The 57,671-nt window shown below is 32.9% G+C and carries 33 protein-coding genes; 26 read left to right on the top strand and 7 right to left on the bottom strand.

What is annotated here, in order from left to right; genetic code table 11:
• Positions 1 to 229: 229 nt before the first annotated feature.
• The 8 genes from dnaE to CRO04_RS21730 all read left to right on the top strand — a co-directional run bounded on the left by dnaE (position 230) and on the right by CRO04_RS21730 (position 8,160).
• The gene (gene dnaE / locus CRO04_RS21765) at positions 230 to 2,590 is read left to right on the top strand and encodes a DNA polymerase III subunit alpha (RefSeq protein ID WP_097006353.1); all 2,361 of its coding nucleotides are present in this window, start codon (positions 230 to 232) and stop codon (positions 2,588 to 2,590) included.
• A gap of 146 nt (positions 2,591 to 2,736) precedes the next feature.
• A complete protein-coding gene (locus CRO04_RS21760) occupies positions 2,737 to 3,582 on the top strand; it encodes a single-stranded DNA-binding protein (RefSeq protein WP_166432640.1) in 846 nt (281 codons plus the stop codon).
• Positions 3,583 to 3,706: 124 nt separating this feature from the next.
• Complete coding sequence (locus CRO04_RS21755; protein ID WP_097006351.1) at positions 3,707 to 3,934, top strand: hypothetical protein; 228 nt, start codon at positions 3,707 to 3,709, stop codon at positions 3,932 to 3,934.
• 3 nt (positions 3,935 to 3,937) lie between these two features.
• Positions 3,938 to 5,209, top strand: a complete 1,272-nt coding sequence (locus CRO04_RS21750; RefSeq protein WP_097006350.1) for a hypothetical protein — start codon at positions 3,938 to 3,940, stop codon at positions 5,207 to 5,209.
• 58 nt (positions 5,210 to 5,267) lie between these two features.
• Positions 5,268 to 5,882 (top strand): hypothetical protein, encoded by a 615-nt coding sequence (locus CRO04_RS21745; protein WP_097006349.1) that lies wholly within the window; start codon positions 5,268 to 5,270, stop codon positions 5,880 to 5,882.
• 91 nt (positions 5,883 to 5,973) lie between these two features.
• Entirely contained in the window at positions 5,974 to 6,723 is a 750-nt protein-coding gene (locus CRO04_RS21740; protein ID WP_097006348.1) for a hypothetical protein, read from the top strand.
• Positions 6,724 to 6,785: 62 nt separating this feature from the next.
• Positions 6,786 to 7,712, top strand: a complete 927-nt coding sequence (locus CRO04_RS21735) for a PolC-type DNA polymerase III (protein WP_097006347.1) — start codon at positions 6,786 to 6,788, stop codon at positions 7,710 to 7,712.
• Between the two features lie 94 nt (positions 7,713 to 7,806).
• Complete coding sequence (locus CRO04_RS21730) at positions 7,807 to 8,160, top strand: hypothetical protein (RefSeq protein ID WP_097006346.1); 354 nt, start codon at positions 7,807 to 7,809, stop codon at positions 8,158 to 8,160.
• A 33-nt stretch (positions 8,161 to 8,193) separates the two neighbouring features.
• Here CRO04_RS21730 and CRO04_RS21725 read toward each other — a convergent pair whose 3' ends face one another.
• Together CRO04_RS21725 and CRO04_RS21720 are read right to left on the bottom strand one after the other, a co-directional pair.
• Positions 8,194 to 8,556 (bottom strand): hypothetical protein, encoded by a 363-nt coding sequence (locus tag CRO04_RS21725; protein WP_097006345.1) that lies wholly within the window; start codon positions 8,554 to 8,556, stop codon positions 8,194 to 8,196.
• Positions 8,557 to 8,589: 33 nt separating this feature from the next.
• Complete coding sequence (locus CRO04_RS21720; RefSeq protein WP_097006344.1) at positions 8,590 to 9,387, bottom strand: class B sortase; 798 nt, start codon at positions 9,385 to 9,387, stop codon at positions 8,590 to 8,592.
• 120 nt (positions 9,388 to 9,507) lie between these two features.
• Here CRO04_RS21720 and CRO04_RS21715 point away from each other — a divergent pair, with 120 nt between their 5' ends.
• From CRO04_RS21715 to CRO04_RS21670, 10 genes are all read left to right on the top strand, one after another.
• On the top strand, positions 9,508 to 11,247 hold the full coding sequence (locus CRO04_RS21715) for a single-stranded-DNA-specific exonuclease RecJ (protein ID WP_097006343.1): 1,740 nt from the start codon (positions 9,508 to 9,510) through the stop codon (positions 11,245 to 11,247).
• 18 nt (positions 11,248 to 11,265) lie between these two features.
• Positions 11,266 to 12,201: a hypothetical protein gene (locus CRO04_RS21710; protein ID WP_097006342.1), complete on the top strand. Its 936-nt coding sequence runs from the start codon at positions 11,266 to 11,268 to the stop codon at positions 12,199 to 12,201.
• Positions 12,202 to 12,283: 82 nt separating this feature from the next.
• Positions 12,284 to 14,140, top strand: a complete 1,857-nt coding sequence (locus CRO04_RS21705) for an AAA family ATPase (protein ID WP_097006341.1) — start codon at positions 12,284 to 12,286, stop codon at positions 14,138 to 14,140.
• 251 nt (positions 14,141 to 14,391) lie between these two features.
• On the top strand, positions 14,392 to 19,020 hold the full coding sequence (locus CRO04_RS21700) for a DUF6273 domain-containing protein (RefSeq protein WP_097006340.1): 4,629 nt from the start codon (positions 14,392 to 14,394) through the stop codon (positions 19,018 to 19,020).
• Between the two features lie 238 nt (positions 19,021 to 19,258).
• Complete coding sequence (locus CRO04_RS21695) at positions 19,259 to 25,693, top strand: hypothetical protein (RefSeq protein ID WP_097006339.1); 6,435 nt, start codon at positions 19,259 to 19,261, stop codon at positions 25,691 to 25,693.
• 122 nt (positions 25,694 to 25,815) lie between these two features.
• Positions 25,816 to 34,065, top strand: coding sequence for an InlB B-repeat-containing protein (locus CRO04_RS21690; protein WP_097006338.1), 8,250 nt, complete (start codon positions 25,816 to 25,818; stop codon positions 34,063 to 34,065).
• A 181-nt stretch (positions 34,066 to 34,246) separates the two neighbouring features.
• The gene (locus CRO04_RS21685) at positions 34,247 to 34,891 is read left to right on the top strand and encodes a hypothetical protein (RefSeq protein ID WP_097006337.1); all 645 of its coding nucleotides are present in this window, start codon (positions 34,247 to 34,249) and stop codon (positions 34,889 to 34,891) included.
• A gap of 130 nt (positions 34,892 to 35,021) precedes the next feature.
• Positions 35,022 to 35,582, top strand: a complete 561-nt coding sequence (locus CRO04_RS21680; RefSeq protein WP_097006336.1) for an HD domain-containing protein — start codon at positions 35,022 to 35,024, stop codon at positions 35,580 to 35,582.
• 12 nt (positions 35,583 to 35,594) lie between these two features.
• On the top strand, positions 35,595 to 36,128 hold the full coding sequence (locus tag CRO04_RS21675) for an ASCH domain-containing protein (protein WP_097006335.1): 534 nt from the start codon (positions 35,595 to 35,597) through the stop codon (positions 36,126 to 36,128).
• A 302-nt stretch (positions 36,129 to 36,430) separates the two neighbouring features.
• Positions 36,431 to 38,443, top strand: a complete 2,013-nt coding sequence (locus CRO04_RS21670) for a hypothetical protein (protein ID WP_097006334.1) — start codon at positions 36,431 to 36,433, stop codon at positions 38,441 to 38,443.
• 46 nt (positions 38,444 to 38,489) lie between these two features.
• Here the strand turns inward: CRO04_RS21670 and CRO04_RS21665 are convergent, their stop codons facing one another.
• Entirely contained in the window at positions 38,490 to 38,912 is a 423-nt protein-coding gene (locus tag CRO04_RS21665) for a hypothetical protein (protein ID WP_097006333.1), read from the bottom strand.
• 199 nt (positions 38,913 to 39,111) lie between these two features.
• Here CRO04_RS21665 and CRO04_RS21660 point away from each other — a divergent pair, with 199 nt between their 5' ends.
• Together CRO04_RS21660 and CRO04_RS21655 are read left to right on the top strand one after the other, a co-directional pair.
• Positions 39,112 to 39,738, top strand: coding sequence for a YkgJ family cysteine cluster protein (locus tag CRO04_RS21660; protein WP_097006332.1), 627 nt, complete (start codon positions 39,112 to 39,114; stop codon positions 39,736 to 39,738).
• A gap of 155 nt (positions 39,739 to 39,893) precedes the next feature.
• Positions 39,894 to 40,412, top strand: coding sequence for a crossover junction endodeoxyribonuclease RuvC (locus CRO04_RS21655; protein WP_097006331.1), 519 nt, complete (start codon positions 39,894 to 39,896; stop codon positions 40,410 to 40,412).
• A gap of 30 nt (positions 40,413 to 40,442) precedes the next feature.
• Here CRO04_RS21655 and CRO04_RS21650 read toward each other — a convergent pair whose 3' ends face one another.
• Complete coding sequence (locus CRO04_RS21650; RefSeq protein ID WP_097006330.1) at positions 40,443 to 40,751, bottom strand: hypothetical protein; 309 nt, start codon at positions 40,749 to 40,751, stop codon at positions 40,443 to 40,445.
• Positions 40,752 to 40,980: 229 nt separating this feature from the next.
• On the opposite strand from CRO04_RS21650, the gene CRO04_RS21645 reads away from it, so the two are divergent.
• The 4 genes from CRO04_RS21645 (at position 40,981) to CRO04_RS21635 (ending at position 43,058) form a co-directional block, all read left to right on the top strand.
• Positions 40,981 to 41,532, top strand: a complete 552-nt coding sequence (locus CRO04_RS21645; RefSeq protein ID WP_097006329.1) for a hypothetical protein — start codon at positions 40,981 to 40,983, stop codon at positions 41,530 to 41,532.
• A gap of 307 nt (positions 41,533 to 41,839) precedes the next feature.
• Positions 41,840 to 42,055, top strand: coding sequence for a hypothetical protein (locus CRO04_RS21640; RefSeq protein ID WP_097006328.1), 216 nt, complete (start codon positions 41,840 to 41,842; stop codon positions 42,053 to 42,055).
• 341 nt (positions 42,056 to 42,396) lie between these two features.
• Positions 42,397 to 42,561, top strand: coding sequence for a hypothetical protein (locus tag CRO04_RS26400; RefSeq protein ID WP_166432639.1), 165 nt, complete (start codon positions 42,397 to 42,399; stop codon positions 42,559 to 42,561).
• 131 nt (positions 42,562 to 42,692) lie between these two features.
• Positions 42,693 to 43,058 (top strand): hypothetical protein, encoded by a 366-nt coding sequence (locus tag CRO04_RS21635; protein WP_097006327.1) that lies wholly within the window; start codon positions 42,693 to 42,695, stop codon positions 43,056 to 43,058.
• A gap of 56 nt (positions 43,059 to 43,114) precedes the next feature.
• Here the strand turns inward: CRO04_RS21635 and CRO04_RS21630 are convergent, their stop codons facing one another.
• The 3 genes from CRO04_RS21630 to CRO04_RS21620 form a co-directional block, all read right to left on the bottom strand.
• A complete protein-coding gene (locus tag CRO04_RS21630) occupies positions 43,115 to 44,386 on the bottom strand; it encodes an ADP-ribosylglycohydrolase family protein (protein WP_097006326.1) in 1,272 nt (423 codons plus the stop codon).
• 108 nt (positions 44,387 to 44,494) lie between these two features.
• Entirely contained in the window at positions 44,495 to 45,709 is a 1,215-nt protein-coding gene (locus CRO04_RS21625; RefSeq protein ID WP_141401014.1) for an ADP-ribose polymerase, read from the bottom strand.
• 14 nt (positions 45,710 to 45,723) lie between these two features.
• Positions 45,724 to 46,149: a macro domain-containing protein gene (locus CRO04_RS21620; RefSeq protein WP_097006324.1), complete on the bottom strand. Its 426-nt coding sequence runs from the start codon at positions 46,147 to 46,149 to the stop codon at positions 45,724 to 45,726.
• 178 nt (positions 46,150 to 46,327) lie between these two features.
• On the opposite strand from CRO04_RS21620, the gene CRO04_RS21615 reads away from it, so the two are divergent.
• A complete protein-coding gene (locus CRO04_RS21615; RefSeq protein WP_097006323.1) occupies positions 46,328 to 55,879 on the top strand; it encodes a SpaA isopeptide-forming pilin-related protein in 9,552 nt (3,183 codons plus the stop codon).
• Positions 55,869 to 56,972, top strand: coding sequence for a hypothetical protein (locus tag CRO04_RS21610; RefSeq protein ID WP_097006322.1), 1,104 nt, complete (start codon positions 55,869 to 55,871; stop codon positions 56,970 to 56,972). Before CRO04_RS21615 ends, CRO04_RS21610 begins: the two co-directional genes overlap by 11 nt.
• The last annotated feature ends 699 nt before the right edge of the window (positions 56,973 to 57,671 follow it).

The raw sequence follows: 57,671 nt of genomic DNA, 5'->3' as shown, positions 1-57,671 counted from the left end.
CAAAGACGAAGTAGCTGACTAAGAAAGCCTACGGTCCAGATATGGATAGCAGGTAATACCGTGTTAAGGATTTGTTGTTTATGATTACTCATAATATGACAAATCAAAATGTAACGACTATCCTCTTTGAGGAGTACGCCGGAAGATGAGTTACCGGTGGAAGTGCATCAACTTTTAACAGTAGTTAAAAGAAGATATAGTCTGCATATTATTGAAAAATAATATTTAATTGGACGTTGACTCTGACTTTAGTCCAGACATTCGTGATCTGGTAGTTGAGTATTGTAAAAAATTATATGGCGTTGAGACAGTAGCCAATATTGTAACAAAAGGATTTATGGCTCCAAGAAGTGCCGTGAGAAATGTTTCAAGAGTTCTTGGGATTGAAAGAGACAAATCAGATTATTACCTTTCGTTAGCTGACAAAATCGCAAAAATGATTCCTAATAAACCTAATATGAGTTTTGCAATTTGTGAAGATGAACTAAGGGAAGCTTTTAAAGAAAAAGACGGTGATAGTCCTGAAACAAAAGCCATGAAAAAAGATGCCAATGAAATTATTGACCAGGCAAAGATGGTTGAGGGCGTGTTCTTAAACTACGGAATGCATGCAGCCGGTGTTATCATTGCTGATGGAAATCCTATTAATGATTATATCCCATTAATGCGAGATGAAAAATCAGGAGATATGAAAGTTCAGTGTAATATGACGCAGGCGGAAGATATTCATGGAGTATTGAAATTTGACTTCTTAGGGTTACGAAATTTAAAAATTGTAACAATGGCAATACGAAGTATAAAACAGCGAACAGGAGTAGATATATATGTAGAGCATCTGCCGTTTGATCCAAAAGTTTTCAAATACATATTTGCTTCGGGAAAAACTGGTTCTGTATTCCAGTTCGAATCAGGTGGCATGAAAAGTATGCTTAAGGAAGCAAAACCGGACTGCTTTGAAGACTTGGTTGCTTTAGTATCATTATACCGCCCAGGTCCTATGGATTTTATTCCGAAGTATATCGAACAAAAAGCGCACCCGGAACGCATCAAATACTTATGTCCAGAGTTAGAACCTATTTTAAATAAGACATATGGTGTCATAATATACCAGGAACAGGTAATGGAAATTGTGCAAAAGCTTGCTGGTTATAGCCTGTCACAGGCAGATAATGTAAGAAGATATATGTCTAAAAAGAAAACGGAAAAACTGGAGCATGAAAGAAAAGATTTTATTTACGGGAATCCAGAAAGGCAGATAGAAGGATGTTTGGCCCGTGGTATTGGTGAAACAGTTGCAAATGAACTATTTGATCAGATGATCGATTTTGCAAAATATGCATTTAACAAGTCTCATGCAGCGGCGTATGCAGTACTTTCCTATATTACAGCTTATTTAAAGTATTATTATCCTGCTGACTATATGTGTGCAGTGTTAAACTGTTCACCTATTAAGAAAATTCCATCGGTCTTAAATGACTGCCGGGAAATTGACATAGAGGTTATGCCGCCAGAAATTAATCTTTCAGGAATTGGTTTTACTATTTATAAGGAAAAGATTTTATTTGGTCTTGACTCAATCAAAGGAACAAAAATTGCTTCTGTAATGAAGATCATGAATGATCAAAATGAAAATGGTGAGTATTCCTCATTTAAAGAATTCTTGCGTAGAAATGTTGCGGATAAATCAACGGCGGAGAACTTAATCAAGGCAGGAGCTATGGACGAATTTAATCCAAACCGTCATGCATTGATGAATAATTATAATGCCTCTGCAACGATTGTTTCTAAAATAACAGATAAGGAAGCCGAAGTAAAGAAATTGCGTGAAGTCTTAGCTGAAACGCCAGAAGATAAAAAATCTGAAAAAAAACTAATTAATGCTGAAGAGGCTCTTATTCTTTTAAATAAGCAATTTGAAGTTATTCGAATTGTCGATACGCCTGAAAATATGAAAACAAAATTAAAGGCAGAAAAAGAGGTGTTAGGATTTTTTGTATCAGCACATCCCATGGATGAGTACAGAACCGCAGAAGAGCTTGGGTGTGTTTCTATTTCTGAGTTGTCTGAAACCGGAGAAAAGATCAACATTATCGGTTTAATAGCAAATTTAAAGATAACAGCAAGAAAAATTGATAATAAACCAATGGCAATATTTACCCTGGAAGATAAAACGGGTACCATTGAAGTATGTTGCTTCACAAAAGCTTATGCAAAATTTGGAGAACTTTTAGAGGAAGATGCGATTGTAAGGCTGACTGGTTATGTAAATGAAAAAGAGATTGAATCGGCGGAAAATGATTCTGAGAACGATGAAGAAGAAAGCCCTGAAAAAGGAGATGTTTATTTAAACTTCTTTGCTGATAGTGTAAAGATTATTCAGCCAGATTTAAATGATATACGAATTACAATTAACAGCATGATGGAATGGAATAAAATATTGAATGAGCTGCGGCTGGAGGGATATCTGTGTGATTCTGGCCATCCATTAACGGTTTATGATAAACTGAATGGAGAGTTTAGAAAGACTTACTTTTATGTTAAGGAAGATATTTTAACGAATAAGTCGTATGACGCTCAAAAAAGTGCATAAAAAGAGGGTTCTTCCCTCTTTTTTTAGTATGAAAATAAATCATTATTAAAAAATCTTACATTATATTATAGATATTTTGACAGAGCCAGAAAAATAAGTAAAAAGCTAATACGCAAATGACATATTTTCAGAAGGAGGGTAAAATTATGGCGAGACACAATTTTGTATTTTTATATGGCAAAGTAACAAAAAATCCAAAGATTATTACAGATGGTGATGGAAATTTTTTAAGAGGTCAGTGCATGTTGACAACAATACGTGGTGAAAGAAGTATTGATGATGACACATTAAGTAACTTCAAATATGATTGTCCAATTATTCTCACAAAGAATCAAGATATGATATATGAAATGTCAACTTGGCATGAGAATGATATGGTTGAAGTGAAAGGGACGATTAGTACAAAGGATATAAAACGGACAACTAGTTGTAAACATTGTGGGCATCAAAATTCTAAGTTAGGTGTTTTATTATATATTACACCAATTCACATCTGTGCAATAGAGAAAGACTTAACTAAAGATCAGTGCTTTGAACTTTTGAAGAAAAAGTGTGAGATATCAAATCAATGTATTGTTGCTGGAAATATATGCAACGAACCACAGTTTTACAGACACCCAAATGGGTTATGTCAAACGCAATATCAGATTGCTTTAAATAGAAAATTCCGAGTAAAAGAAGATCCACCAGAAATTAAGACAGATTTCCCATGGATAAAGTCGCAGGGAGAAAGTGCGGAGAGTGATGCCAAATTCTTAATGAAAGGTTCTTCTGTTTTAATAGACGGGATGATCCAAACCAGAGAATTTACGCAAAAAACAGTATGTGAAGAATGTGGTCAAGAATATGAATGGCCAGATCAGGCAATGGAGATTGTCCCATACTGCACTGAATATCTATTAAACTGTAGAACCATAGAAGAAATTGAAGCAATAGAAAATTCAGCAAGTGAAGATACTTTTAAACGTATTTTCGGCAGCCCAAGTGAATGATTACAAAGAGAAAAGGGAGAGATCCCTTTTTTTATTTATAAATCAAAACATAAAAGCTTCATTTACAGGGTTTTAAATTATTACATTATATAAAAGAACAATATTTTGATAAAAGGAGTTTGATATGTATTCAGTAGTAAAGAGTAAGAAATTATTAGAATTACTGCAGGAATTATATCAACAGAATATAATTTCGAAAGAAGATAAAAATAAATTAGCTGAGAGCATTCAAAGATCTTTTACTACAAAGTCATATTTAGAAGTAAAACTTCTTTGGAAGACCATGAATTGTCTTAAAGAAGACAAAGCTTATTTGTTAGATGACATTTATATTATTTTAGGAGGAAATTAATTAATGAATTTTTTGAATGATAATTGGAATAAATCAGGAACCTTGTTTGAGGATTTTATAGAACAGATTAAAAAGCTATCTTCTCAAACAGAGATTGTAGAAACAAATATGGATGATTTTAATTTTTTAAATATTACGGATACAGGAGCAGAGCTTATTGCCTTTCCATTGAATACCAGAAATTTATGGAGGAAAACCAAAACTGCTTTTTCTTTAAAAAACTACACAATCAATAAAGGTGCAATTAGCGCTGTTTATGATGAGACGACAACGGATGAGACCTTAAAAAATGGGCTTATGGTGTTTTTTTCAAATAAGAAAATCAGTCCGGCAAAGTCTTCGGATCTATTTTCAAAAGGAAATTACATGCCTATCTCTGAAAAGGCGATTGGTACAATTGCTAGCCGTATTAAATATAGCGGTTACAGTTTCTTGGAACCAGGTTTAATTAGGGACTTAGCAATTGCAAATAAATTTTCAAAACCTGTATCAGTATATACAATTTTAAGAACTGACCCTGAAACAAAGGCTTCTAAAGTTTTTGCTGTTATGAGTGATAAATATATGGTCATTCCTCAAAGCGTCATCTTGGACATAGTAAATAAGGTATCAGATGAGGCTAAAAAAGATTTAGGAATGACGGAATGCAATAATTGGGTTATAGATCATTCGGTTACAAGAATTTATCTTGATTTTCCAGAGTGTGGAAATGACTTTTCAGAAGAGTATTCTCTACCAGATGAAATAATCCCGGGTGTTATGATTGAGACTTCTGATATTGGAGAATCGGCTTTGCGAATAAAAGGTTATTTTCGACTTGGAGGGAATCTTACTTATATGGAAAATGAATTTACCCAGATACATGCCGGAGAATTAAAAATGGAAGAAATTATGGAAGTTTTGGCAAACCGTATTTTCCCTGAATATCGTATTTATCCAGAAAAATTGGCTAAATTAATGACAATTGATATTACAGATTCAACTATGACGAAAGTTGTGCGGGTTAAGAAGATGACCTCTTTATATCGTGATGTATCAAAGAAAATCGGACTGGTTAGAGCAATAGGCAAAAAGCGTGAAAAGGCGTTGATTGATCAGCTGATTGTAGGTATTAATCCTGAAATTAATTATACTGCCTATGATATCGCGCAGACCTTTTTGACATTATCAAGTACTATTGAAGTTGAAAATAAATTGGTTGTTGAACAAATTTCAAATACGGCGAGAAATGTTTTGGATTATGATTTCTCAGATGGAGATATATTAGTTATTTAAGATAAAAAAAACACATGTTATATATGATACATAAATAAAGAAAGTAGAGGAGTACATTATGAGTTTAAAATTAAATATTGCAAAAATCAATGAAAAAAGAAGAATTGTTCTTGGTGAGGTTATTTCTGTAAAGCCGGCAACTGGCGGAAACGTAGTTAATATTGAGCTGAAAGGTGTTGTATGGAATCCAGGTGAGAAGAAGGAAGAAGAAGAGGTTTTATCTATTGCTTTCTGGAATAATGAGACAGTGAAGATGGCGGATCGCATTGTTGCAGCCAAAGTGAAGGAAGGATCTATCATAACAGTTGATGTATACGATAATGAAGGAAAGCTGATTGGTAATAACTTTAAATACCAGGGACACTGGATTATTCCGGCAACAGATGAAACAAAAGAAAGAAACATCTTTATGGGTGTTGTTCGACTGACTGAAGATCCTGATGGTAGATTTGTGAGAGCTTCTATGCCAATAAAGACAAAAAATGATGAAGAGCCCACTTGGGTATCAATCACCTTTTGGAATAACGAGGGAACCAATGTAGCAGACAGAGCTAAGAAAGTATTAGGTGAAAGGGATGGAAAGAAAGCAAAAGCCGTGATTATCTGCGGTGAGAATAAGCCTTATAATGGAAACCCAAGTTATAACGGTTATGATTTTGTTTTGCTTCCATAAGACAAAAACCACTTTATGTGGTTTTTTTATTTATATTTGTAAGGATAATTACATCATATAAGTGACAGAAAATTAAGAAAAGGAGAATAATATGAAAATTAGAAGTGAAATTACTGATGCCGTCGAAGATATTGAATTTGATGTAAATCTATATGATGCAGGAAACGGGAAAAAAGGAATTAAGCATGAGAGTCTTGAAGACATTCTATATAACCGTATGCCAAAAGAATTGGATGTAAATCATGATATCCAGATTATTACAGCCTCTGCAAGCTACTGTGCAGTAAAATGTACAATCACTGATATTAAAGGAAGAAAAGTATATGGTTGCAATGATGTAAGCCTGGAACATCTAGAAAAAGAGGATGCTTTTGTGAAACAACACCCACTTACTCAGGCAATCCAGTCCGCTATGGATTCAGCAGTAAAATCATATTTAAAATGGCCACGTCTACTGCCAGGAGAAGACAAAACTTCAGCTGCTACTTCGGTTATTGATGACTCGGGTATTGTGCTTCCTCCTAACGAAGAGGTAGCAGCGGTGGAAGAATCGATTACAGAAGCAGATGAAAACTTTGAAATGAATTCACCGGAATACTCAGATGAATCTGATTTAGGGCCAGATGAAACTAATGAAAAATCGGAAGGTGAAGAAGACTTTAGTAACTATTCAATTGAAGAACTTGGAAAATTGCTAATTCCTATAGGAACATACAAAGACAAGGCAATAGAGGAGGTATGGGAGTCAAATCCAACTTGGTTTACTTTTGTGTTAAAGCAAAGTCGTTCTCCCAAATATGATTTTGCCAGAGAGTATGCCCGCAGAAAAGGGATCCAATAAAAAAGAAAAGAGAGGAGATTGAGCTGTTCACGAAAGAATTCGTGTACAGTGCTGTTTAAAAAATGATAGATAAAAAGTGGAAGGATACCTCAAGAACAAAAGAGTTATTATCCTTAATTGAAAACTCAGATTCCTTTGTTTTTTATGATCTTGAAACAACTGGTAGAAGTCATAAGAATGATAGAATTATACAGTTTGCAGCTATGCGGTATGATCTAAAAAATAATCGGGAACTTGACAGAATTAATTTATTTATTAAATGCCCATTTAGCATTCCGGAAAAGATTACAAAGATAAATCATATTACAGATGAACTATTGGCGCAAAAAGGTATTGATGAAGAAATCGCTATTGAAAAAATGCGAAACTTTATAAAAGAGAGCGATATCATTGCTGGGTATAACAATAACACATTCGATAATAATTTTATGAAAACATTGTATTCCGAATATGGCTACGCATTTCAGGTTCGAGAAAGCATTGACGTATATAAATACGCAAAGACGATTGTTCCGCCAGAAGAAGTAATGGTAAAAGATGAAAAAACAGGTAAAATGAAATCTTCCTATAAATTAGGTATCATTACAAAATATTATGAGAAAGACGATGGTATAGATTTTCATAATGCGCTAGGCGATGTAACAGCTACAATCTCTATCTTTGAAAGTTTACTAAAAGATGGAAAGAACTACATAGATGAGGAAAATAAAAAAGAAGAATTAAGAAAGGAAATTCCAAGGCAAGATGCGAATTTGTTATCAGTTAGTTATTTTTCTCCTTCTCAAAATTTAAAGCGAGTCTATATCAATACAGATCAGGGCACTTTTTTCTACGATGAACTCAAACACGAATGGAGAGCGAAGAATGGAAATGTCGATTCTATTGATATGGAATCATTAAAGAAGAAAATATTTGATATAGTTGGTGTAATGACAGAAGATGACTTATTTAAAGAAATGAGAAAAAAAGTTAAAATAATAGTAGGATAAATCACTACAGATAAGAAAAAGAGCCGCCGGCTCTTTTTTTGATGTTGGAAAATAATATACATAATAAAGTAATAATGCTAATAGGAGGAAAGTTATGGGAACGGAATTAAAAATAATTATGACAGTCATGAGAGCCAGCAAGGTGATTACGCCTTATTTAAGGAAAGTAATTAAATGGCTTAAAAGGGTTAAGAGAAAAATCAGAGGAGGATACAGAGGATCTACAATTAAAATTATTTTATTTATAGTGATTGCTTTATATTTATTTCTCCCTGGGTTTAATTTCTCTCTGCTTTTGGATACTTGGAATCAACCAGCCGGGTTCATGCAGAGAATAATTAACATGTGTGTTAATTTATCGAAACAGATCATTGGGATTTTTCTGGGATTCAATTTAAAACAATATTTATTGTTGTTCTCGTGGTTTATTATAAGAAAAATAATATGAAAAAAGAAAGAGGCCGTAAGCCTCTTTTTTAAATTATTTGTTTATAGCACGTTTATTAAGGATTGCTACTTTGATTTTTTTTTCAGTATGCTGCATGATCCGATATTGAACCATACCAACTTTAAACGTAAAATTTGTTAAATTAATCTTCTCATCATTTAATTCTGCTGCTGTAATCTTCTTATCTATGAAATCTACCATTTTAATGTAATCAGTAATTGTAAGATTGTTGTTACATGCCCGTTCGTTATCATTTCGGTTCTCTGGATAATATTTAGGGCATGCATAAAAAGAATCTTTATTCATATCAGATCCATCTTTCATGTACATAAAAATTGGTTCTTCATGCCCATTATCACAATAGACTTCAATCAAATCACATAAATTTTTTATCATTATAATCCACCTTTATTATTTAATTTAATAGTATTATGTGATTTCATTTATTCTTTTGGCAATAATTAGAATTCTTCCATTTTTGTAGCTATATTCACAAGTAATTAAAGTCAATAATTTATCTCCAAAATAAACTTTTTGCCCTGTGTCATATATTTTGTTTTTATTAATAAATTCAGTAAGTTGATTAAACTTGTCCTTTGTTTCTGCTAACAAAAAAGAAGATGAATGATTCAAATCACTTTCTGACATTTTTAGTACTGAAATTACCTGATAGTCTCCGATATCATATAAGGTATCAAATTGCATTTTATCATGATCTAAGTAGTACTCTTTCGATTGATATTTATTCAGACTTGCAAACATAGTTCCATCTTTCATATGATGTCCGTAAATAATATAATTATTTGAATATCCGACAATGCAAGCATTATCAAGATAGATAGATCCTGACGAATTTTTATCTTGATAGAAATCATGATCTAAATAAAAATCTTGTATGCTTTGACTCTGCAAAACGGGATAATCGATTTTTGTATCTGGAATATGTAACCAACCACAATAATCAGCATTAATATTTTTAAAATTTTTATAGGATAAAAATGTTTTTATTCTATCTTTTTGTGAAGCCGAAATTTGTTTGTTGAGATTAGTTTCATAAAAATCTTCAATTTCTCTTTCCGATATTTTTTCTGTTATATTCTTTACTTTTTTTATTTTCAATGTATTTTTATATCCTGTACTATAATAATTAATAAGTAATGTTGAACAAATAATAAAGAAAGCAAATAATAAAAGAAAAACAATGTGATAGATAACCTTTTTTTTCATATAAACTCCTTAATATTTATAGTCAACGTTATTATGAATGTTTTTCTGCCATTATATATTTACAAATTAAAGATAGTATGGAGATAATTCTTCAATCTATCTATATGAAAGGAGAGGCTAATGAAATGGAGAAAGAGAAATCCAGAATTTAATACGATTAAGGAAATCGTTTTGGCAAATAATCCAGGAATATCGGAAGAAGAGCTTCTGGATGATAAAACGGTCTATAAAATAAAAGATATTGATAAGGTCATCAATGTGTTAAGAGATGCCAAATTAAAAGACATTTTTATCACTGTGGTTGGAGACTATGATGCAGATGGTGTAACTAGCTCATCCGAATGGGAGTACATTTTAAAGAGCCTTGGTATCAGACACAGAATTCGATTACCAAAAAGACATTCTGAGGGTTATGGTTTAAATCTAAATATCATTGATGAGATTGATGAGGGCATTTTAATTACAGTAGATAATGGAATAGCGGCTATAGAAGCAATTAAAAAGGCCAAAGAAAAAGGCATATATGTTATTATTGTCGATCACCATATGCCTGTGCTTGATGAAGATAAAAATAAAATACTTCCAGAGGCAGACATTATTATTGACCCTCATGCAATTGAAGATCAGGCTGATTTCGTTAATTATTGCGGTGCTGGACTTACCTATAAAATTGCAGAAGAGTTGTTTATGGATGATGAAGCCATTTTAAATCGTTTATCATGTTTTGCTGCTATTGGGACGGTCGCTGACGTTGTGGAATTAAGAAAAGATAACCGAAAGATTGTAAAAAAAGGCCTAGAGAATTTATTGGTATATAAAAGCAGGACAACCGGCCTCGGAAAATTGCTTGAACAATGTTATATCTCAAAAAGAATTACTGCCGATGATATTGGATATTCCATTGGCCCGGCCATCAATGCCTGCGGACGTCTTGGTGCACCAGTTGCGCCAAAGGAAGCTGATCAGGCTATGGAGATGATATGCTTTAATGGTAGCCTTACAACCGCAGAAGATATGGCAAAAGATATGATTCTAGTAAATAGGGAGAGGCAGTTACAGGTTCGTGCGGCAGACAAAAAGTCAGAACAGATTATTGAATACAATGCTATGTATGGAGATGCGCCTCTTGTCATATATATTCCAGACATTAATGAGGGATTAATTGGAATTATTGCTGGACATTTAACGGAAAAATACAACGTACCAAGTATTGTTTTTACTGATTCTCACAAAGATATTACCGTATTAAAAGCCAGTGGACGAAGCGTGAAAGATGTACACTTAAAGCAATTACTGGATTCATGCAGTAATGATTTATTAGGATACGGAGGACATCCTGGTGCGGCTGGACTCAGTATAAAAAAAGAAAAGCTTGATGAGTTCAGAGAACATATTCAAGAAAATATCGGAGAATTTAGCTTTGAACCTGAAGAATTGATGTATGATTTAGAAATTCAGGAAAGCGAAGTGGAATCAATGATAGAAGAGCTTGACAAATATGGACCGTATGGAGAAGGAAATCCAGAACCGATATTTTTGATTCGCGATTATCACTTATTCCCGAAAGACAATTCGATGTTTAAAGTATCTGGTTCTGAAAATGAACATGTGAGATTTTTCGGATTATCAACTTATGCGAATGCATTTTTTCAGAATCAAAAGTACATCGAACTTGGACAGCCAAAGAATTTAAATATTATAGGAACTTTAGATGTTTCTTATTTTAATGGAAATACATCATTTGGATTAAAAGTTTTAGATATGGAAGCCATACCAGAACCAATAAAAGAACGGACTAGTTTGGCAGAAATGGTAAGAAAAAAAACAATTCAGATTAACAAAGAAAAAGGAATAAATTAAATATATAGGAGATATAACATGAAAACAAAATACCCATTTCAGATTGATAGCATCGTACATAAAAGCAAAACCATTATTAGAACATTCGGAATGGAGGCAAGATTATTTTCTCCACAGGAAGAAAATGAAGAGAGAGAGCCTGCTGCACCATTAGAAATGCATGAAGGATATTCTGTATTTAAAGGAACACTTATTACAAAAGAAGGAACCGATAGAAAATTTGTAACATTCAATATTCCTGCGAAAGATGTTTCATATATCTATAAAAAAACAAGTATGGTAATGGCTGAGGCTCTCAAAAATAAACTAAAATCAGTAAATAAAGTAACTAAGTCTGAAGATATTCCCAGCAGTGCTGCATATACAGTGAAAATGACAAGTGGAACATTAAAAGGAAAAACGCCAGCTGAAATTTTATCAGAGTCAGAGTCAAATAAAGAAAAGTTGGAAAATCAAAAAAAATGGTTGATTGATAATGTCGAGAAATATCCGAAAAATCAGATCCAGATAGATGCAATTGATGAGGCATTAAAACTTAGTGCAGAAGGAAAACTAATTGTTTCCTCTAGTTCTTCAGTTACAAATGAAGGAGAGTTACCAATTATTGAAATCTACTCATGTCCACCAAAGAATGTAAAACCATTGGATGGCGATGGTCGATATACAATTTATGATATTTTGGTAACTTATGATGGAAGCAAAGGTATGCCTTTTACAGTGTCTATTAATAACTGTTTTGCTCCTGTAGATAGAAGTAAGGGTACAAATGAAATTGTAATGAGCAAAGCAGTCAGTAAAAAGAAAATTTCGATGGCGCTTTCCGAAGAAGAATGGTTTACTATGGTTGATACAATGCTGTCTCATAAAAAAATGTTTGAGAATTTGACATATCCAGAGCAGCTAAAATTAGCCAAGAAAATTAATGATGAAAATAGAATTGGAGCAACAACTTGAAAAGCCGATTAGCGGCTTTTTTTATTTTTATAAAATAAATCACATTATATCGAAGAATAAATGATATAAAGGAGAATAAAAAATGAAAATTGAAGGTATTAATATTAAAGGTTTTAAAGGAATCGAAGATTTTAATCATAGGTTTAACAATACGGTAACTGTTATTGATGGCCTTGTTGGTACAGGAAAAACTTCCTTAATTCAAGCTCTGCGTTTTGGGCTAACGGGAGAACTACCCACAAGTCCAATTCGAAATGGCTTTGCGACGGCCTCCGTAATGCTGGATTGTGGTGAAGAATTATGTATTGAACGTGAAATTTCAAGACCTAGTAAGAAATCTGTTAAAATTGTTGGAAGAAAAGTAGGTGTAGGAGCTTCAGAGGAGTATATTTCAGAAATCTCCAGTGTTGGAAATGAGATTATGAAAATTGCAACATCTTCAGAGGTTCTAACCAAATTAAAACCTTCCGAGTTTGGAAATATCTTTTTAAATGAATCAGAAGAGAAAAAAAGTTTTACTGAATTAATCAATATATTTAAAAATATAGATTCTAAAGAAAAGAAAGCAGTTATGGCAGAGGAAGAAAAAGAGGAGAAAGATCTTCCCGCGGATGTTATTACTGAGATCAGACATTTATTTAGTGGAAAGATCATTACACTTGAAGACATCAATAAGGCTTATGAAGAAGCCCGTGCTACAAAAAGAGAATATACAGCTTTACATAAAGCAGCGGTTTCAAGATCAAAAGATTTCCTTGAAATTACTAAACCAGAATACTCAGAAAGTGCATTAAGAAAAAAGCTGGAAGAAATAATCGGTGTGGAGAAAAACATTAAGGCATATGAAGATTCGGTTAGGGATTATAACAAGGCAATGGAAAATAAAAAGGAACAGGAAAAAAGAATAGCAAGAATTGAACTGGAAATTGATTTGAATAAAGCGACTTTACCAAATACAGAGAAATACAAGAAAAACCAGAATGATATTGAAATTTTAAATAAAAAAATTATTGAACAGGAGAAAATACTACAAACTTTAAATGATAACATTAAACGTTTACAGCAAACAATTCTGCAGTTAGATAAACCGGTATGTCCTATAAGTAAAAAGTTGATTTGTAAAACTGATAAAACGGACTTTAGGGATGAACTGGAAGAAGCTATATTTGAAAATCAGGAATCGGTTAACACAATCAAGCAGACGATCACTGAATTTAATGAACTACGTGAGGCGTTGATAAACGATGTAGATGTTTATTTAAAAAATAAGGAAAAATATAACAAAAAAATCATTTTAAAGAAAGAATTAGATGAAATCAAAGCTCACCCTATTGTTCTTCCAATTAAACCTGAAAAATTCGAAATTAAGAAAGACTACTCCGAAGAAAAAACTGCTCTTCAGGAAAAGTTGGATTTGCTAAGACGGTACTATGATTGTGAAGCTGAATACAAGGAATCTAAGCGTTTAAAACGATTCTGTACAATTTATGATTTCTTAGTAAAAGCACTGGAACCAAAAGGGCCTGTTATTAAAGAGTTTTTAGAATCATTTGCTGAATTTCTCGAAATATCCTGTAATGAGAGAGCAAACTTGTTAAAAACTGGATTTGAGACAAAGTTTATTCCGGAAGATGGTTTAAAAGTTCTGTTTAAGCCAAAAACAGGGACTGAATTTTTACCTTTTAGTAATCTATCAAATGGCGAACGAATATTTGCGGAGCTCGTACTGACTGATTTAATTAACAGCTTTTGTAATTCCAGAATACTAATTTTAGATGATACGGACCATCTTGATAAGAAATCATTTAGAATGTTATTAGATTTTGTAACAAGAGACGAAATCAAGGTACTATATGATATGATTATTATCAGTTGTGTAAGCCATGATGATATGAAGGAGGTAATTAAGGAATACGCAGTTGATCGTATTGAGATGTAAAAGGGCAATAGCCCTTTTTTTATACATATATTTTTAAAAATGATGGCATGTTAAATGTGGCGATTTTAGAGGAATTTAGTTTACTAGTGAAAGTGATGACGAAATGTTGTGTTTTAAATAATCATGCAGACTAGTAAAAAGATTTATCATTCATCCTTTTTTCAAAGCAAATAAGGCATAATAATAAAGAACTGATATGGTATATCTTTAACGAAAGGATATGTGTTTTCAATTAAGTAAGGAGGTTTTTTGTGAAAAAAATAAGAAGAATATCAACATTATGTATTTCAGCAGCCTTGATTTCTTCATTAACATTTCAATCTTTTGCAGCAGGTTGGCAGCAGACGCCGGATAATAATTGGCAATGGATCTATGATGATGGATCGAAAGCAGCTAAAGAATGGCTGCAGGACACTGATGGAAATTGGTACTATCTTGATGAGAATTCAAACATGAAAACAGGGTGGTTTCAGGGTGCTGATGGTAAAAGCTATTATCTAAATCCGAATACGGGAGATCCCATCGGCTCATTGGCTATCGGCTGGAAGCTGGTTAATAACACCTGGTATTTTTTTAATACACTTCATGATGGTACATATGGTAACGTACTTACCGGCTGGCAATGGATTAATGGATATTGTTATTACCTTGATTCTGATGGTAGATTATTATTAAATACAACTACACCAGATGGCTTTACGGTAAACGAAAATGGTGAATGGGTAAAAGACGGAAGTGCTGTTTATATTCAAGGAAAAGGTTATAATACACGAATTGGACCGGGAGTGGGATCAACTACAGTAAGTTCTATAAAATCCGGTATGTCCGGTGGAAGTGGTGGCGGAGGTGGAGGGCGTAGCTCTGGATCTGGTTCAAAATCAAATTCGGGATCTGGATCAACGGATAAAAATAATAATGAAAATATAACTGAAAAATATTCCTATACAATAAATTGTATTGATAATGAAACACTAGAAATTATAGATACTTTTGCTTTAACTGCTTCAAAAGATGAGATTGTAAATTTCAATTATAATTTAGACCAATATGAAATGATTCCAGGACAAAATTTGTCAGCAATGGTGTCTAAAGATAAAATGGTTTTTAATCTATATTATGGAAAAAACATAGAGATTCCAGAAGAGACTTATTATTCATATACGATAAATTATCGAGATTCCGAAACAAATGAGATAATAAGAGCAGAAACATATAAAGGAAATAAGGGAGAAACCATTAGTATTAATTATTTTGAAATCGATGGATATAAGCAAATGGAAGATCAGTTAAAAACCTTTGATCTTGATAGAAATGATAAGATTATAAATGTTTATTATGAGAGAGAGGTTGAAGAAGTAGCTGAATATTCATTTACTATTCAATATATTGATAAGAATACGGATAAAATGATTGGAGAAAAAGATGGAGTTGTAAAGGCTGATTCTGAAATTACAGTTGATTTTCCCAAATTTAATAATTATCAGATCTGCTCTGATCAGAAAACTAATTATCAGATTACAGAGGACAATATGATAATTATGATCTACTATAATAACAAAGAGGAGACAGAAGCAGAAACACCATCAGAGGCAGAAAAAGAGATCTATACATATACGGTAAATTGTTATAACCATGAAAATGGAGATAATATTGGAACATATACAGACAGTATTGAAGCAGGAAAAACAGTCAAAATTGATTATCAGATTATGGGATATACAATATTAAAAGATTATTCTTTTCCAGTAGTTGAAGAAGGCATGACGTTTGATATATATTTTACAAAGAATAAATTGGGAGAGGAATATTCATTTACCGTATATCAAGTTGATATTACAACAAAAGAAAGAATAGGGACTTTGACTTATTTTGGAAAGTTAAATGAAGAAATTAGTCTTACCGGAATTGAATTAAATGAATATGTACTATTGGGAAATATACCAGATACTGTAAAGATTAGTTCTGTTAAATCTAATAATGAATTATCTTTGTACTATAAAAAAGAATCTGATTATAATCCTGATAAAAAAGAGGTTCCGTTCACGATTGAATATGTTGAGGCTTATAACCATACCAATCATATTTTAAATAACGTGACAGGAACTGCAGCAATTGGAGATACAATCCCTATTTATTTTTATGAAACAATAAGAACTGCGGATGGTTCATTATGGAAATCCGTAGGAACTAGTCCTAGAATGTTTGAAGTTATAGGAACAGACTACAATTCTTTTACGATTGAATATGTAAATAAAGAGGAACCTATACCTGAGGAAAAAGGAATTTATTCATACACGATTAAATATATCGCTGAAGATACTGGTGCTGTTTTGGGAATCACGACAGGATATGGTAAGGCCGGAGAAAAGGTTGCTTTTAGAAATAACTTTTCAACAATAGAATATGGAATAAAAGACCCATCAGTTACAAAACTCACTATTTCTGAAAATGAAGAGAAAAATGATATTGAGGTAGTATATAAAAGAACGGCCTTCCCTGGCCCGGAAAAAAACGCTGTAACTGGAAAATATGATGGTAATGAATGGCTTGTTGTTTTCAATGATGAGAATGGAAGACAGTTATTACCTGCAGTTAGTGGATTCTCATTAAAAAATATGAGTTTAGTTATCGATTATCCAAAGATAATAGAATTAAATGGAGAAGTTTATAGAGCAAAGAAAGAATCTCCATATAAAGAGATCCAACCAGGAACCGTGTATCATCAAATAGTAATCGAATATCAAAAGGGCAATACTTCTCAGGTCAAACTAGAAGAATGGAAAAACAAGTCACAAATTGCCAGAAATGAATTTTTAAATATGACTCCTTTATCATATTCAATTATCTATAAAGAAAAGAATTCGTGGAATGATATTGGATTTAGAGTTGGTATTGGAGCCGTTAATTCGTATGTTAATATACCAATCCCTGAACTGCCAAATTATATTGTCCCTACACAAGCAATTGAGGGATTTAATTTATCACAGAATGGGATTCAAAAAACGGTTAACTATACAAGGTTTAAATCAGGTAGTTCTCAAGGTTATAAAAAAACAGCTTATAGTTTATATTTTCAAGATGAGGAAGGCAAGGATTTATTTAATCCTTATTCAGGCTTTGCAGCATCAGAGTCTAATGAGACACAAACTGAATTTTCCGCGTTTTATCCTAATAATTTCACAGATGCAGAGGGAAATAAATGGGAGGCTGATGAAACATCTCCAAAGACTATAAAAATTAATGCTTTGTCATTAAATGATAATAAAAATATTATTACTTATCATAAAACATTTGAAAATCCGAAAGAGGATATGGTAGTTAGAGATGGAAGTGAAGCTTTAAAGCTTTTTGAAAATCTAACATCTAAAATATCGGACACCAAAGAAAAAAAGTTTTATATAATTGGGAAAAATTATAATATTCATAACTTAAATCCCGGAACAATGATGGCAAAGTATAATTTGACGAATTATAGCAATGAACTTGTTGATACTTTTGAACTTGAAGGAATTGTATATTATATATCAGAAATACATATATCAAGAAGATGGGAAGAAACTAACTGTGAACATGATTGGGAAGTAATAAAAGAAGTGCCGAGCAAATGTTTGATTAATGGAAGCAGAACTTTGAGATGCCGTAAATGCGGGAAGGAAATAACAACCATTATTCCGGCAAAAGGCCATATTGATTTAAATCATGATTCCATTTGTGATATATGTGGTACAAGGTCATTTGATCAAATACTTGGAGACGAGATACAGGTTGAATTTAATTCCGGTTCCCTGGATTCTGGAACCAGGTCATATAAATTTGTATGTATTGATGATAATTATCAAGGTACGGGAAAAATGTTGTATATGAGTGAAGAAGATATTGATTCTTCCATTTATGGACAATATTCTTACAACAATCAAGTTGAATTTGAAAATTCAGCACTCCGCAATTTTTTAAATGATGTCTTTGCGGACGGACTAACTGGGATAAAAGCTTCACTTCAAACAATGAATAGTGATAGAATTTCTATTTTAACAAAAAATGAAATTGAAACCTACAAGAAGAATGCAGAAAATAAATATTTGTTCCCAAGTGGAGCATATCTAACGAAAACAGTGAGCGGAAGCAATATTATATTATCAGACGGAACAGAGATTAAAGCAAACGAAGCTTCGAATTATGCGGCGAGACCTATTATACTCTTAAATAAACCTGAAGATACTGAAAAACCGTCTTATTCATGGAAAGTTGGTGATATTCAATCCCGCGAGATCAATGGAAAAATATATTTATTCCGATGCGTGAATGAAGCATATAAGGATAAAACGAAAAAGATGGCTTTGTTTTTAAGTGAAAGTGTGATTCCAGCAGATATTATTAATGATGATTCTACCGAGCAAATGGAAACATTATTTTTTGGAAGTAACAATAATTATAAATATTCAAATATTAAAACATGGTTGGAAGCTAATACATCTGATTTAAATACAGAAACTGTAAATATTGGTGTTGATGAATCCTATAGTGGCCGGACACAGACAAATGGTTTTTCAAATTTTAACGAAGGTTTATTAAAGAAACACAGTATGGCAACGCAGTATATGGAATCAAAGTTATTTATACCTTCTGTTTATGAGGCGATATTATTAAAAGATTACTTATGGAAATTTGATGGAAGTAATATCGAGAATCCTGAAACTCAAATAGGCGCATTTTGTTCTTCGTATTGGCTTAGGACTCCTGAATATGATACCGATGATAAAATCTATGTTGTTGATTTAAAGGATGGGACAATTACACCTAAAGTTGTTTCAAGTACAGAAGAAAATTCTTATAGTGATACTGGTATTCGACCAATGTTTTCAATGATGCAATATGAATGATTTTATGGAAATCCTTTGATTAGGATTTCTTTTTTTGTTTTTTAAAATAAGCATTAATTTTTCTTTTATCCATCATAATATTTTAGACAACAAATAGTAAATTCTCATTATATTAAATTTTAGAGAAAGAATAGAAATAAAAAATATTAAAAATAAGAATTACTACATACTAAATATGACTAATCGTATGAATTACAGTAACTATGTAACTATTATTAAAATTTTCAGGAGGTTAAAAGTGAAAAAGAAAAAGAAGAAGAGAATTAATGGCTGTTTAGTCGTAGCTCTTAGTTCTAGTATGGTATTCACTTCGGTTGCTTCACCGTTACAAGCTGGAAATATTTCTGCAATAACGGCTGATGAACCAGTAGGACTAGAAAATGAAGAAGAAAACGACAATAAACCAGCAGAATTAAATAAAGAATTGGCAACGTCAGAAGAAGTTGTAAAGGATGAAGATGTCTTTTCTTTTGTTGATGAAAAAAACACTGAAGAAGAAAAAGACACAGAAGATGAGGTGCTGGAAAATGAAAAAACGGATTCAAGCGAGACATATCCAGAGTATGCATCGGACGAATTTTGGTCATGGATATTAAAAGCAACGGATGATGAACTTAATTCCTGGTATGATAAGATAACTAAGAATACTGCAACTTCATCAGAGGCAAAAAAAGATTATCCGGAATTTGATTTAGAATCAGATGAGTTTAACGAATGGTTTAAGCGTTATATAGAGAATGACGAAGATGAAATAAAGAAAAAGTTTAATTATAATTATGTTCTTGAATATGTGAAAAATGCTGATTATGACTCAGCTATGTCCTTGCTTAATTATATAGGAACAAGCCTAAAAAACTCTGAACTTCCATTAACAAATTTAAAAGTTTCTTTATTGAGTGCTATTGGCAATATGTGGCCAGAAGGGTATGGAGATAAAGCAGATTTTCTTAGTGATGGTGCAGGAACAGAAGAAGAACCTTATATTATTAATAGTGTTGATGATCTAAGAGGCTTTGCATCTTATGTGGCACAAGGTCAAGATGGCTCTGATAAATATTACAAAATTGAATCTGGTACATATGATTTAAATGGTGCATGGATACCCGTCGGATTTCCTTTAAATGCCGGTGGAAGCTATACAGCGTTCAAAGGACACTTAACTGCGGAAGATGGTACGGAAATAATAAATTTTGGAGTTGGAACCAATGATACAGTTGGTATAACTGGAACAATTTCAAGCCAGATCAAATCGCAGGAGAATGTCGGATTTTTTGGTTATTTAGGAGCCGGATCAACAGTAACAAATTTACTTATAGAAACAGATGGAAATACAATCGAAGGAACAACAAACACCGGTATCTTAGCTGGAAAAGCAACGGATGCGAGTATAAAAAACTGTACTGTTAGAGGTCATGTTAAAGGTAATAGAAACGTTGGTGGAATTGTAGGTTATATTGAGTCATCATCAACATCTGCTAGTGTGAGAAACTCGGTAATTGAAGATTGTAATGCAGAAGATATAGGCGTTTACAGTATCACAAATGATGGCAATTATGGTGCCGTTGGCGGAATTGCAGGGTATGCAAAAAACACATCCATTGTTGATGTTTTTGTAAGCACAAATACGGGTTCCGGCAATCATATATATGGAAATAGCAAGACCTATTCTGGTGGCATTGTCGGTATCCAAAAAAATTCCGATATTTATAATTCAGAAATGGAAAAGGGTGAAATAGGTGATACGGCAGCCTATGCGAATGGAGGTATTGTTGGTGGTTATGATGGCGGACAGATTAAAGTAGCTAGATTTTCAGGAAGCGTTAATCGACCATCATCAACAAATTCTTATTCAGCTTGTTTCATAGGAACGAGAGTAAATGGAGCAGGGTTCACCTATGGTGAAAATGGAAATATTGCATATTTGTTCACGGATAGTGCATCAAAAGCAAATACAGGAATTTGTGGATCTAAGCTGCAGGATGATTCAAACTATGGTTTGGATGCTCATATTGGCTATTGGCATAAGGATGATAATAAGTACACTCTGATTACTGGATCTAATACAAATCCGTCAGATGATTATTTCTATGAAGTCCTTGAAGACGGGATTTTAAATATCATGAAAACCGGAATAAATAAAAATAATTTTGTTATCAATCATTATACTGCTGATGATCAAGGAAATCCTGAGAGAGGATACTTGTTAACGATAAACGAGCCACGGGTTTCTGGAGTCATTGCAGCCAAAATTACAGCTCAGATTCAAGGAAGCTACAAACCAGTTGTAACAGCAGATAATTTGGGTGCGTATAAAGCAGGAGATAGAGTTTATGTTTCTTTTAAAAACCAATCAAATGGAAATGTTCAATTTCGATTAGATCCAGATAAGTCACCAAATCCATATTATAAGTACAATGAATATGAACCTTTTGGAGAAGTATATGAGGAAACAGAAGGTCTTTATAACGATGGTGGCTATTGGCTTACCATGCCTGAGTCTGATGTTGTAATTGGAGCTGATTATAAAGCAGCTGCAAAAGCAGTTACACTAAATCCGTCAAAAATTAAATTTGATATTACACAGGAAAGAAGCGGAGATAGAGACAATCCCACAATCAAATGGTTTGTAACAGCTAAAGATGAAAACGGTAGTGTCATCACTGATGCAAATGGAAACAAGTGGGAGAAGGTGGATTTAAAGACAGATTCAAACAATCAGTATTTCTATGTAGATTCCCTAATTAATGGTAAGTCGAATGACTCCTTTAATCTTATTTGGTCAACGAATAATACAGCAAATACAAGAATTATTAATAATGCAGTAGGCGCAAATGGATTGACATCTGATAAAAAAGCGAAATTTACAATAAATGTAGCTGATTCTGAGTTAAGTAATCAGGTTGAAAAATTAAGACAAATACAAAAAGCAGAGGGTAATAAAGATTCTATTACAACTAATAGTCCATATAATTACCACGCTTTAATTACTGGTCTTGCACAATCTGGTGATGGAATTGATCCATCTGATCCGCCTAAGGGTTATCTTGAAATAGATGTAAGTCTTAATATAATAGATAACACGAATGTATCTGTTAATAATGTTGCTATGAATAAAAATTCAATAACTTACAACGTAGTAAGAACAATATCAGGAGACCGGGCAAATCCAACCACAGTATATTCCATTAATGGAGAAACTGTTGATGCAAAGAGCAATACAGTATCCGCTTTAACCGCAACTTTTGATCCAGATTATTTTAATAATAATAAAGTAAAATGGTATTTATCAACACCAAAAGCTGGAGAATCTTTTGAAGACATTAAGAATAAATCAGTAGAAAATGATGAGAATACCTCAGATGACGGTACGATTAATGTCTCTGTCGCTGGTACTGGAGAAAAGGCTTATTACAATGCCTCTGTAACATTAAAGGGAATAACATCTAGCAGCTGTGATAATGCAGCAATTGCTCCAATTATTACAGATCAGGACACCAATTATACGAAGGAACTTAAGAAAGTTCCAGGTGATGTTACTACATACGAGAAATACGTAAAAGTATCAGCCCATGATGATAATACAAATTCTGTTACGGATACATGCAAAGTAATTGTAAACTTTAAAACAGTAGATAATACTGAAATCATGCCTACAAATGTGAAGATTAATAATGCTAATAATATAGGCGGCTATAAAATTAATTATACTTTTGAAGGAGATAAAAATTCAGAAGTAACAAGCCGTGTTATTACTAGAACAAACGATGTGAATTTAACGCCTTTAGCAAATGGAATTGGGCAAATCATGACAGCAACGGTTACACCGGGAAAAGATAATAAAGATCCACTATACCAGCCATATGATGATTCTGTAACATGGTCATTGGCAAATCCAAAAGCAGGCGAAGGTTCCAAACTAAATGTATCTGATGTTTTATATATAGATCCTCATACTGGGCAGATTATAGTTAGAGGTTTTAGCGAAACAACAGGGTTAAATGATTTGGGTTATTCTCCTTGGATTCAGAGCATGATATCCAGTGGAAAGTTAGACGGAACTACGGTCCCGGTAAGAATTATTGCAACATCTAATCGAAATGGAAGCCTAGTTGATTACAAAGATATTAATATTACATTTGTCGCACAGACAATGGATTCAGAAATAAAAGATGGAATTAAGTTTGAAACTGTGCTGACAAAAGACACTGCTATAAGTTTGGCTGATACTGATATAACTGAAAAGCAGTCTTGGACTGGTATTGATGGTAAAGAAATTGATGCAACGGCGACAGGTACTGAAGAAACACCACAATTTACAATATATGATGAAACAGGAGAAATCATAAGTAATGGAATTATTTCAATTAGTGATTCTTCAACGGGCGAAAAATATGTGAATGTTAATAAAGGTGCAAATTGGATTAATGCTATTATTGAAAACAGGGCAGAAGGAAATAAAGGAATTAAAAAGCTTATTATAAAAGCAAAAACACCAAATGGGACCTCAGTAAAGGAAATTCCGGTAACAGTCAATTTCCGATATGATGGCACGGATCTGAAAGCGGAAACTGTGACGGAACTGCCTAATGGATATACTGCATCTCCGGAAGTTATTACATCTAATACGGCAAATGAAACTTACGATATCAGGAAAGCGTCTGTTAAAGATAGAAATATTACACTGGGCGTAGTTGCAACACAGGGAAATTATTCCGTGAATAATCCTGAAACCAGAAAGTGGTCATATGGAATTGTGAAATTAAAAGATACCACCTACACATCCGACGGTGTAAAGGAAAATGATGCTACTTATCAATTGTCCGGAGATATTAAAAATTATGCAAAAATTGATAGCAATGGATATTTGGTTCCCATCAAAGGAAATTGGGAAGATGTTATAGGTTCAAACGAAACAAAAGGTAGTGTAAGTGGAATTGTTACAGCCAAGAAGGAAATCAATGGGAAAATAACTACAGACAGTTATAAAGTAACAATAAATTTCCGCTATGATAAAGCTGTCTTAGAGTCTCACGAGGAAACATTTAATATTGCATATATACAGGATAGTCAAACGAATTCTGCAAAATCACATTGGGCGGGAAGCAATGTCGTTAAGTTAAAAGCTCATATTTATGACGAAAATGGAAAAGACATCACTCCAAAATGGCATTCATCCGATGAGAGTATTGCTACTGTTGATGCTGACGGGAATGTAACTGTCAATAAAGACACTTGGATTAAGAATATAATAGACGAGGCACAGACATATGGAGAAGCTTCTCATAGTGGAACCAAAACTGTTACAATTACAGCAGCCCATCCAACAACAGGTGCAACGGCGGATACCTGTCTAATTACAGTAAACTTCCGTTATGATCAAGCAATCGTGGACAATCATGATCAAGTATATGATATTGTATTAACACAGAAATCAAGATCTGTTAATTCGGAGGTTGTATGGAGTGGTAACAATGTTCGCAAACTAAGGTCAAAAATATATGTTGAACCAGGGCAGGACAATAATTCATATTGGTCAAGTGAAAAGCCCTCTATTGTAAAAGTAGATGATAACGGAAATATTGAACCTGTCATAAACGCTGACTGGATGAAACAGATTGTAGCGGAAGGTAAATATTACGGTCAAAAGAAAGTTACAGTAAATGTAACAAATAAGGATTCCAGTTTGAAGGATAGTTGTAATGTAATAGTCAATTTTAGATATGAAGATGTTAAATTGTCTCAGAATGAAAAAACAATAGATGTTACACTAACGGCATCTGGAAGTCGTTCTAATCCAACATATATATTTAGCGGTGACTTAGACACATCAATATCAGCTATTATCAATTCTGTTGATGCAAATGAAAAATATATTGTATTCACTACGTCAGATGGTACTTTATTAACGGTTGACCAGAGTGGTAATATTAAATTTATAACTCCATCAAGGACTGACGCGACAACATTCAGTAATGAAGCCTCTTCGTTTATTAAAGAAGCTTTAAAAAATCCATATTATGAAACGGGATCAAAGTATGTTTCAAGTACAAATGCCGTAATTACAGCATCTTCGAAAGATGGAAGGATGGCAGATCAGAGTAATATAAAGATTAATCTGAAATACATAAATAATACCTATACGCCATCTGGTGGAGGTGGAAGTAGTTCTGGCGGAGGCGGCAGAGGCGGATCCACAGGAGTTACACCATCTGGAACAAAAACGCAAAAAGCTACTCTCCCAGACTATGTAGTTTCAGGACAATGGACACAATCCGTGAATGGTAAATGGTTATTTACTGCTGGAAGAACCTACGCAAATGAATGGGCAGCTATTTCAAATCCATATGCTGACACATCAAAAGGACAAAGTCCATTTGATTGGTTCCGATTTGACAAGGATGGATTTATGCTGACTAGCTGGTTTATTGATCCAATAGACGGAAACACATATTATTTAAATTCTGTATCTGATAATACGCTGGGCCGAATGCTTATTGGCTGGAACTGGATTAAAGGAGATGACGGAATAGAAAGAAGCTATTATTTCAATCAAAACTCCGATGGTGCAAGAGGAAGGCTTTTAAGAAACTGCCAGACACCAGATGGATACACCGTTAATGAAAAAGGCGAATGGGTAGTAAATGGAGTTGTTATAACCAGAACCGCAAAATAAAAACCTGATCCCAAAATATACTGCTGATTACTTACCAAGGTAATCGGCAGTATGTGTTTTAGCCCAAATGTGTAAGGAAAAATCACATAATAAAAATGAAATAAAAAAATAGGAGGAAAGACATGGGAAAAAGAACTAAGAGAGCTTTAAGTTTATTCCTTGTATTAGTTATTATTGTTACTTCTGTTGGCTACACACCACCAATAAACTCATTAGCTTCAAGTGGAGATAATCAGTCAATAGAAGATATTCTGTGGGACGAAAAGGCAACTCCCTCAGAAGCTGATTATTCATATAAAGCAACTCCGTCAGAAGCCGATTCGTTAACGAATGCAACAAAATCTGAAGCCGAGAAGAATTTTGTGAAAGTCGAACCAAAAGATGAGGAAATACCGAAATTTTATTCAAGAGCAACAGACTTAAAAAATCAGTTTTGGCAGTTTGAGGATCGGTACGGAGTAGTACAATATAGGGATTATGGTTATTTTAATGGCGAGACAGAATCACCGCATTGGTATTGTTTAACATCAGATGGTAATCTGGATATTGATGATAACAGCCAATATTCAGATAATGTTGATTTAGAAGACGAATATATTACGCTGGCTCCCTATCTTTATAAAAGTGTACAGCCTGATCAGAAGGCATGGACGAATCTGTCATGGAAACTTTTAAACGATTCAGAGAGTATTTTTCTTTTTGATCGGGAGGAAAGTGAATCATTTGAAAACTGGGACCACAGCACCTATGCTATCTGGTCCGTAAATGGATTAGTGGAATCAGATGAAAAGACGGATGATGAGATCCAAAATACCGATTTGGGCTACTTTTTCTACGGTCAAATTTTAAATGAGCGTGATTCGGTAGAACAATGGTATTATGCTGATATTAATGGAAGCGTTTGGCCTATGAGGCAATTTAAAACAATGATGCTAATGGCAGAAGCTCCAACAACATGTAAATTAACATTTGATGCAAATGGCGGAACAATTTATAACAGTAGCACATACGAAAAAGATTTAACTATAAATACAGCCATGACTTATTCTGACATGAATGCAATAAAATCAAATGTTAATAGAGCAGGTTATACATTTGATGGGTGGAATTATCAACCAGATGGAAGCGGTTCAAATTTTTATGATTCTACAAAAGTTACATCTGATACCACAATTTACGCAAAGTGGAGAAAAAATCAATATACTGTAATGTTTTATAGAAATTATCCTATAGGAGATACCACAACGTATAAATATAAAAGTGTATATTTTGGTGATCCAATAGGTACATTTATGGATGCATTCCCAGTTGGTAAAGGTATGGAGTTTAAAGGGTGGTATTTGAACCAATATTGTTCAGGCGATCCAGTTACACCAGAAATGTTAATGGGTAATTCAACTTTAAATCTTTATGGAAAATGGGAAAATTTCGATGTTACATATAAAATGCATTATGGTTATGGTATAGACGAAACTACACTCCCTGCAGAAATAAAAGCTAAATCAACAGTTGTAGGACAAGATTTAGCAAAATATTATTTTCCGGATTTAATAAATTCAAGTAAATTATATGCTCCTGGATATGTGGATGGGTATTGGACAGACACATCTGATATGAATTCATCTGGTTCTGTTATCTCAGCAGAAACATCTTCAAGTTGGTATCCAAAAGATCATGTTACTAACATTTATCTTAAAAAAGCAGTAAAAAGGGTTATTTTTGATCTTTATTATCCACCTTCGGATTACCCTAAAAATAAATATTCTTCTTCATCTTGGCCTATAGGATCAGGTGGTACAAAGTATGGTGATATAATTTGGCCTAAAGATTTAAGTGACATTATGGCATATGTTAGATCTGACAAAAAATTTGTAGGTTTGTTTACTGATCCAGAACAAAATAATGAAATAGATTTATCAAAACCTATTTGCCCTTCTGACAAGCAGGATAAAAAGGATTTAGTAAGATACACTGTTTACTTGGGAGTTGCTAACCAATCGAGTAAGATAACATTTAAAGATTGGGATGGGTCAATAATTAGTGAAAAAACTGTAAATTATGGTGATCCAATAGAAATACCACCGAATCCATCAAGATCTGGTTATAGATTTTTAGGTTGGGATAAAGACTTAAACGAAAATACAAAAATTGGAATAGATACAGTTATAACAGCACAGTATGTAGAAAATGGGTTCAGGATAAATTTATACGCCAATGGTGGTAAATTTGAGGATATTGATCCTGAAACTGGAACAACAATTCAGTTGGATACAAAAACAATAAAATTTGAAGATGTATCAGATATAAATGATGTAATAAAAAAATCAAATGAGTTTTTAAATAATCAATTTAAAAATTTAAAAAGATCTGGATATGAACCTGATTGGTACGATAGTGCATCATTAGGGAACCCAATTAGTTCAATAACGGAATCAGATATTTTAAGCGGTAAAAAAGATATATATGCTCAGTGGAAAAGTGTATATTTGGTCAAGTTTGTAAATTGGAATGGGTCTGTGTTGGATCAACAGTATGTAAAAGCAGGATCAAATGCTATTTTACCCAAAAAACCAAAAAGAGCAAACTATATCTTTAAAAAATGGAGCTCTTCTCATTTAAACATTCAAGGAAATAAAACATTAACTGCAGTATTTATATCTGCAAGGTCAGATGGTCAAAAAGAATGGTATACAATAAGAAATAACCCAAATGAGGCAGATACACAATCTCAATTTGAAGATAAACAATATCTTGGAGATTTTGGTATACAATTTTTTGAAGATCAAAAAGATTACTATCAAAATTTTTGGCAATATGATGATGAAAAAATAGAATTAAAAGAATTAAGGCACGAAGGAGATATATTTTTAGGTTGGGTACCAACATTTAGATTTCTTTATAACGATGTTTTAAACCCATTAACTAATGACAGTCAATATGTGAAAAATTGGAAAAATAATCCACCTCAATTATACGCTAATTATACATTTCAAGGTTTAAGAAGTGATATGGATAATAGGAATGACAGAATACCAGGAGCTCCAATTTTGAGCAAGAACATTAGCCTGCCAACTAGAAGTTTTCATCAAATTTCAGGCCTTACTTTTTATGGTTTGTGGATACCAGAAAATAAACCATCTCTTATATTAATAAATGGATATGATTATATGGGATTGGCTCCATTTAATAATAATAATAAAGATTTATTTAATAGCTCATATGATATATGGGAAGATAATGTTCCATACTTTGAAAGTATATCTGTAGCTGATTATTTTGGCCAAAATATAATGGAAAAATTTAAAAAAGGTACAGATAAACTTAGTTTACCAGTAGGTATGAGAGCAAAAGATTTTTTTGGACCTGGTGCAAATTATTATGAAAAAACACACGTTTTAGTTGGCTATTTTTCAGAACCTGATGGAAATGGTAAAAGGTTAGATTCGACTTATACATTTGATAAAGTTGATGACAGATATTACGCTTATTATGTACCAATTAATGAAAAATATCATGTGCAATTTCAAGATGAAAGTGGAAACATAATATCTGAAATGGATATAAATGCTGGTTCTGCAATAACAAATTCACCAAATGCTCCATTAAAAGAAGATTACACTTTATTAGGTTGGTACAATATAACAGATGAACTTTCAACAATAAATAATATATGCAGCAATGTTATATTTAAACCTAAATATGAGAAAGAAGAGAAATTAAAATTTGATCTTACTATAGATGCAAATGGTGGATGTTTTTTAAATGATGAATCTATTAAAATGTTATTAGAACAAAAGGAAGTTGGAAGCGCATTAAATTCTACAATTTATGAAGATAATGGTAAAATACCATCAATGAAACATTATAAATTCAATGGATGGTATAGTAATTCAGATAATGCGAATTCAAATGGAAGATTTAGCAGCACATCAGAAAATTATATGCCAAACAATAATTTAATACTTTATGCTCATTGGACAAGAAATGAATTTAAAGTGACATACGTTGATTACTTGGGTAATGAAGTTTATTCTGAATGGGTAGCAAAAGGATCAAATAGCCCAACACCACCCTCTGATTTAGTTGTGAAATGTAAAGTTGGAGAAAAATTCTATTCATGGGAAACTGCATCCAATATAAATTCAGACATAACACTAAAAGCAAATTATGCTATAAAAGGAGGAGATGTACCTGTAGACTCAGACGGAGGTACCATTTTAGGTCAAAGTGATTTCGCATTCCACACAATTTTTACAATAACAGAAGATGAAATTAAAACATTAATGGGAAATTGGCTTATTGAACATGCTTACAAAGAAGGTTATACATTGGTAGGTTTTGATTATACTGAATCTGGTGTTAGAAAATCTGGATTACCCAAAAGTATACCGCCAACATACGATATCATAATTCATTTAATATGGTCCAAAAATAAATTTAATGTAAAGTATGTTGATTGGAATGGTTATTTGTTAAAATCAGAACAAGTAGAATTTGGAGCCTATTCAACACCACCAATAAATCCAATAAGATCTGGATATACATTTACGGGCTGGTTAGGAAATTATAATAATGTATCAGAAAATACAACAATAATAGCTCAATACAGTAAAAATAATTATACTTTAACTTTAGATCCAAATGGTGGCAAGATTTACGGAGACAATTATAAATATTTAAATTTTGATTTTGGAGAATCTATAGATCAAGCAATAAGTGAAGCTTCAAATAATGTTTCAAGAGAATACCATTCTTTTGATGGATGGTATACATTACCTTATGGAGGATCAAAAATAAATAAATCAGGAAATACAATGCCTGATGCAAATACTATATTGTATGCACATTGGACAAAAACATACAAGCATATAATTTGGAAGGATGAAAATGGAAATATAATAGATGATGGGTGGTATCCTATTGACAACAGTAAAGATATAGTGTATCCAACACCACCAAATAAACAAGGTTATCATTTTGACGGTTGGAGTTCTGATCCCAAAGATTCAAATGACGATATAGGAATATATCCAATTTATAACAGGAACAAGTACACATTATCTTTAAATTTTAATAATGCCGAACAAAATGATACATTTGATATTAACTTTGAAGATTCTATCCAACAAAAGTTGACTGAAAGTTCTTCTAAACTAAATAAAAGATTTTATAAATTTGATAAATGGGAAGTTCATGGAAATGAATTAAATGCTGTTCCAGAATTAATGCCTGCAAATAATTTGACTTTAGATGCAAAATGGTTAAGGGTTTCAAGTTTAGTTACTTGGAAGGATTGGGATGGAAGCATAATAGACGAAACTGAAGTCCCTATTGGTGGAAGTCTAGAAAATCCGCAAGATCCAACAAGGGTTGGTTATGATTTTGTTGGGTGGAGCGATGTTGCTTCAAATGTAACTGATCATAAGATAATAGTTGCGCAATATTCAAGTAACAAATATCTACTGACTCTGGATGGTAACGGAGGAACTCTAAATGGGCAAAATTTAGTAACAAAAGAGTTCTCATATAACGAATCCTTCGATCAAACACTTATTGATAGTAAAGATATTCTATTACGTACTTATTACGTCTTTGATGGATGGTATACAGATCCGTTAGGCGGAAAAAGATATAGTGACAATGGAAATGCTATGCCGACTTCAGCTTTAACAATATATGCACACTGGGCACGCAGTTCAAGTCTTGTGACCTATAAGGATTGGAACGGGACTGTATTAAAAACTCAGGAAGTACCGATTGGTAAAAATGCAACACCTCCCGAAGATCCGGAAAGGGCAGGGTATACATTTGCCGGCTGGGATAAGATTTCAACGGATATCCAAGACCATACAATTATTACAGCCAAATATACGATAAATGGATATAAACTAACTTTGGATGGTAACGGAGGAATGATTGATGGAAAAGCCACGAAAGAACAAGGTTTTGTTTATAATGAATCCATTGATCAGATGCTTAAAGGTGGAGAAGATAGCATAAATCGTAAATATTACAATTTTGACGGCTGGTATACAGAAGCGGCAGGTGGAGACAAATATACGTACATTGGAAATACAATGCCCGCATCGAATTTAACGATATATGCGCATTGGACACGCACATCTAGTCTGGTTACATATAAAGACTGGGATGGTACCGTTTTAAAAACCCAGGAGGTAGTAATAAAAGCAGATGCGACACCGCCAGAAAATCCCAATCGTACCGGATATACCTTTATCGGATGGGATCACAATTCTTCTGGAATTGAAGATCATACCATTATTACGGCACAATATACTATTAATAATTTTATGTTGATATTAAATGGAAATGGCGGAACTGTTAACGGAAATGAAATGAAATTGCAGACTATCCCTTATGGAGAATCTTTCGACCAGATGTTAATTGATGGAAGAAATGAGGCAAGTCGAGAATACTATGACTTTAATGGCTGGTTTACTATGCCGGTAGCAGGAGATGAATACGCATACAGCGGAAACAAAATGCCGGATACAAATTTAACAATATACGCACACTGGGTACGTAGCTCAAGTCTTGTTACTTATAAAGACTGGAACGGTGCAATAATAAAGAGTCAAAAGGTATCAATTGGAGAAGATGCTACACCACCAGAAATACCAAATCGTACAGGATATACATTTGTTGGTTGGGATAAATCTTCTTCGAATATACAGGACCACACAATAATTACGGCTCAATATTCAACGAATAAAAATAGAGTAATTTTAGATGGTAATGGAGGAACCTTTGATGGAGATCCCATTAAAACACAAGAAATTAATTATGGAGAATTATTTGACCAATTACTAATAAACGGTAAAAATATCGTTAGTCAAAAATATTTTACATTTGATGGTTGGTATTCTTCTCCGACCGGTGGAGAACATTATTCTTATACCGGAAACATTATGCCAAATTCTGACATTACGATATATGCGCATTGGGTACGTAACTATGTAACAGTTACTTACAAAGATTGGGATGGCAAGATATTAAAAACTCAAAAAATTGCAGAAGGCTCAGATGCTGCATCACCAGTTGAACCAGATAGAGTTGGCTATGCTTTTGCAGGCTGGGATAAGCCATCAACAGACATTCAATTCGATACTGTAATAACCGCTCAATATACCATTAATTTTCATACACTGTCATTAAGCGGTAATGGTGGTTTAATAAGCGGAAGTGCAACTAAAGATCAAAGTTTTTCGTACGGAGAGTCTTTTGATCAAATTCTTATAGATGAAAGAAGTAATGCGAGTAGAGTAGGATATACCTTTGCTGGTTGGTTTTCTCATCCAACTGAAGGAAGCCTTTATTCATACAGTGGAAATTCAATGCCAGATTCTAATATAACGATTTACGCACATTGGATACCAAACAAATATACGATTCATTTTGAAAAGAATTTATCAAATATAGAAAAAAATCCAGCAGATAGAGCAGTAATATATGGAGGTGTGATTGGAGAGCTTCCTGTATTAAACGCTAAAGGATACACATTTGATGGATGGTATACAGAAGCTATTGACGGTAATAAAATAGGAGCAGATACTCCATCTCCACTTGGTGATAAGACATATTATGGCCATTGGATACTTAATTGGATTGATAATGGAGATGGAACGCATACAAGACCAGGGACAGATAACACGTGGAATACGGATGATGATGAGATATGGCAGAATGGACCCGACGGGTCACCAGGAACTGATGATGATTACAAAAAGATTGATGAAAATCCTTCTCCTGAGCCTACGAAACCGGAACCCACAAAACCAGAACCATCCAAAGCGTCAGAAGATAGCAGCGAGGATAATTCGGAAGTAACATATCCGGTTATAGATAGTAAGATAAAGCCAACCGTTCCTGATACGGGAGGTACATTTACTGTAAACCCAAACAATCCATATGATGTTACCTATACCAAACCGGACGGTACTTTAGCAAGCGATGAGTGGGTCGGTGACGGTAAAGAATGGTATCATGTCGGTACCAATGGAAAGTTAAATTATGACTGGTACTTAGAGGGCCAGAAGACCTGGTACAAACTTAATAAAGATCCGGGAGAAAAATTTGGTACAGCATTAATTGGATGGAACTATGAGTCAATGGATGACAAGATGTATTTCTTTGATCCTAAAACTACGCAAATGCTTACAGGTTGGCAAAACATAGATGGCTACTGGTACTACTTTACTCCCGCAAACGAGGCCCAGACCTATTTTGGTAATAACAGCAAAGGCTGGTTATATGATTCAACAAGGCCAGGTAAACCATATGGTTCCATGTACAAAAAAGAAAAGACTCCAGATGGGTACAATGTCGATGAAAATGGCAAATGGATTAAATAATTATTCAAAATAGGCCCTAGCGGCCTATTTTTATTGCATTGATTAAATATTAAGGATATAATTAAGAATATACACAAGGGAATAAAAACTATGCATAAAAATATATTGAATATAAAATGATTTTGTAGTACATATCTTTTACAAATAAAGCCCAAAAATATAAAGGAAGTGAATTTTGTCAATGAGAATATTATTTTGTAATATAGCTTGGATGAAATTTTATAAAGGTACATGCCCTGACGATATACCAGTAAATGGCGGCTCTTATGTAATGCAGACCGGAATGGCAAATGAAGAATTTAATTTTCTCCCGTTTGAAAATGAGAATGGCGATTATTATTGCTATGGATCAGTTGAAACAAAATCTACTAAAGGGAGAAAATCAAACGAACTCCACATTGAAAAATTGGAAGGTTGTTCGCTTTTAGCAGGAGAAGATGCGATTGATGATGTTCTCGTTATTTTTTGTGCAAGGCCTGATAGAGGCAGTGAAAAGAACAATACCCATATTGTGGGTTGGTATCAGCATGCTACAGTTTTCCGTAATTATCAGCCCGTTAAATTAGGTTTTGAAGATGAAGAATTAGAAAGAGCATTCAATATAATGACTAAAAAGGAGAATGCGGTCTTACTTCCGGTTGGTTTAAGATGTCGTCGAACTCTTTGGTGGGCTCCAAGAGCAAATGAGCAGGGTTATGGTTTTGGGCAAGCAAATGTGTGGTTTCCAACTAACTTAAAGTCAGATGCAGCCCAAAATTATATTTCTAAGATTGTAAAACAGATTAAAGATTATGATGAAGAAAACTGGATAGATAAATATGAATGATTCCAAAAAAGTAGCATCTCAATCTCAATCTTAACTTATATATATGATTTTAAAAGAGTCTTTGACTCTTTTTTTGTTGCAAAAAAACCAACATATTAATATTATCAACAAGTAAAAAAGGAGAAAAATAATGAATAAAAAAATGATTTATAAAGCAATAAAAGTAGCGATATTAGCGCATGATGGACAGCGGAGAAAAGGAAGCTGTATGCCATATATCGTTCATCCTACAGAATGTGGTTTCATTGCAGCCGAAATCACCGACAATGCAGATATTATTGCTGCAGCCATACTTCATGATACATTGGAAGATACAGATATAACATATGACTATTTAGCTAAAAACTTCAATCATAACATAGCCGATATGGTTAAAGCTTTGTCGGAAAATAAACGAAAGGAATTGTCTTCATCAATAACTTGGGAAGAAAGAAAAAAGGAATCCATTAAACATTATAAGAAGCTGGACCAAGGAACAAAAATTATTTTGCTTACTGATAAGCTATCAAATCTGCGCTCATTAGATGAAGATTATAAATTTCTCGGTGAAGAAGTTTGGGAAAAGTTCAATATGAAGAAAAAGGAAAGGCATGCATGGTATTATGGAGAAATAATTAAAATTTTAAGTACATTAAGATTATTACCAGAGTACAAAGAGTTGAAAGAATTGTATGAGGTGATTTTTAGCTAAGGAGAAGAAAGAGTGAACGTTATCTATTCGATTCATAAAGAGTATATTGATAGAATTTTTAGTTTGGAAAAAAATCTTGAATTCAGAAATAGGATTGGTAAAGAAGTAAAGCCGGGAGATCTGATTTATTTTTATGAAACTAAATCTGGAGGTGGCTCCGGTTTTGTTGTTGGCTATGCAAAAATTAAAGATATCATAGAAATCCCATATCATAAGATTGGAACTTATTTTATGATGCCTTTCTATGTTGAAAAATATGGAACGAAAGAAGAAAAAGGCACAGTAAAAAAGGCAATGGAAATTAATTTAAAGGGATTTGATAATTCCTTAGTGCTCAGCTATTTGTTTCAGGAAGGAGCTTTGGATATTATGAAAAAAACTTCTTGTCCGCCCAAACTATGGCCAAAGTATGAGTATGATTTGAAAAAATATAATGAGGCAAGGATAAAGAAAGAAATTTATGCAATCGCTGTGATCAATGGGCAAGTAAAATTGGATTTTATAATGAATTTGATGAGAGCAACTGGAAATATGCAATTTTATTGACAGAGATTTTCAGATATGAAGAAGCAAAGATGGTTACAGAATTTAGAGGCAAATACGGTAATTGTTTAAAAAAGGCGCCTCAAAGCTGGTGTTATACTTTGGAAAAAAGTTGTTGACAAATAGAAAAACATATGGTAGTTTTATGAATAGTTACTGGAATTCGTATCCAGAAACTAAAAAAGTGAATATAAAATGTTGATTTCAGTTTCAGCATAATAAGCCATTAATTTTGTATACCATTAGGGTTAGCTTATGCTAGCCCTTTTTATTTTTTACAAAAAGATGAAAGAGAGGAATTTGCAATGGATGTAAGAAATTATTTTTTGGAGAAGTTTGGCTTGGATTTTGATGAATTTTCAAGAAAGCTCGCTGTTTGCCCGAGCATTGTTTTTGCTGGAGACAGCGGATCTGGAAAATCAACGGTAACAATAGACTTGACGGATAAAGATATGGGCCAATTACTAAGAAATAACATAGGTAGTATACAGAGTTCAAAAGTCCGTAACCAGATAGTTCCAATTGCTATGGAAGGAGAAGATAAAGATAGTATAATGGTAATTCACTTTATTGATGCTCAATTGGATATATTTATTTCTAATACATTTTATATTGTCTCTGATACAATTATAAGGACGAGAGGTGAGATAGAGAATGAAGATGTAGAAGATGCGATTCGAGAAATTTTAAATCCAAAGGGAACAAAGGCATATAATATTAGTAAGCTTTTTGAATCAGATAATTGTGATGCATTAAAAGAAAAACTAACTACAATGCTTAGGAACTGTTTTCAGAAGTTAATAAAAAATGAATCAGATGATGATTATCTTCCTGATGTAGTAACTAATTTGAGCAGAATAGCAAAAAAGTCGAATAAGGCATTTAATATAAGAAGTGCGTATAAAAAAGAGATAGAGAAAAGAATAGAAAACACGAACTTTGAAGAAATGTATAAAGTTTTCAGAGATGTATCAGACGCGATAAAGCAAGATATCATTAAAAAGATTTCAGATTTAGAGTCAAAGAGCGTTATGGTTGGATCAAAAGATTCTGACTACTACATAGTTATTGATAAAGCTCATCGGCATGAAGTTAATGAATTTATGAAGGATTTATATACACCTTCAGGAAAAGAAACCGTTATTTCTCATGTGAGCTATTTTACATCAATGTCAGATGGCTTAAGGAATGCATTTAGGGAAACAATGTTTTATAAAGTAAATACGCCAGTTGTTTCTATAAATGATTTAAAAGGTTTGGAACTCGGTGCTGATAGTGTAGATGAAACTATTTATTCAATAGGTAATATTATGCCAGATAGAGTTATTATCTTTCATCGTGTTAAAGATACGATTAAAGGCTTTGATGCATTATTATCTTCAATTAAATCGCAATTTTCTAAATTGCCTATATATGGAGTCTTTTCTTTTGCAGATCTGACGATAGGCGATTATGTTAGAGAAGATTTTGGTAGCTTTAATGGCCCGGGTATACCAGTAAATAAAACCAAAGAACCCGTATATTATGAAGAAGCAGTGAAAAGAGCTTATGAAAAAGTAAAAAATGATGTAGAGCAATATAAAGAAGCCTTATCTCCAATTAGGCGAGAAGCTAATTTAGAATCATATTGCATTTGCAGTAATATACCAGATTACGTAACTGATATAGATTCTGTTTTAATGGAAAAAAGATTGTATGAAAAAAATCGTTTTTCTAAATTAATCGTAAGAATTATTTCAGAAACCAAATACAGATATAAAACACTAGACTTAGGTGATGAATCAAAAGGCTTTACTATATCAATAAATGATGAGAAGTTAAAGAAATTAGCCAAGACTTGTGTAGAAAAACACGAAAAACGATATATACCAGAATATTATTCATTCCGAAATTCTAATCCTCATTGGAACACCGTTTATAAGTGGCGGAGAATGCACAAAATTGGATCCGGCTGGAAATCGAACGCAAATGTATATGACAATATTGATATTCATATTGGGCCTATGGTATCGAGTTTTGTTTCTAAAAATGATATAACAGACATGTTAGAGTTTTCCTTAACTGGTGATGCATTGAAGAATGAACGCTTTACTGGTTATTTTAATGAAAATTTGTCAACTGACAATGAAAAAAACAAAAAAGAAATGGCTAAGCAAATTGTTTATCAGAGTTTTAGTTCTGATTTTGAATCCACATACTATTCGTCTGCCTTAGACCTTGTTAGAGAGAAACTTTCCTCCGAGGAACATTGGTATAAAGAACTGAAAGATGTTATGGAAAGAATCATAGAAGAGACAAAAGAAAAGACTTTTAACTAGTAAGTATTAAAAAAGAGCATGATCAATGCTCTTTTTTATTTAATTCTTATTTTTTATCAACTAATTTTGCAGTAATATCATACCTTTCTCCATGGTAGTTTCTTGTGAATTCTAACTCTTTTCCGTTTCTGTAACAAGTTTTGATATTACTAAGTACAGTCTCAAAATCAACTACTTTTTCACGAGGCAGAAACAACCATTTATGTCCCTGTGGGTCAACTAATGTTTTCACTGTTTCATTTTCAGCCTCCGAAGGATAAAGCAAGCCCGTATAAACTCGTCCAAAATAGAAAAATAGCCATCCATAAAACCTCAATCCTTCATATCCTGCGAAATCATCTTTATATTTTGGAAACAACCAAGGATCCTTTAAAGAAAATTGAATAACATCGGTATAAGCCGTTTTATACTTAAAGTCAGCTTTCATAAAGTAAAATGAACCGTTTTTTCTCCAATATTTGATAATCATTATATTTTCTCCTTTTTATCTCTTATAACATTAGTATGTTTTATGGATGAATGTAACAAGTGAAAATAAAATTATTTTTTCTTCATTTAGGAGAGAATCATCATTCTGGACAAATTATAAAATTGATGTTAATATAGGCTATAAACAATGTAAGTTAAACGAATAGCGAAACTTCTGTCATATATAGTAAGGAGATTTAATGAGCAGCTTTACACAGGACCCAGTTAATCTTGGCGCAAAAAACATAGAAATAGACGACCCATTCCATTTTTACTGCGACGGTTGCGGAAACTGCTGTCGAGGCAGAAACAATTTAATTTCAGGCACAGAAATTTTTCTTTCTGGTCCTGATGTCTGGCGTATAATGGACCATACAAAGTTAACCTTTGAAAAATTGCTTGAGAAAAACATCAATGTCAACTTTGACCCTGATTTAAAACTGAATTTATGTAGCTTAAAGTTCAGATATGATGGTAGCTGCACATTTCTGAGAAAAGGGAGGTGTATGGTCTACGATGTACGGCCTCGAACTTGTGCTTTATATCCTCTAGGCCGGGCGATTTTGTTTCATCAAATTGGAAAGCAGATTGTCCATTATAAGGATGATTATGTAATTAACGGTATGGAACCAGGGTATCAGTGCAACTTTGGTTCAGATGAGAAGTATACCGTAACAGAATGGCTTCAGAAGAATAGTGTGCCAATAGAAGATACGGAGGATATTAAATGGTATCAGAGAATGGCTGAATATTCCGATAGGGCAAATAGAAAAACATTACAAAAATCAGAATTAGAAAAGATTTTTTATGGATTATACGCCAGATAGTGACGTTGCAAATACTTTAAGAATGGTACTTCTTATATAAAGGAGTACCATTTTTATTTTTAATAGATTACCACACAGAAATTTTGTACAACAAATTTTTCGCTTTTTTCCTCCAAGTTTTTCAAATCAATCATTATTAAATTGGGAGGATAAAAATGGAACTATGTAGAATGATCTCAATTGATGCTTCAACAAATAAGACTGGTCTGGCAATATATGATAATGGAATATATAAAGAAGTGGATTTAATTGACTGCTCAGAAGATTCCAATATGGATTCCAGGTTTCAGGAGATGGCTAAAAGGGTTTATAGATATTTAGAGGAGAAAAAGCCCTATATTATATATATAGAAGAGACTGTTGTAAAAAGAAATGCGAGCACACAACGATTTCTAACACGTCTGCAGGGAGTAATCTATGCTTATTGTATAAATAATGATTGCGAATTTAACACGATTCGACCGACGGAATGGAGAATGTTGGTAGGTATTGAACAAGGAAAAAAGAATAGAGAAGAATTAAAAGCAGAGGCTATTTCTATGGTGTTTGACAAATTTGGAATAAACGTTACAGATGATGAAGCTGAGGCAATTTTAATTGGGTTTGCAGTAATTGAAAAATTTAAAATATATGAAAAAATGATCAAAAAAGCAGGAGACAAGTACCTGCTTTAATTTCTTGATTTTTAATAATTACTGATGCCACTAGAATATAATATCAGCAATTTCTAATCCTCTTAAGTAAGTTCCGATACTTTCAATTAAATAAGAATACTGATTTACATGAACAATTCCTAAAAACCGATGTTTCTTATTCAGCTTAAATAAATATTGTACCATTTTGTTACGAGCATTATCATAATCACGATAAAGGTTCCCTTTACATTTATTATGATTTCTACTTAATTTCAATTTTTCATTTATGAAATTAACTTCTAGTTCTTTTAAAGTTTTTGCAACACCATTTTCTTCATTGATAAGTAAACTTATAAATATTTCAGCATTCGTAATCATTACCCTTCCTCCATTCGTTAGTGTATATAATATAATGGGATATTAGAAAATAAAATTATTTAAAATTTACAAATGAATTAAAATGTATTTTATTGTGAAAATAGCAAAAAAAATTATTGAATGATATCTTTTTGTTATATTATGAGTTAGCATAAACTGGAACTCTATGTTTTTTATTCTATTTCTTGCATATTATTAATAAATCATTAAATAAAAGGAGATAAAGTGTATGGATTCAATCGCTAATTTAGTTTTAATCATGTTTGCAATTATATTGATTTATGCTGTAATTACATATATTTGTCAGGCTGTTGGCTTATACAAAGTGGCTGGAAAGTTTGGTAAAAATAATCGATGGATGGCTTTTATTCCTATTTTAAATATGTATCTGATAGGAATATGCGTGGACGAAGAAGATCCTTATATTTTACATGCTGGCTGGGTTGCAACATTGGTAAATATATTTATGACTGTATTTGTAGATAATAAATATATTATCCTATTTGGAACGCTTCTGTTGACTATAGCCACTGTTTATTATATATATCAAATATCAGTCAAATTAAATTCTTCCGGCATAGTCCAGGCGATATTGGCATTTTTTGGGTTTAGCCCATTTGTTTATCTTTATTTGGGCTTAAAAGAGGAAAAAGGTAAAGTTGCATTGGAAGAAAATATAAAACCAGAATATGAGGTATTGTCAGGAACCGAAATAGAATCTGTATCCGAATCCAAGTTTGATTCTGAGTTCAATTCAAATGCGGATAACGAATCGGAATAAAAAGCTAATACCGGTGCTGAAATTAATAACAAGGAAGAATTATTCTGTATCTGGGAATAATAAAATAAGTTACTAACAATAAGACTATATATTATGATATACCAGAAAAAGGAGTATTTTAAATCATATGAAGAATTTCAACGGTATATAAATAAGGAGTAAACTACACTGATGATTCCTTAAAGGAATTATTAGAGTCGTTAAATGATGGTGAAACTTTTATCATTTTAGAAAGGGATTAAATATAGTTATCTGAGTAAAAATATTTACATATTAATCCTATCAAAGAATATTGGAGGATTTTAAAATGGATAAGAGTTTGAGAATGATTACATTCCGGTTTAACAATTACATCGATGATAGTGAAGTAAATGATTTTTGTAAGAAACATGATGTTGTGCAGATTTGTCCGCCTATCGCTATACCAATGGAAGTATATAACGATGGACGCCAATGTGGTAATTTAATTACTGTGACTGTTATTTATCGCGAAAAACCAAAGGGCTATACATTAAATAAATAAAGAAGCTTCGGCTTCTTTTTTTATAACATTAAATTAAATAAGAACACGTTTGATTCAACTGGTTTGCATTGATGGAGCGAAAAGACATTACTTCATGGTATAAAAATTAATAGTGATTGCGAATACATCGATTGTATTTGGGATGGCACGTTGAATTCTATGAACTGGTTTTTATAAACGAAAAAAATCTTTGACAGGGATGATAAAGAATTTTAAAATAGTTATAGAATTAATTTTCTGTATAAAATAATATTATAATTGGAAAGGTAAGTAAAGAGTCATTTAAAATTAAAATTAGAGTAACGTGCATAAAAAAAGCAGAATGTAAAGGAGCAAATATTATGGAGATTAACAAAGAGTTATTTATTAAAGAATATGGATATAAAGCCTATCGTGAATTATGCCGAAAAAACAGGGTAATTGCTCCGATTAATACCGGAACGCGTGTTATGAAAACAGAAAAGGTTTACTCTAGAAAGCGTAAACATAAGAAAGAATGGAGATGATGTATATCTATGAAGGAAGATAAAGAATAGAAGATTTAAAAAGGACCATAATGGTCCTTTTTATTTTAAATGCCCACATAGACTCATTTTACTCATAATATATAAAAGGAAATTAAAAAAAGGAGAAAAGAATGAAAGTAAAAGAATTTATTGAAGAATTTATAAGTGATGAAGGACACCTAGATATTTACATCCTTCCATCATTGGTTACGAATAGTAGAGAATTTGAACAAGAACTTTTTCCAAATAGTTCTCTTAATGCTCTTGGAAAATATGCTTGGGATAAAAAGGAAGAATCACTAATGAAGTCAGTGGAAAAATCAAAGAAAAGATTCTCGAAAAGTTATTTATTTGACGGATATAAATTATGTGGACCTGATAATTATACAGCACAGGATTTGCTCAATGCAGAAATTGAAAGAATAGGATGCGCGCGTTTAGGTTTATATATATTTATAAAAGAATATCATCTTAAACCATTCTATCAAAAAGAATAGTAGAATGCTAAGTAACGAAAGTATATACTAGTTAATTACACAAAGCAAAAGAAGCATCAGCTTCTTCTGCTTTTTTGTTCTAATAATCTTAAGGCTTCATCAAAAATATCCTTTGGTTTGCGTTCATCTACAACTTTGATCGCATAATCTGGTACTCCATAATAAGCTCCAGCTATGCTTCCGGCTATCGCTCCGATAGTATCGGTATCGCCATCAAAAGACAAAACATTATTGATTACATCTTCAAAGCTTTCAGCATAAAAGAAACAGATGGCTGCTGCAGGGACAGAATACTGACATAGTGTAGGGCCAGTAGCATATCTTAATTCGTCCATTGTAAATTCTTTTAATGCGACTCCTCGATAAATATACTTTTTCGTTCTTTCTTCAGGATAATATCCAATAATATAATTAAAAATTTGCCTTTTTGAATATCCATGTTTGGCCATCCAAATGGCAACTGCAACAACAACTGCTCCAGTAATACCTTCCATATGATTGTGAGTAGCAGAGGCACTTGCTATGGAATATAAAATCACCTGTTCCAAATCATCGAATATTTCAGCAATAGGAGAAACTCTCATGGCGGACCCATTTCCATAACTCCCATAAGGAGTTAAGCATTCTGAGTGTACCCAGCCATAGAATCCTCCGCCATAAGAAGCGCCAGGAAATGGCATATGAGCATATTTCTTATATACTTCTGTAAATGGGTTTGATGCAAATGGAAAGGTGTTTTGTTCATTAAAATCAGATAAGGAAGGCGGTATTTCTTTTAAAACAAGTCTTTGTTCTAATGCTTTTGCTGTTGCACAGGAAAGTATAGTATCATCAGTCGGACAACTTTCTTCACATATACAATTTTCAAAGTTTAAGTTCTTTCGTTCTTTGTAATTAAAACCAAACTCATATACGCTGCCTGCTATATCACCAAAACAAGCTCCATAAAAAGCGGAAGGGTAAAGATGAGATTTTTTCTTTTCTTCTGAATTTTCAACTACATAAAATTTTTCCTTTAAATAATTTAAATCAATTACATAAATGCTGTTCTCGCATAAATTTTCAAACTCTTTTTCGTTAATCTTGCCTGATAAATAAGCATCCACAACTTTAGTAATAGAGGAAGGAGCAGAACCAAGTTCCAATTGCTCCCTTGCAACTTCCATTAATGTTGGACTTAATCCAGATTGGTTGTAGATAGACGTATCAACGCCGGATAATTTACCTAGCATAATTTGTTCGTTTCTCCATGTAGAATCTTCAAACTCTGCTGTATAATCCAATTGTTTGTTCGATAATTTATTTCTAAGTAACTCAAATATATTCATATAATACCTCTTAATTCATTTATTTTTAGTATGAGTGAAGCTTTGATATAGGCATTATATTTAATTGTATGATTCCTATAAAAATGAAAAAACCAGGAAAGTCCTGGTTTAATATATTTCAACTAAATATTTGATGGTAGATTGTTCTTCTTTATATACAATAATCTCGTCGTTTTTAAGCATAGATCCAGCGTGCGCATGTAAAGAATTTGCTCCATTTAAAGTTTTTTGTAATTTTTCATAGTTAAAATCATAATACTTTGAATCAAAAGAATATACATCATAAGGCTTACCATATGCGACTTCCATCAAAGCCAGGAAACCTGTGGCTGCATGGCCACTTGTCCAATATGCGCCACTTAAAGATGTATAGCCAATAGATTTTTGAGCTCGCGGAGCATAATAAATTCCATATCCAAACATCTTTCCATTTATAATTGCATTAGTTGGCCTAAGTACAAGACCGCTGTTTATAATGGACCACCAGTTTTCGTTTCTGCTGCCATGCCATAAGTATTTGATTTCGTTTATTTTTTCTGATGCTGTAAATTCATCAAATCGTTTCTGCGTTCGAATATTTGTTACTTTCCAAGCCTGCTTAAACCGATGCTTATTTTCTCCGAGAGAATCTTTTATAATTTGAATATCTTGTTCTTCGCATACTTCAAAAGTAATACCTAATGCTTCCAATATAGTTTTCTGATTGTCATCTACAATACCCGTATTTTCTTCTTTCTCCGCTTCAACTTGGACGACTTGTCCTTTCATGACATCAAGTAAATCCTGCTCTCTTTTTATTATTTCTGAAAAATCTTTATTTGTTGTAGCTAGGAAATAAGACACTTCGGACATTTTTCTGGGTATGGCAGAGAATAAGCGAATCAATTCATCATTAAATAAATCAACACGTTTAATTATTACAAGATTTTCGAGTATTTTTTGTGCTTCATCAACCATTGCTTTTGTTACCTTATTAGAGGCAACCGTGTAGTTTTCAGATATTGCCTGCCTGGCTAATTGTTGGAGTCTTTCAACGATTTCGGCAATTGCCTGATCTTCAATCACCTTATATGTATTATCACTTCTTTTATCAATTGCAATTAAATCCTCAATTAATTCGGATTGATCAACATATCCTTTTCGGATCTTTTCTTTGTATTTGCTTTCCCATTTACCCATAGAGTATTCTGCAGTTTGAGGGCTGCTGCCAACACGTCCATATTCAGCAGTCCAGGTATCTCCGTGTGGTATTTGTTTATAATATTTATTATTATTATTTGCAGTTACCATTACTAAGTATCTTGGTTTTATTGTTTTTGACATAATATAATCCTTTCTTATAATGAACAAACTAAAATTTCTACATTCATGTCATCAAATACATCCGTTAAAATATTTCTGACAATGCTCCACTCAAAACCTTCTTTACCACAACCAATATGAGGGATGGCAAGTTTTGTTATGTACTTTTCTTCCATTTGGTATTTCATATCATAGATGGCATCTTCTAAATCAGAATATTGAGCAGAATCGTATTTTACCTTTTTAATGACTAGATTGAAAACATTGTCTATACATAATGCAATTCCAACTCTTCCTTTAAAAGAGTGACTTTGTTTATTTAATTTTTCTCGCATGTTGAATATTTCATCGATTTTTTTCGCTACACCTGCACCAAGTGAAAAATCAGAACTAATGCAATGTGCTAAATAGTATCCCTGAGGGACTGAAAATAAGTCATTCTTTGTTTCGATTAAATTCATAAAACCCTCCTTTTTTGATATTTAACAAAGATAATATGTAACAAATACGCGCGGAGTAATAATTGTATTGAAAAATAAAAAAGAAAGTACGAATAAGATAATTAAGCAAGAAATGTTTACTTCTTACATTATTAATGTAGATATGATATTAAAACCATTTGTATATAAGGAGGATTAAATGAATTTAGAATATAAGAAAGTGAAACAAAGATGGTTATCTTTTTTGATGGCAAATATAATTTCAATTTCATCAATATTAACTTACGTTCCGATGAATGCATTTGCTACTTCTAATAATAAAGATATTACAAACGTTATGGAGAAGGTAGATCAAACAATTTCAAATATAAATAAAATTCAAGATGTTACAGATACAGCACGCGTGTATGTAAACAATACACCGATTCGTCTTGAAGTTTCTAAAATCAAAACATCTATTGGAGATTATGAAGGTCTGCATCCAAATAGTTACAATGAAATGGATGTTGGTGATAACATTACCTATAAATGGTCAGGTAGGATTAATGGTTCAATTACTGAATTAATCAATATCTATGGTACTGAAAATATAGAACTAGCTTATGCACCTAATGGAACCTATTTGGGATATGGTTGGAAAAAAGGAACTCTTGAATATTTGGAATCAAGAAAAGAAAAAGAATCAAAGAATAATGAAATTGTAGATATTAAATATAATGAATATGGAGTATTTGAAGGATATGGATACATAACCAAAAAACTTGAAACCACAGACGACTATAATCGTTATGTCGCAGGTGCGGTCATGACCTTATATGATGCTGTAGAAATATACCGTAATATAGATTTGAATGGTGATGATAGGTTTCCTGGAGTGATGGTAAAGAGAAATTCAAACGGAGATGTTATCTCTGTATATGTAGAAAAAGGATATGCGGGCAATAAGATAGAATATGTTCTTTCAAATGGTAAAGCGGCAAGTGATATGTCTTACGATGTAAGTGACGATATTAATGACACTGGAGATGGTATTTGGATTGCAAAATCAGTAGAACGTGGAAACACACCAATTCTTTATTATAATTTCAATGACTTAAATATCACGAGTAATGACACGTATTACACAAAAGCTTCCGATAATACAAAAGAAATTGACAAGGTATTTGGATTTGATAGATACGACAAAGATGTGTCTCTTTATGGGTTTGATAAATATAGAAATGTAGTAAATGTAACACAAAAGGACGAATATGATTTTACTATATTTGCTTTCCGAAAAGGTGATACAAATCCAGTTTTTGAATTTGACGGAGGGAACTATAATGAAATAAAGTACAATGCGCGTACCAAAACAATTGAGGTAGGAGAAGGTACAGTGATCTACCACCTAGATGAAGAAGGAAAAAGAGATGCTATGGTAGATCCTCAGACAGGTATTGCGTATGTTGCAGAAGAAATAAATAAAGACGAGATTAATAAAGATGTATCTAAACCCAATCGTGTTAATGAAGAAATTCGTAATAAATCTTATAGCACTCATGGAAGGATTTATGTTTGGCCAGTCAATATTAGCAAAGATGGTACTGGTTCAGAAACATTTGAAAAAATAAAAACCAACAGAATCGCTTCTATCAATGAAGATACAAGCCAGGAATATACAACTGGTACTTATACAGGTACAGAGTTTGCTAAAAAATTAAACCCAACTTATGATGAAAACGGACTTCCGATTTATTACCAGAAAACTAATGGAACCTATATAAAAGGAAGTGACAGATACGACCGTGATGGAGACTATTTAGGGTATGGATATAGTGATGAGTTAGATAATAACAACGAAAACTCATACCAGATTAAGAATCATGAGAATTTATATAATGGAGATGCCGACGATCCATTTGATCAGAGTACACATTATCAGTATTCAACATCACAAAAATTAAAGATAACAATTGATATTGATGGTAATTATATAGCAAATGGTGGTAACACAGTTCCAATACCTAGAAGGAACGGATATGTTTTCGCGGGTTGGCTCATTGAACCTAAGAATTTAGCAGATGGAGGTTCTGTTAATGCGTTATGGAAAATAGCGGGATCATCAATGACAGAAGACCAGAAGCAGAAATGGTATTCTGATAAAACGGTCACAGGGCAGACAAAAACAATAACCGTTACATTTAATGCAAATGGTGGCGAATTCTGGAATGGCAGCGGTGATATCCATTCAGCAGATAATAAACTCTATTACAGGCAAGGCGAAGCTTATATTATTGAAAACACCTGGATGACAGGAGAAAATACTCCTAATAATCCTTTTGATACACAAGAAGTAGCTACAATAGAACAGACCAACAATACATCAAATGACCCTTATAAAGCAAGTACGAATATTAATACTCAAAAAGGTGGAAATGTTGATATCATTAAACGTGTACCCGTTGGAAAATATATTATGGAAGAACTTTCTTCTCCAGTTGGATATACTAAAGGATTCCCAGTTGGTGTTTCTGTGAGGGAAAATGAGACAGTACAATCTACTGAGATGGTGGATAAAACAATCAAAGTTGAAATTTCTAAAATTGATGCAGCCAATAAATATAAATTCAACCGATACGAAGACGGTGAACTTGAAACCGATGCATCTGGAACTAAAACATCCGTAAATGAACCGAAAGGAAGTTACTCATTTGAAACGGTCCCTGACGCTGTTCTGGCTATCTATGGTGATAATAAAGATAACACGGACTATGAAAACTGGATTAAGTCTACAGGGTTTGTTTCAGATGATAATAAACATGTAGATGCAAAGCGAGGAAGTTATATCACCGTTAATACTTCAGAACCAATTTATATCGAGAACTTACCTGCTGGAAATTATATTATTTCCGAAATATATACACCTGATGGATATATCACTGCTCAAGATGTAAAAGTAGAGGTCGGAAAAACAGATGATGTGCAACTTGTATTAATCAGTGACGATCACACAAAACTTGAAGTTGAAAAATACTATAATGACGGAAATAATAATGTAGTCATGCCTAATATGTATAGGGCTGGACTACAGCTAAAAGATGTGGCTGGAAATGTAATCTCAGAGTGGAAAACGGATGATATTTCTGATTACCGTAATTTCATGAAAAATTATGAGACATTGGTTTCTGAGAAAAAAGGACCTGATTTTGACTCTGTATCTTGGGAAGCAGAAAGAACTGCGATTCGTCAGTCAGCAACAGACACTAAGGAAAAATGGATTATATCTGATGGTACGAAAGTGCTAATTGAAAACGGAAACATTCCAGCTGATGCACCTGAAGGATTTGCTGAAGCATACAATAATAGGAATAAAGATTCCGAAATCGATAAATTCTCATACAAGATCACTCTAACGGCAGAACGCAAGTCAGGAAAACCCAATAATCAGATTTGGCTGACAAGTACTGGTACCAATATTCACATTTGTACATATAGAGGTAATGATTTCGATGGCAGTGGAAGACAGAAATATATTTCTGAATATAAATTTAACTATCATAATGACTATTCCGGAAAATATAAGAATGTTGTATCGTATGATACGGTTGATGGACGGCATCGTTTTGATTATATTCCAGTTGGAAATTATATCTTACATGAGTCAGAAGTCCCAAAAGGATTTATGCAGACAGCAGATAAACCGATGGAAGTTAAGGAAACAGGCGACATACAAAGTTATACAATGCTTAATAAGCAAAGAGAGCTAGTTGTAACTAAAATGGCTCAAGCATCTGATGGTTTATACTATGCAGGAATAAGAAATAGTGAAATTATGATGGGAAATACTGGTATTGAAATAAAAGGAGCTGAATTAAAGCTTTATCGTACAGAAAAATTTGATAAATCCTATAAAGAACTCTTTAAAAATGGCTCTGTTCCTGACTCTGCAACATTAGTTACTTCTTGGACAACTGGTAATGATGGTGTATATACAAAAGAAGATGAACAAAAAGAAAGAATTCCAAAAGAATATCAGGTAGGTGATTATAAACCGCACACCATAAAAGATGTGGAAGATGGTTTTTACTATCTGGTAGAAACAAAAACTCCAGATTACTATAAAACAGCGGAGCCAATTGAGGTTGAAGTAAGTAACCAGAAATCAGAATTTAATATTGTAAACAAAGCTATGCCAGGAAAAGTGACAGTGCAAAAAAATAACGAAAGAGGAAAAGGACTTCCAGAAGCTTCGTTTATTATAAAAAATAAAACAACGGGAATGACAGCTGGTTATATCATAACGGATAATGAGGGACGAGGAACTTTAATTGTCGATGAAATCGGAAAAATTGGTAAAGACGGTGTTATCGAACCATATACCTTTACGATTGAAGAAATAAATCCACCTAAAGGATACCAAATCAATAGTGAGATCCATGAATTTACATTCAAAGGTACAGATCATCTTGAATATGCATCATCTTATAATCCAAATGACGCAGCAAATGTTGATGGAGTTATAACGGTTACAGATAAAGAAACCGCAATTACAATATCCAAATCTGATTTTGACACTCATTTAGGAGTTGCTGGAGCAACTTTGGCAATCCATAAAGCGGCTTATAAAGACGGAACCTGGAAGGCAGCAGGCGAAGAGATAGATTCCTGGACAACTCTTCTGGGAAATAATACCCATATTGCAAAAGGATTAGTCGGGTCAGAGAATTATATGCTTTCAGAAACAAGTGTACCAGTGGGATATGTAAAAGCAGATAACATATTCTTTAGAATTTCTTCTGATGGAAAAAGTATTAATAAAATTTGGACAGATCCAACCAATAATGCGTACATAGAATTTGTTCCCAATAATGTGACTGGAGCAGTGGAAAAAGTAAACTTTGCCACCAGGACATATGCCGGAGCCAAGACAGTCCTTACTGATTTATATGATGGAACGTCAAAGGAATATGGAACTGCAATGGAAGGCTTTACACTAACGGATAATGAAATTACTGACGGCCATACATATCGTCTGGATGAGGCTGTAAGATTTACAGATAATTCAGAAACAATTATACGTAGTACAACTTTTGTTGCCAAGTTAAGTGAAGGAGTATTAAAAATTTATCCCAAAAGTGCAACAACTGTAGAAAATTTAGTTACTAATAAAGATGGTGCAATTATAGCAAAATGGGAGGCTGATGGAAATATACATTCAATTGAAAATCCTTTATCCACAGATCCTCAAGGAATTACAGTAGTCAATTCGCAGTATGGAAAACGCATTACCGGACAGGACCATGAAGCGGTAACTGGAGGTCTGCAGGTTGTTTATACAATCAAATATGATGGCAAAGGGAAAAACGTTATTTTGAGTCCAGACAATCAAACGGATATCATACGCACAGAGCCGGAAGTAGAGCAGTCTTCAGATGGAAGATATCATTGGACAACTACAGAAGAAAAAGGTACGATTAAGTTTGTGGCAACAATAAAAGATACCGCATATGGAAAGATCAATCAGAAAGTTGCAATAGAAGACAAATCTTATTCATATATGAATCCAGTAGCAATTAATGACGGTACTGGAATGTTAAAGAATACTTCAAAGATCGTCTTATTTAATGATGTTATTGGAAATGATCCAACGAATGAATTAGCTTCTTTTACCTATCGTATTACATTAACTGACTCAAATGGAAATCCTTTAAACGGAAGATACAATTATAGGACTAAGAACGAAAAAAATGGAACACATGCTTTTGATGCTTATGGAACCGAAAAAACCTTTGATGTTGCATTGACTGGATCGGATTATCTAGTAATAAGTGATCTTCCATATAATACAAAATATTCAATAAAGCTACTTGTAACCGATGATTTCAAGTTTTCAGTTCAATCAGGAAACATGAATGATTATGGAAATCCTATCAATTTACCAGATGGAATAACAAAAAAAGAATCTATTTCTAATATATATTTCTCCAATACAAGGAATCTAGATAGTGAGCGCACTATATTCCAAAGAAATGAAAGTTATGAAATAGCAGAACGAGTTGTTATGAATGATGGAACACAATTCTCATTATCACAATCTGGATTCACGTTAGGAGAAAATTGTGAAGTGACATCATTTGATATGAAAAACCGAAAATATCCGATTAAGATTTCAAAACAATACATTACAGGCAATAAGGAATTACCTGGAGCAATATTGCAAGTTTTGGATCTAAATGGAAATCTTTTGGAAGAATGGACTTCCGGAGCAGAAGAACACACAGTTAAAACGACTTTAATTCCGGGAGAAAGCTATATTTTAAGAGAAGTTAGACCACCAGATGGTTATACCTATGCAGATGATATCACTTTTACTGTTAATAAAGATGGAACAATAAATAGAGTTGTTATGTATGATACCTTTACAAAAGTCTATATTGATAAAGTTGATGAAGATAGTAATCATATACCGGGTGCGAAACTGCAAATTGTTGATAGGAGAGGAGAAGTTGTTGAAGAGTGGATATCAAATGGAACAAGGCATGAAATCTTGAATAAATTAAGAGCTGGCGAAACATATACTCTGAGAGAAATGATTTCTCCCGATGGTTATGCTTACGCTAACGATCAACAGTTTACAGTGCCAAAAGACGATGACTTAATCGTGATACTTAAAGATGATGAAACCAAAGTAAGAATCACAAAAAAATCAACAGAATTAAATGAAGATGGAACACATGTTATACTAAATGGTGCTATTCTGCAAATTATGAATAAGGATAAAAAACCTGTTATTGCAATTAAAGATACGAATGATTTCAAGCAAGGAGATTTAATTAAGTTTACATCAAACCAAACAGTTGATATCACTGGGCTTCTAAATGCAGATGAAGTGTATTACTTACATGAAATAAGACCTGTTGATGGCTATGCCTTTGCAGATGATGTGCAGTTTAAAACAAATCGTGATAATACAGTTACATCTGTTGAAATGGTAGATAAGCCAATTATTATGGCAATTACAAAAACTGACATTACAGGTGAATATGAACTTTCTGGTGCAGAAATGGAAGTACAAGATGAAGATGGAAAACTCATTGATAAATGGATTTCAAATGAAACTTCGCCTCATGTAATTGAAAATAAACTGATTGCAGGTAAGGAATATGCGTTAACCGAAAAAGTATCTCCAAACGGGTATGCGTATGTGTCTAATATCACATTCAAAGTTGAGAATGATGGAAATATTACAGTTAATAACAAAATAGTAGAGAACAATCAACTCTTTGTTAAAGATAAACCTACACATGTGGTAATTTCCAAAGTAGATATTACGAATCAGAAAGAATTGGAAGGAGCTCACTTGATGGTTAGGGATATGGAAGGAAATATCATTGATGAATGGATTTCTGGAAAAGAACCTCATGTAATAAAAGGGATTCTTATTGCAAGTACACCAGATCGTGATGGCGATAGTAAGTGGGATAATCAGTCAAAATATAAATTGATTGAAACATACCCAGCTGATGGATATGCTTATGCTAATGAGATAGAATTCACGGTATCTCCTGATGGAACAATTGATAAAGTGAAAATGGAGGATAAATTAACCCATATCGAAATTTCTAAGACTGATATAACTACTGGTGAAGAACTTCCAGGAGCAAAATTACAAATTGTTGATGTAGCTGATACCGAAAACCCGGTTGTTGTTGATGAATGGGTATCAGGAAAAGAACCACATATCATAAAAGGAAAATTAATTGCTGAAAAATCTTATATATTACGTGAGGAAAGTACTCCAAATGGATACACCTTAGCAGAAGATGTGCTGTTTACCGTTTCAAGAGATGGAAGCATTGATAAGGTAAAAATGGAGGATAAACCAACCCAGGTCATTATATCAAAAAAAGATTTTGTAAACAATGAAGAACTTCCGGGTGCACATTTGCAAATCATTGATAAAGAAGGAAAAGTTATTGAAGAATGGGAGTCTACAAAAGAAAAGCACTTAGTAAAAGGGAAATTAATAGCGGGAGAGGAATATACACTTCATGAAATAAGTTCACCAAACGGTTATGCTTTTGCAGAAGATATTAAATTTACTGTTTCTAAAGATGGTACAATAGACAAGGTAGAAATGAAGGACAAACCAACGAATGTGGAAATTACAAAGGTCGATATAACAACAGGTAAAGAACTTTCCGGAGCAAAATTAGAACTGGTTGATAAAACAGGAAAAATAATTGAACAGTGGACCTCAACAAACGAAGCACATAAAATTGTAGGAAAATTAACTGCTGGTGAGACCTATATACTAAGAGAAATATACGCTCCAAAGGGATATACATATTCTAATGAAGTTTCATTTACAGTATCAATAGATGGAACTATAAACAAAGTAGAAATGATTGATAAGCCCACACATGTAGAAATTACAAAGACTGAAATAACAACGGGTAAAGAACTTACCGGCGCAAATATCCAGATAATCGATAAAAATGGATCAATTGTTGAGAGCTTTATATCTACAAATAAGCCTCATAAAATAATCGGAAAATTAGAAGCAGGAGAAACTTACTATATACATGAGGATAATGCACCTGACGGTTATGGATATACATCGGATGTTAAATTCACTGTATCAAAAGATGATACAATTAATAAAATTGACGTCAAGGATGATACGCTTAAAATAACTGTTTTAAAATGGAAGAATGAAAAACATGAAGAGCAAAATCCAGATCAGTTCCTTGGAGGAGCTGTTTTACAGATAATAGATTCTAAAGGAAATATTGTTGATGAATGGAAAACCGAAGAGGGAAAGACTCATGAGATCATTTCTAAGTTCCCATCTACAGGTATCTACATAATACCAGATGAGGTATATACGGTTAGAGAAGTTACAGCACCCGAAGGATGGGCCAAGGCACCGGACCAGACATTTTCGCCTAATAAAGATGGCACTATTAAAATGGTACATATAGTAGATAAGGAGAAGGACAAAGATCACAATCCTGATAAACCAACTATAACAATTCGGAAAACAGATTCAGCATCCTTGAGTATGGGTATTCCTGGTGCGGAATATACAATTTATGATTCGCATGGTAACAAATATAAATCAGTTATAACCGATAATAATGGAGAAGCAACATTTACAAGGCCTAATAGTGGAACTTACACATATCGGGAAACAAAAGCACCAGAAGGATATATGCTTGATAATACGATATACTCATTTACTGTTTCTGATGGAATTGTGTCTGGGAATTTAAATCTAGTTGATTATAAGAAACCGGAAATTGATATTATGAAAAAAGATATAAACACATTAGAATTGCTTCCGGGAGCTAAGCTTGAAATTTATGATAGCCAGGGAAATAAAGTTACTGAAGGTGAAACAGGTCTTGATGGTATCTTTGTTTTTATGCCAGATTATGATGATACATATACCGTAGTTGAAGTAAAAGCTCCTGACGGCTACCGACTAGATAAAAAAAGGTACATTACATTTACAGTAAGAGATGGAAAGGTTAATGGAGAAACAACTATGTATAACTCACGGGATAAAGAAAAGATTGGTAAAATTGATGCTACCTATGATCGAAATATAAATGGTAAGGGATATGCATGGATTGATGACAATGGAATTCTCCATTTTGGTAAAACTGGTGATGGCTTTAGGCTCAAGCTGATTGTTATCGGATGGATAGCTGCTGCTTGTGGATTAATCATAATGCTGATAAGGAGAAAACGTCATAATGAAAAATAAATTATTTGCATTAACTATTGTATTAGGAACAGCTTTTGTTTTAGGAACTGGCACTAATGCTCTCGCCTCTGATACTTTGGCTTTAAATAATAAAGAAATAAAGCGGGAATTTGAATACAAAACAACCGATAAAGAGGAAGAGGTGACAGATCGATTTACTTCCACAGTTACTGAGAATGATAAAATATATACTTTATCGAATATATTAACAGAAGTAATTCATACAGAGTATACAGAAGGAGAATCTATTATATACGATTCTCCGGCTTTTGTCGATGAGACGAAGGCTGAATCACCAAAAGAAACAATGGAACAAAATAATAAGGTATATAAGCTTAAGACAATGGAACTTCTTCCTCGTAGAATTGAAGAGCGCACGCAGCATGTAGAATCAGAAGTCGAATTAAATGATGTGGAGTGGCTGAATGATATACCTCAAACAAGTGATGTAGAGGTAACGGATAATGCCAGAAGTCAAGTAATAACGGCTGAGCTACCTTTAATGAGAGTCAAAACTGATACAGAGAGATGGGTTGACACATTTACCTTTCCAATTACGATAAGTGAATATGATGCAGATTATTTTATGCTTGGCGATACAAAGGTATCAAAGTCTGATTCACTTATAAACTACAAAGAAGATTTTCTTGATTATTTGGGTTTACCAAACGATAAATATAAAATTTCTTCAATTGAATGGGCTGGTGAGGCCTATACCCGTAATGGAGAAATATATAGAAATGCTACAGCTTATGGGCAAAAGCTCATACATAATATTATTGCTATTTATGGAGGAGAGGCATTGTTACCTGCTGTAGATGGAAAATATTATCACTGTACATATGTTAATGAAGAGGCTCCTGGAAACACAATTTATACAATGAAAGCAACAGCAACCTATACGCTTCAAGTATCAAAAAATGAATTCTTAGAAAAATTTATAGAGTGGTTAAAGGCGAATCCAATAGCTGCATTTAGTATTGGAACAATAGTCATACTGATATTTGTTGTAATGATTCTATTTACTTTATCGAAGAAAAGGAAAGTAAGAGAAGAGATCAAAATTATAGATATAGGTAAAAATGAAGAATAATATTTATGATAGTGTTAAGAGTATAAAGCAATTTTCAGTACTTTATAATTTGATACATTAATTGATATAAAAAAGAAGGAGCAATCCTTTTTTTTTCTTTCAATTAATTTTAAGATAATAAAATAATGAATACAAGAGAATATAATCAATAGTGTATGTTTTTACTTGTAAATGAATTTATCTTTATTAAACAGTATAGGCATTCGCTGCTTTTGAGAATTTTCCATCATAATAAATACAGGAGGATAAGAATATGGATGGTATAAAAAAGCAGCAGATTGAACAATTATACAGAGAAACGTTTTCTGAATGTATTAATCTTTATGGTGAAAAGAATTTCTTTTTCTGTGGTAAGAAGATGTATATTAGAATTAGGAATAAGATTATCATTTCTGTAGAATTACAAGGAAATGATACTGCATATAACAATATTGTATTAATGGCCATTGCCCAATATGGTATTTTAGATCAGAATATCACACCTTTTAAAATGATTTTTAAAGAAAGCAAATCAGAAGAGAGTGGTCAAGAAAAATTAGTTAGTCTTAGGACTATTATGGGTGTAACTGGAGAGTATACCGTTATATGGTCAGCACAATTAACACAACAAGATATAATGCTGTCTCTTATACACATCTCCGAGCCCACGAGACAGGCAGAAATCTCGTATGCCGTCTTCTGCTTGAAAAAAAAAAATAA

It is taken from the genome of Lacrimispora amygdalina, from assembly GCF_900205965.1.
Taxonomy (GTDB): domain Bacteria; phylum Bacillota; class Clostridia; order Lachnospirales; family Lachnospiraceae; genus Lacrimispora; species Lacrimispora amygdalina_A.
This window is presented reverse-complemented; position numbering and strand designations above follow the sequence as displayed.

Bases quoted from the DNA above. Each gene is read 5' to 3' on its own strand.
- CRO04_RS21760 (WP_166432640.1), top strand. From the start codon at position 2,737: ATGGCGAGACACAATTTTGTATTTTTATATGGCAAAGTAACAAAAAAT.
- CRO04_RS21755 (WP_097006351.1), top strand. From the start codon at position 3,707: ATGTATTCAGTAGTAAAGAGTAAGAAATTATTAGAATTACTGCAGGAA.
- CRO04_RS21750 (WP_097006350.1), top strand. From the start codon at position 3,938: ATGAATTTTTTGAATGATAATTGGAATAAATCAGGAACCTTGTTTGAG.
- CRO04_RS21745 (WP_097006349.1), top strand. From the start codon at position 5,268: ATGAGTTTAAAATTAAATATTGCAAAAATCAATGAAAAAAGAAGAATT.
- CRO04_RS21740 (WP_097006348.1), top strand. From the start codon at position 5,974: ATGAAAATTAGAAGTGAAATTACTGATGCCGTCGAAGATATTGAATTT.
- CRO04_RS21735 (WP_097006347.1), top strand. From the start codon at position 6,786: ATGATAGATAAAAAGTGGAAGGATACCTCAAGAACAAAAGAGTTATTA.
- CRO04_RS21730 (WP_097006346.1), top strand. From the start codon at position 7,807: ATGGGAACGGAATTAAAAATAATTATGACAGTCATGAGAGCCAGCAAG.
- CRO04_RS21725 (WP_097006345.1), bottom strand. From the start codon at position 8,556: ATGATAAAAAATTTATGTGATTTGATTGAAGTCTATTGTGATAATGGG.
- CRO04_RS21720 (WP_097006344.1), bottom strand. From the start codon at position 9,387: ATGAAAAAAAAGGTTATCTATCACATTGTTTTTCTTTTATTATTTGCT.
- CRO04_RS21715 (WP_097006343.1), top strand. From the start codon at position 9,508: ATGAAATGGAGAAAGAGAAATCCAGAATTTAATACGATTAAGGAAATC.
- CRO04_RS21710 (WP_097006342.1), top strand. From the start codon at position 11,266: ATGAAAACAAAATACCCATTTCAGATTGATAGCATCGTACATAAAAGC.
- CRO04_RS21705 (WP_097006341.1), top strand. From the start codon at position 12,284: ATGAAAATTGAAGGTATTAATATTAAAGGTTTTAAAGGAATCGAAGAT.
- CRO04_RS21690 (WP_097006338.1), top strand. From the start codon at position 25,816: ATGGGAAAAAGAACTAAGAGAGCTTTAAGTTTATTCCTTGTATTAGTT.
- CRO04_RS21685 (WP_097006337.1), top strand. From the start codon at position 34,247: ATGAGAATATTATTTTGTAATATAGCTTGGATGAAATTTTATAAAGGT.
- CRO04_RS21680 (WP_097006336.1), top strand. From the start codon at position 35,022: ATGAATAAAAAAATGATTTATAAAGCAATAAAAGTAGCGATATTAGCG.
- CRO04_RS21670 (WP_097006334.1), top strand. From the start codon at position 36,431: ATGGATGTAAGAAATTATTTTTTGGAGAAGTTTGGCTTGGATTTTGAT.
- CRO04_RS21665 (WP_097006333.1), bottom strand. From the start codon at position 38,912: ATGATTATCAAATATTGGAGAAAAAACGGTTCATTTTACTTTATGAAA.
- CRO04_RS21660 (WP_097006332.1), top strand. From the start codon at position 39,112: ATGAGCAGCTTTACACAGGACCCAGTTAATCTTGGCGCAAAAAACATA.
- CRO04_RS21655 (WP_097006331.1), top strand. From the start codon at position 39,894: ATGGAACTATGTAGAATGATCTCAATTGATGCTTCAACAAATAAGACT.
- CRO04_RS21650 (WP_097006330.1), bottom strand. From the start codon at position 40,751: ATGATTACGAATGCTGAAATATTTATAAGTTTACTTATCAATGAAGAA.
- CRO04_RS21645 (WP_097006329.1), top strand. From the start codon at position 40,981: ATGGATTCAATCGCTAATTTAGTTTTAATCATGTTTGCAATTATATTG.
- CRO04_RS21640 (WP_097006328.1), top strand. From the start codon at position 41,840: ATGGATAAGAGTTTGAGAATGATTACATTCCGGTTTAACAATTACATC.
- CRO04_RS26400 (WP_166432639.1), top strand. From the start codon at position 42,397: ATGGAGATTAACAAAGAGTTATTTATTAAAGAATATGGATATAAAGCC.
- CRO04_RS21635 (WP_097006327.1), top strand. From the start codon at position 42,693: ATGAAAGTAAAAGAATTTATTGAAGAATTTATAAGTGATGAAGGACAC.
- CRO04_RS21630 (WP_097006326.1), bottom strand. From the start codon at position 44,386: ATGAATATATTTGAGTTACTTAGAAATAAATTATCGAACAAACAATTG.
- CRO04_RS21625 (WP_141401014.1), bottom strand. From the start codon at position 45,709: ATGTCAAAAACAATAAAACCAAGATACTTAGTAATGGTAACTGCAAAT.
- CRO04_RS21620 (WP_097006324.1), bottom strand. From the start codon at position 46,149: ATGAATTTAATCGAAACAAAGAATGACTTATTTTCAGTCCCTCAGGGA.
- CRO04_RS21615 (WP_097006323.1), top strand. From the start codon at position 46,328: ATGAATTTAGAATATAAGAAAGTGAAACAAAGATGGTTATCTTTTTTG.
- CRO04_RS21610 (WP_097006322.1), top strand. From the start codon at position 55,869: ATGAAAAATAAATTATTTGCATTAACTATTGTATTAGGAACAGCTTTT.